Below are 43,489 nucleotides of genomic sequence, written 5' to 3' on the forward strand. Positions count from 1 at the left end.
CAATCGGTTAATTGGCGCTGTCCTGATGGACACACATGACGAATGGCTCAGTTCTACAAGAAAGTATATCAAGTTTAACCAGTAAGAGAGTATAGAACATTGTATAGTATTTTACACAAGATTATGGACTTGACTAATGAACGTATAGTAAAAAAGTAAACTATTACAATAAGAAATAGAGGATGGGATGCGTTATGTTCGGAATAGTTGAGGTTCTACCAAGTCGTTAAGGATACACTACAAATTATAAAGGTGGAAAAATGATAACTATTCAAATTAAAAAGTTAAGAAAAGAGTTTGTCAATCAACAGGATCGTTTTGTCGCAGTTGATGATGTATCTTTTCAATTAAAATCAGGCAAAGTACTTGCCTTACTCGGGCCAAATGGTGCGGGTAAAACAACGATTGTACAGATGATTGCGGGCTATTTACAACCCACTAGTGGAGAAATAATGATTGATGATGTGGCATTAACCCCTAAAAATCGTCAACAATTTCCTATGGGTGTGGTATTTGGTGGAGAACTAGGTTTTTATGGTAATGCAACCGCAAAAGATAATTTAGTTTTCTTCGCTAATCTGAAAAAGATTCCACGGAAACAACTTCATGAGGAAGTAGATCGCGTGTTAGACTTAGTGGAATTAGCAAATGTCAAAAATAAGCGTGTTAATGAATTTTCAAGAGGAATGCGTCAACGTCTTCATATTGCACGCGCTTTGTTAAATCGCCCTAAAATTATTTTACTAGATGAGCCAACTAATGGTTTAGATGTTGAGATGGCACGTCATATTAGAGAGTTAGTGAAAGCATTAGCTGAGCGTGAGCAAATTGCGATTTTGTTAACCAGTCATATGATGTCAGAAATAGAATTTTTATCCGATCGTATTTTATTAATCGGTGCAGGTAAGATTTACCATGAAGGAACGGTGGAATCTATTATCCAGCTTTCAGGTGTCAAAGCAATTGATCGACCGGCAACATTAGAAGAGTCCTATTTAGCCCTTGCTGAGCAATTGAAAAGGAGATAGCCGATGATTCGAATGAGTGCATTAATAGGATTTCATCTCAGACAATATAGTAGAAATAGTTACTTCATTATGAATGTACTACTAGCTACTGTGTCTTTAGTGTTATTTCAATACTTGGCTGCATCCGTTTATCACGAAAGCATCACAGAAGTCGCATGGATACGAGCAGGAATTTTTGGCTTATGGGCATCCGGGACGACGGCTGCCGGGATAGTCGGTATGCAAAAATGGCAAGGTACATTACTTTATTTAATTAATAATCCTTTAAGTGATTATGTCTCTTTAGTAGCGTTAGTTGTACCAGCAGCAACGTTTGGCTTGTTAAGTTTTCCGATTGCATATGGGGTCTGTCTGATGCTTGGTGTGACAAATATGATCTTGACAGCATATCAATTGATATTTATTTTGTTATTATGGATAGGAGCAACAATTCTTGATTTGTGCATTGCATCGTTATTTATTTTGACGAAAGATGCGATCATTTATGAGACAATAATTGAATTACCGTTACTTATTTTTTCAGGTTTGTTTACCTTACCAGCATTTATGATGCGAATAGTTGATGTATTGGAGTGGATCATTCCAATTTCCTTGCCTATACAGTGGCTATTACAACAAGAAAGTTTTTCATTTAATTCTTTTCTACGCTACGTGATAAGTAATTTAATGATGTTAACAATTAGTTTCTTTGTTACAAGAAGAATTATTGAGGTAGCCAAACAAACCGGACAGTTTGGGGGGCTATCATGAGCGTAATAATTAAATCACTCCCTTATTTTAATCAGCTTAAAACGTTTGTGTTATATTTTTTGATATTACCCATTTTCCAAGCCCTATTATACGTTTTAATTGCTCAAGATTATATCGGTGAGAACACACAACACATTATGACGGCTTCGATTATTTTATCGGGTGCGACGATGTCATTAAATATGATAACTAGTTTATTTGTCGGGGATATTAGTCGAGGAATTGCTCAACTGATTGCAGTAGATTATCCGTATTCTATGTATTACTGGGGAACGCGATTCTTCGTCTGTTTCATCAGCTCGTACGTATTAGTCCTAATTAATGGCAGTATATTTTATCTGTTAAATTTAGTACATTTTAGCTTTATTTTATGGTTAGCTCCAATTTGTATTATAAGTGGGCTTATCATGGGGCTGTGCGGATGTTTTTTATCTTGGGGATACTCTAATATTTACTTTTGGTCCAATTTTTTCTCGTCATGTGTCGTATTATTTGGTGGAGCTATTGGAGCAGTTTCTCAGTATCCAGCAGTGTTTAAATGGGTGAGCTATCTCTTTCCAATGGGACAACTATTAGAAGTTGTACACGGCTATCCAATCGATGTAATCGGTGTAACGATTAATTTATTCGTGTGGACGGTATTGACGCTTGGCACATATCACTATCAATTAAAGCGAATTACAAAGAAGAATCACCACGGATTATTTTGACAAAATCACTTCCTTCGTGGAGTGATTTTTTCATGTTCAGGTGGGAGAAAAGGGCAAGGAGAATTATATGACAAATGAGTTATACCAAACGATTGATTTTGAACAAATTCGATCGAACGTGAAGCAATATGCAATATCGGGATATGCTAAAAAAGAAATCGAATCGAGACAACCCTCACCACACTTAAATGTAGTTGAAAAACGTTTAGATGAAACAGGAGAAGCTCTTACATTATTAAATCGTCATTTAGTGATGCCGTTCATGGGGTTAACAGATATTGAACGTTTGACAGAAAAAGTCGAAAAAGGATTCGTATTAAGTCCAAGTGAACTGATCGCATACGCTGATTTTTTAAGAAGTATTCGATTGATTAAGCAATTTTTGATGAAACATGAATGGTTAGTGCCACGCTTAGCAACGTACGCAACTAGTTTGGGCGATTTTAGTGCAATTGAACGAGATATTGACGAAAAAGTCATAAACAATCAAATTCGTGATGAAGCGAGTAAAGAGTTAAAGAAAACGAGACAACGGTTAGATCGAGTGGAAGATGAAATTAATCAAAAATTGAAAAAGTTTTTAAAAGATAGTCGTTACAAGGAGTATATTCAAGAGCGAATCGTCGTTCAAAAGCAAGAACGTTATACCGTACCGATTAAACATTCTTATAAAAATAAAGTTCCCGGTCAAATAATAGAAGAATCGAGTAAGGGATTAACAGTTTATATTGAACCAGACGTCATACAAGCATTGACGGAAGAACGAGTGATGCTTAAAGAAATAGAAAGTACCGAAGAATTTTATATTTTATCCTTATTAACTGGTGAGATAGGAATGGAATTGGAACGCTTGCATCAAATGATTGAAATTATAGTGGAGTTTGATGTGATTTTTGCTCGTGCAAAATATGCACGTGAAATTGACGGACGACGTGTTTCTGTCAATAAAAATGAATACATTAAGCTCGTACAAGCGAAACATCCATTACTCGGTCAACAGGCGGTTCCTCTTTCGCTTGAAATGGGACAAGACTATCGCGTCTTAATGATTACAGGGGCTAATGCAGGTGGAAAAACAGTCGTCTTAAAAACAGTGGCGTTATTGACGGTGATGACTATGTATGGATTATTTATCCCATGTGATGAAGCAAGTCATATCGCTGTAATGGATCATGTGTTTGCAAGCATTGGCGATCAACAAAGTTTAGAGAATTCGCTCAGTACTTTTTCGGGTCACTTAAAACAAATGTCGACTATTTTAAGACAAAGTACTCGTCATACTTTAATCGTTTTGGATGAAATAGGAAGTGGAACAGATCCAAGGCAAGGTGCTGGGTTAGCCGTTGCTATAATTAATGCACTTTATCAAAGCGGAGCAATTGTATTCGCCTCAACACATTACGGAGAGTTAAAAGAATATGCCCGTTTACATGCTGATTTCGAAACGGCAGCGATGGATTTTAACTTAACAACACTTCAACCAACTTATCGCTTACTGATTGGTCAATCGGGCGAAAGCTATGCTTTTTGGTTAGCAGAGAAGATGGGAGTATTACCACAAGTGATTGAGGAAGCACAATCGTTTGTTTTAAATAATCAATACCCTCTTGAAGTACATCCGTTTGAACATAAACAGAAAAAAGAACCCGAAAAAGAGCACATCGCGTATCAAAAAGGAGACAAAGTTTGGGCTAATGATCTAAAAAAAGAAGGCATTATTTACGAAGTGAATTCGATGCAACGAATGGCTCATGTTTTTATTGATCAACAGATGCATGAAGTGCCACTTAAACGCCTTCAATTATTGTTAACCGCTAAAGAACTTTATCCAGCAGGCTACAATTTAGACTTATTATTTGTGACCAATTACGATCAATATAAATTGGAAAAAGATTTATTGCGTGGTTCAAAAAAAGCATGGAAACAGTTAAAAAAGAAAGGACACTACTTGGAAGAACAATAATTTCTTATGAGAAAAGTATCGTTATGAATTGACCGTGTTATTCTGAGAAAAATAAGCTATAATAGAAAGACAAAAAGGAGAGCATCTGCATCTCCTTTTCATTATGTCAAAATGAACAAATGGAAGCTGAAAAAAGTAGTGTCTGTTTGTAAAGATTGACCATCGATGAGTAAAGTATCGCAAATGAATTAAACAATCATAGAAAAATGGGGAAGGATACAAACATGATTTGGATATTATTGTTGACAGCATGGGCGGGGTATATAAATAGTTTAGCACTACTTACATTTTCTAGAACCGTTTCACACCATTCGGGAAATTTAACGAACTTAGGAATAACGATAGGAACAGGTGATGACTTATGGACGATTATACAACTATTGGGCATCGTTTTATCTTATGTCAGTGGAGCAATTAGTTCTGAAATTATATTTGGTCGATTGACACGTGATCGACGACACTTGTCTAAACGATTGAGTAGTATTCTCGTTTTAATCGGAATCGGATTTATTGGGTTAGCGCGTGGCGAATCCCAGTTAGCTTTTATTATGTATTTTGCCTTTTTGATGGGGGGACAAAATGGTTATAGCTTGCAAGTCTATAATAAATTGGTTCGTACAACGCATATGACCGGGTACTTAACGGATGTGGGAATTTTAATTGGACAATGGATACTAGAAAAACGGACGAATGTACCGCTGTTGTGCTTTTATATAGCGAGTTTAATGTTGTTCGTCATGGGAGCAGCTGGAGCGGTCGTCGTTTCCCAAATCGTTGGATGGGAAGATCACGTTCTGTTAATTGCAATCGGCTATATCATATCAGGTCTCTTATTAGCGATTCGAACAATGCAAGTCGTGGGATTAAAGACATCAAAGAAAGAAGCGAATAATCAATGAAAAAAATATTAATCATTAATACAGGTGGCACCATTGCTATGAATGCCGACTTAACAACAGGAAAAGTCTCTCCCGTTAGCGATAATCCGTTATCCCGTGAAGCACATGTGTTTAGTCATTTTGCGGATTTAACGGTGGAAAATATGATGAATATTCCGTCGCCACATGTCACAGAAAAAGAAATGGATGAACTGAGTCGATTCATTCAAAAACGGGCGACATCGTTTGACGGTATCGTGATTACACATGGCACAGACACTTTAGAAGAAACGGCTTATTTTCTAGATTTAACGTTAGATGTTTCGATTCCGGTTGTCGTTACAGGAGCTATGCGTTCAATTAATGAAATGGGATCAGATGGACTGTCCAATTTAAGAAGCGCGATTATTGTAGCGCGTGATGATGCTTCTCGACACAAAGGGGTTCTCGTTGTTATGAATGAAGAAATTCATGCAGCGAAATACGTGACCAAAACACATACGACTAATTTAGCGACCTTTCAAACGCCTACTTTTGGACCCATTGGTTTATTATCTAAAAACCAAGTGTTGTATTTTCAAAAAATGTTACACCGAGATCACTTCACGTTACATGCATTAGATCAACGCGTCGCACTCCTTAAAATGTATGCGGGCATGACGCCAGATTTAATTGACGCTGTTGGTGCGTTAGGCTTTTCCGGGCTAGTCATTGAAGGACTTGGCGCTGGAAATGTACCATTGCAAGTGGCTCCTGCTGTGATGCGCCTAATTGAACAAGGCGTTGCGGTAGTAATGGTGTCTCGTGCATTTAATGGGATTACAGAAGATGTATATGATTACGAAGGTGGTGGAAAACGACTTAAACAAGCTGGTGTGATTTTCACGCAGGGAATGAGTGGCGTGAAAGCGCGAATTAAACTATTTGCGCTATTAAACAGTGATACACCGCATAATCTATCTGACGCATTTGATTGCTAATTGAATATAAAAAACTTCATCGGAAAAGATGAAGTTTTTTTATTTATATTATTGACAAAATAAAAAATATGATTTAATATGTTCATAGGTTAGTTAGTTAACTAACTAACCACTAAACTAAATAACGCATGAAGATGAAAAAATGTTTGATACAATTCATAGTAACTGATAAGGAGTGTTGTAAATGAACTTCAATTAATAAAATTTTTCAAACTAAAAATATCTCTAGAAAGAGGTGAGCCTATGTCGAATTTGCCTGTATATTTGCAAATTGCCGAACAAATTGAGAACGATATATTGAATGGTTATTTAAAACCTGACGAGCAAGTTCCATCAACAAACGAATTTTCTAAAATGTTGAAAGTGAATCCTGCAACAGCAGGAAAAGGACTATCTGCACTAGTAGACGAAGGTATTCTTTACAAAAAACGTGGTATCGGCATGTTTGTTTTACCTGACGCAGAAGAACGCATCCGAACTAAACGACGTGAAACATTTATTCAAAAAACATTACCACAATTTATTAAAGAAGTGAAACGACTACAATTCAATCATGATGAACTATTAAAACGGATAAGGAGTGAATTAGATGTTAATAATTAAAAATATTGAAAAGAAATATGGAAAGAAGCAAGTGTTAAAAAATATTACGACTTATTTGTCAGATGAAGTAGGTATTTATGGGTTACTGGGTCGAAACGGTGCCGGAAAAACAACGTTATTAAAAATGATTTGTAATCAAATTCCGATAAAAACAGGAGATATTTTGATAAATAATGAATCGGTAAAGGGATTCACTAACTTACATACGACTTATTGTTTAGTAGGCAATGGGTTAAGCACTAAAAATGATTTATTGAATCGAAAAATTGCTGAGCTCTTTACTAGCATGGAAATTGTTTATGATGACTTTGATCGACCATACGCAGAATACTTACTTAATCAATTTAATTTACAACCACATTTAAAATACACGAAATTATCAAAAGGAAATAAAACAGTGGTAGAAAATATTATCGGATTAGCGAGTCGATCAGCAGTGACCATCTTTGATGAGCCAACAGCAGGATTAGATTCAGTCAATCGTGAGCGATTCTTTAAAGAGCTAATGGAAGACTACGAAAAACATCCGCGTCTATTCATTATTTCAACCCATTTAATCGATGAAGTAGAGAACTATTTAACTCACGTCTTGATGTTAATTGATGGACAAATAAAAATGAACGCACCAATTGAAAACATTCAAAGTAAAGCACTACGTATTACCGGCTTAGAACAAGTCGAGGGACGTATTCTCAGTCAAAGCCATTTCATGGGCAAACCATCCTATGATGTTTTTACTTCTTATACAGATGAAGAATTACAAACAATGGAAGAAAATGGGGCAACGATTACTCGTCTATCTTTACAACAGTTATTCAATCGGATGGTAGAAAGAGAGGATTTATATGTATAAAACATTTCAATTATCAAACATTTATTTAAAAAGAACAGTTCTTTTCATAAGTAAAATGTGTGGAATCTGCATGTTGATTGCCTTAATTTTAGGAATTGCTACTTATTTCAATCAAAAAGAATTAGCCATTGAATATATGCAATCGATAAACGTACAAGACTATATTAGAGTGATGTTAATAGCGCTATATTCGGTAGTAGTCTTCACTTTTATAGTGTTACCTGGAGGATTTGCTAGTTATATGTATGATACATTGATTCGCTTTAGTCATAAACGTTTATCTTATTTCATTCAAATACAAATCATTATACTATTATATGCATTTATCCTTTATTTACTCCCTATATTGTTTGATTATATCAATAGTACATTTTTAAGCAGTGTTAATATCATGCTTTATGATCATGTGAAATATGACGCATCATTTAGTCAATTCGTCGAAAACGTTAGATTCTTGTTATTGGTGAATGTCGTAGGGCATATCTATTATCGTTGGGGAATAAAAGGAATAATTACTGGATTTGTGGTAATGAGCATCTTATACATTGGATGGGATTTTATGATTAAATCATATTTTCCATTCCATCAATTATTTATTCAAATCGAAAATCTATTAGAACACTTTTCATGGCTTTTAGGGTGCATTACACTGGGAATACTTGAATGTCTAAATTATTGGCTAGTTATGACAACTGAGTTAGAATAACGACTAAAAAACAAAAAACCACTCCAACGTATGAACATGGGAGTGGTTTTTTTAAAGGAGAATATTATAAAAATTGAAATGAAACTAAGACAATAATGCCAAGTACAATGCGATACCAAGCAAAGGCTTTGAAGTCATTTCGCTTAATATAAGTGAGTAAGAAGTTGACAGCAATTAATGACACGATAAAGGCGACAAGGGAGCCAACACCTAACATGCCAAGTTCTGTGCCCGTAAAATGAAACCCGAATTTCCGAACTTTTAGCAAACTAGCTCCAAACATAACGGGCACGCTCAAGAAGAAAGAAAACTCCGTTGCTACAAAGCGGCTTGTACCAAGTAATAATCCGCCTAAAATAGTCGCACCACTGCGACTCGTTCCGGGGATTAAAGCAAGGGATTGGAAACACCCAATCAGAAAAGCTGTTTTATAATCTAAGTCTTCGAGTGCTTGAATGCGTTCATTGGTTATTTGATGTTTTTGTTCAATGATTAGGAAGAAAATACCATATACAATTAACATAATTGCTACGACCACATAATTAAACAAATAACGATCCATCCAGTCATCCAAAAGCAAGCCAAGAACCGCTGCAGGAAGACAGCCAATAATGATTTTACCCCACATCTGCCATGTTTGTTTCTTTTCGATAGCACTCTTAGTTGAATTAAAAGGATTCAACTTTTGGTAAAATACGAGCATGACAGCTAATATAGCACCCAATTGAATCACCACTAAGAACATTTCTTCAAAATCAGGAGTCATAGGCAATTTCACTAATTCATTAAATAAAATCATATGACCCGTTGAACTGACCGGCAACCATTCTGTGATTCCTTCAATCAGTCCAATTAAAATAATTTTTAACCATTCGATTAATTGCATTAAATCACCTTTCTATTTCTATTCAATATATAAATACTGTATCAGTATAGCTAAAAATAGATGAACGGTCTATAAATTGATGATTTCTTAATATGTTTATTAAGAATAGAAGACAAAGCTGTAATCTAATTAAAACACCAATAACAGTTGAATGAAATATGTTAGAATATAAGCAAGAACGATAAGTAGTAAAGGAGCCGATAAAATGTTTAATCTATTTAAGAAAAAGAATGACCCCCCTCGTGTTCATACAGAAGATACTTTATACGCTGTCGCTAACGGCCAGTTGATTGCCATTACCGATGTAAATGATCCAGTCTTTTCAGAAAAAATGATGGGCGATGGCTATGCGGTACAACCAATTGATGGTCACGTGTATTCGCCTGTTCATGGAACGGTAACGAATGTTTTTCCAACTAAACATGCAATCGGTATCGAAACACCAAGTGGTTTAGAAATTTTAATCCATATTGGTATTGATACGGTGGAGTTAGAAGGAGGCCCTTTTGCAAGTGCAGTTTCAGAAGGGGATACAGTCACTCCGGAAACACTCTTATCAACCGTCGATTTAAGCGCATTACACGCAGCGGATAAAGCAACAGACGTCATTGTCATCATAACGAACATGAAGCAAGTGGTTGACTTAACAATTGAGACAAATCAAGTCGTCCAAGCCAGTCAGGTCATTGGTCACGTAACGAGTTTAGCAAAAGAATAGAAAAAAGCATCGACATGCATATTAAAGCAGGTCGATGCTTTTAAAGAATGGCCCAAAAAAGTTAGTCCATGAGTGGTAAGACGCATACATTCTCAGGGATGGGTATATTAGATTCAATGAACCTTAAATGCCCCGTTTGTTGATCGCGTTGGAATAAGGTGACGAATCCATGTTGATGACCGCAAATTAAGTAATCATCTGTCCGATTTAAATTAAAATCACGTGGAAAATGGCCGCGTGTTGAAACGGTCTCAAGTGGAGTTAAATTTAATCCATCTAGAGAAATTTCATACGACACAATGGCATCTTGCCCACGATTAGAGCAATACAAATGTTGCCCGTTTTTGGATAGGCGAATGGCTGCCGAACTATTAAAGTCAGTCCAATCATCAGGTAGAGTAGTGACTGAATCTACTTGCGTAAATGTTCCAGTTTCAGCATCATAACGCAACACGTCAATGGTTGCTGTCAATTCATTCATTAAATAAGCAACCGATTCAACCGGATGAAAGACTAAATGACGTGGCCCACTACCTGGTAAGGCGTTATATGTTTGCGCACGTTCCAGTTGTTGCCCGTCAATGCGATACGTAGTAACTTGATCTGTCCCTAAATCACAGACGCATAGAAATTTACCGACTGGATCCATTTGCGCATAATGAACATGCGCACTTTCTTGATTGGGATGCGGGCCATGTCCGGTGTGGTGGACTTCATCGATTAAAGTTAACTGTCCTGCTTCACTCAGTTGCAACATACTTAAAATGCCGTCGTGATAGTTCGTCGTAAATATGAGACGACGGGTCGCGTCGACCGAAACATAAGCTGGGACGTTAGGGGTGTAGCCGAGCTGATCAACTATCGTATAACCGGTTTGATCCGCAGAAGGAGCGAGCACAGCAACTCCACCTTCGCCATGAATCAATCCCACAGAAACAATCCAAGGCGTACCAGGCACAGCCGCTAAGTAAGTGGGATTGGTTAAAGGACAAGCGACTTGTATGGCTTCGATCTGATTCGTTGCAGGGTTCAATACCGCTTCATAAATACCTTGACTAGATTCTCGAGTGTATGTCCCAAATAAAATGCGTTCCATAAACATTCTCCTTTATCTCGCAATGAGTGTCTTTTAATTAGTGTACACCAGTTAACGAAAGAAATACAATGGAACACCTATTCAATCGGGTCATTATATTTTTCGTTTTTTTGAACGAAATAGTAGCAATGAACCATGAATTAGCGTACAATCTAGCGTATATCCATCGGGGAATTCAATCAGAATTTCCTAAATTAACCGAAATAATAAAGAAAAGAAGTGATGACAGAAATGGAAGACAAACAATTAAAGAAACAACGGACGAAATCCATGTTCTGGTACTGGTTTTTGAATAATAAAATGGTCGCCGTCCTATTAGTTATTTTATTAATAATGATTAATATCTTATTGCTCCAACGTATTAGTGGCATTTTTTCACCTATTGGTAGTTTCTTTAGTATTATCGCACTACCTGTTATTATGGCGGGCGTCGTTTTTTACATCGTCAATCCGCTCTACCAATTACTATTACGCAAAAATGTGAAAGACCTATACGCTATTTGGATTGTTTTTGCGATTATCGCCTTAGTATTTATTACGATGTTTTCTTACTTAATCCCTATGTTAAAAACGCAAATTACCGACTTCATTAACAGTTGGCCGAATTATTACGATTCTTTTGTAAACGAAATTAATAACGTATTGAAAAACGATTGGTTATTATCGATTCAACCTCAATTGAATCAAATGAATGAAAAATTAACAGCGAATTTAAGTCAACGCTTAAATGGTATTTTAAATGTAACGGTTAACTCGATTGGAAATATTGTTGGCGTGGTGACCGAAACAGTGATTGGCATTATTACGATGCCGATTGTCCTATTTTATCTTTTAAGAGATCAAGATCGAATTGTTCCAAAAACGGTCAAAGTGTTTCCAACGAGAGTGCGTCAACCGATAGCACGTGTCTTAAAAGATATGAACATGCAAATTAGTCAATACATTCGTGGTCAATTAACCGTTGCGTTCTTTGTAGCCGTGATGTTTGCGATAGGTTATTTAATTATCGATTTAAAATACGGTATTGTAATTGCTATCTTTGCTGGAATTATGAATATCGTGCCATATTTAGGAAGTTTCATCGGAATGGTGCCAGCAATCGTTATCGCATTGGTGACGTCACCGATTATGTTAGTGAAAGTATTAGTAGTTTTCATGATTGAACAAACACTTGAAGGACGAATCATTTCACCGCTCGTATTAGGTAGTAGCTTGAAGATTCATCCGTTAACCATTCTATTTATCTTATTAGCTGCTGGAAAAGTGTTCGGCTTCGCCGGACTATTATTAGGTATCCCAGGTTATGCAGTTGGTAAAGTGTTAATCGTTTCTATCTTTGAATGGTATAAGAAATATTCTAATGCTTATGAAGAAGATAACCTATAGAAATTGTTCATCAACTAAAATTTAATTATTAATTCAAAAAACGTTCATTTGTATTTTCAAGTGAACGTTTTTTATGTGGATACATTAAGACTAAGTGAAAAAATGAATAAAAAATAAGAGGAACAACCTCGTTTATTCATTCCGAGTTGTTTAATAAATTATTGTCGAGAAAATTTTGGTTATAATTACAACAAAATAACTGATTAAACAAAAATTAAAAAATAAGAAAGTAAATTTCATAAAGTCATAATAATTGAATATATGTAAATAAAGCACTTTCTAATTATATTTACACTGTTTTTAATCGTATTAACAGTATAAACGAACATATATAACGATTAAAAGGTATGAAAGCGATTGTTAATAAAACAATGGCACATTTATTAAAAAATACTTTATTTGTTAAAATTTACATAAAAAATATTGACAGCATTTGCCTTAAAATATATATTGAACGTGTAAAGAATAATTTTTTTACTTGTATTTGATTTGAAGGAGAAATTAATATGAAAAAACAAACAGGCACACAACCAAAGTACAGCTTAAAAAAAATAGGAGTGCATGTTGTATCTTGTCTTATTGGAATGACATTATTTAGTCCAATAAGCCACATGGTGCACGCAGATATGTCAGAAATATCTGCAGAGTCAAGTCATACAAATAGTTATTATTATATGAATATGTTATCAGAAGAAAAAGTATTAACTGATAAAAAAACAGGTGTACAAGTTGTCTTACAAGCAACTGAAAAAGTTAATATCGAACAAGTCCAAGTGACTAAAGGTACTACAAATGGCGTGTATGATATTCAATTAATTGATAAAAATGGACATAGCGTTAATCCAGCGATAGCAGTAAAAGTTGTACTTCCTGTTGAAGCAGGTAAAAAAGCAGTTAAAGTTGTCAACTTATTAGAAGGTCAAGATAAGTCGCTATCATTTGGTGAAGACGATCAGACAGTAGATTTCTTTACGAAACAATTAGGTAAGTTCTATGTAGAGTATGCAGATGGATCAAATCAATTAAATAAATCGGATTTAGAAAACGAATCAACACCAGATGCTCCGAAAGATGAAGAAAAAAATGTACCAATGCCACATGCACCTAAAACAGAAGAGCATACATCAGGGATGTTGTCAGAAGAAAAAGAATTAGAAGATAAAACAACAGGAGTGAAAGTAGTCTTACAAGCTACTGAACGTGCAGATATTGAAGCAATCAAAGTTACGCGTGATGAATCAACAGGTGTGTACGATATTCAATTGGTTAATAAAGAAGGACATGAAGTTCACCCAGCCATTGCAGTTAAAGTAATTCTTCCAGTAGAAAAAGAGAAAAAAGTCGATCAAATAATAAAAGAAAATGACCATCGCTCATTATCATTCGGTGAAGAAGATCATACTGTGGATTTCTTTACGAAACAATTAGGCAAGTTCCGCATCGAATATAAAAAATAATCAAATATGAACTAAAAGTGATTATGTTTAATAAAAACCCCTTTGAATAATCACTAAATGTAATTTTTTAGTTAAAAGTACGAATAAAAATGGAAAATAACTAAAAAATAAATATTCATTTCATCACAAGACATACAGTTCCTATTCAAGGGTACGTTGTATGTCTTGTTTTATATTAAAAAAACATTTAAAACATAATAAAAAACAAAAAAAGGATAAAAATAAGCGAAAAAGAATAAAAAAATTGGTGAAAATGAGAAAAAAATGAATTTATGACAACTATATGACAAAACGATTTAAATTACATTTTATACTGAAAATTTATTGACACTAAGCTATTGGAAGCATATATTTAACTAGAAAATATGGGTTAGCTACTACTCCCATATATAAATAATTTTACGGAGGAAAAACTCATGAATAACATTCAAAAACAGCCTAAATATACAATCAAGAAATTAAGTATCGGCGTTGCTTCATGCTTAATCGGTTTCGCATTCTTCGAACCAATTAGTGGAACAGTGCATGCGGAGGAAGAAACAGTTCTAACAGATAAAGCACATTCTTTAGAATCAGTTACAGAAACTAAAATGTTTGATTTGGATGGAAACAATATAGAGTACAAACAAGACAAACAATTAGATGAATCAGAAAGATATGCAGACGAACAAAATAATATCGAAATAAATAAAATTGATTTAAATGCAGATGAAAAATCACCCGCAGTAAATGTCTTAGGCAAATATATTAACGAAAATTCCATTCAAAACTTTCAAAAGAATTATGAAAACAGTACGTCTAATAATCCGATGTACGATTCTGAATTAAAAGCCTTGCTTTCAGAAGCAACTAGCGCAATAAAAGACAAAGATCCTATGAACATGATTTGGAAAATAAAAAGTATCGTAGCAAAATATCGGTTAGATGTTATTAGCGAAGATTTAGATAATTATTTGAATAAAATTGATAATAAAGAATTTATATTAGAAAAATCGAAACAAGAATTAAACAAAAACTTATTAGAAGCAAAAGATAAAGTAAATGTTTTGAAGAGTGCTTCTGATGCTCTAAATACTATTAAAAATGATAACTACAAAGATTTTATACAAAAGCATAAAACGGTAGTAAGTAAAAATGTAGAAGTTTTAAACGAAAATTTAAGATTTAGAGAAAACATTGAACATAATTTAGCGGATATAAAAGCAAAGGAAATTAATGATATCTCACAAAAAGCAGTTGATATTTTGGATAAAGTGGGCACTCATACTAATAAAAGAGAGATTAATGATTTAGTTTTTAAAATCGCAAAAAATTTGGAAGCTAAAGCTACTAATGAAAATTTAAAAGAACTTTTAAAATTAACGAATGAATTAGAAAAATTAATTGAATCCTCAAAAGAAATTTCTGAGCCTAAAAAAGAAGATTTGAATAAAGAAAAAGAAGAAGCAGCAAGAGTAATTAATAATGCATTGCAAGAAAAATTAAAAGCAATTAGTGAAGATAAAAGATATACAAAAGAAGAAAGAACAAATATCAATAAAATTTTAAATGATTATGCAACATCAAATATTGAAAAGATACAAAAAGAATCGGATGAAAAAGAGATTATTAAACTAAAAAATGAAGTAGTAAATGATGTTACACATTATGAAGGTGCACCATTCTCAAAACCGGATGCAAAAGAATCAATTAAAAATCAACAAAATATCCGTATAGGAGAAATAAAAAAACAAACAAATGTAACCGCAGATCAAATTGATCAAGCGATTGAATTAGTTAATAAAGCTGCAGAAAAAGCGAATAAAGAAATTGAAGATGCTGATACGGATGAGAATGTTGAACATGCAAAGGCAGAGGGATTATATGCTATTCAAAAAATTAACGCAGCTAATCAACCAAAGGTGAAACCAGATGTGAAACAACCTGAAGGTAAAACACCTGACAAGAAACAACCAGCGCCTAAGAAAGAGCAACAAAAAGAAGTAATCCCTGGATTAAAATTACAACCAGCGCCTAAAAAAGAACAACCAAAAGAAGTAATCCCTGGATTAAAATTACAACCAGCACCTAAAAAAGAACAACAAAAAGAAGTCATTCCAGGATTAAAATTACAACCAGCGCCTAAGAAAGAACAACAAAAAGAAGTCATTCCAGGATTGAAATTACAACCAGCACCAAAAACTGAAGATAAAAAACAAGATGGAATGAAACCAGAAGCACCAAAAGCTGATATGGAAAAAGAAAAACATGAAACACCTAAAGTGGATGGTAAACAAGAAAACAAACCAAATATGCCTTTAGACAAACATACTAAAGAATCAAAAGAAAACAAAGAAGCTAAACCAGAAATGAAGAAAGAAAATAAAGCTTCATTACCACAAACAGGTGAAGTAGTATCATTTGGCACTGCAGCGATGGCTGTTCTTACAGGTTTAGGATTAGCTATTCCAGGATTCAAACGTAAAGACCAATAATTGATTCAAATAAAACAAGTGCTTAATATCGATAAGGAACTCAATTGATGAGTTCCTTATTTTTTTTATAGATAAAAATAAGTAGTATGAGTAGTCATTAAATGTTTACGAATTTTATTTTAATAAAATTAGTAAAATAAAATTACAAAAAACAAAAGAAATAGACATTAAATTTTTATAGAAACTTGAAGAAAAATTTTTCATAATTAAATTTATTGTTTGTTTTGATTAATAAAAAGCTTGAAATATACTCGTTAAATAAGAAGAATATGATAAAAAAAGAAAAGATAAATGAAAGATAAATGAGTTTGTAACAACTTTATTACATTTTATCTTTATTTATGTTTTTATACTAAAAAAATATTGACATCTATTATTCTAAAGCATATATTTAATTAGCTAAAAAAACTAAAAAAGATAAAGATTAAATTATTTTAGAATTATTACGTGGAGGATAGAATAATGAACATGAATACACATAAACAACCGAAATACACGATAAAAAAATTAAGTGTTGGCGTAGCTTCGTGCTTAATTGGTTTTACGCTATTTGGACCAATTAGTGGAACTGTGCATGCAGATGATGTTGAAATGACAACTACTTTAAATCCTGAAGTGAATACACTAGAAAAAGTAGATCGACTAAAAGACACTGCAGAACAGGATAACAAAAAAGCAGCCAATGAAGACCAAGAGAAAAATAATACGATAGTAGAACAAAATGAAATGGAATCGGAAGATATTGAGCAAAAAAATTCAACAGTGAATGAGGATTATGAAGAGCCTGAAGAAGAGGAAATTCTTTCTGAAGAGGATCAACAGAAATTAAATAACATAAAACAGAAAGCTAAAGAAGCTAATTTAGATGTAAATGGTAATGAAAACCCAAAGAAAATTAACGAAGAAATTACAAAGTTATTAGACGATGTTGAAAAAGAATTTAAAAGACTTTATCCTCATATAAGAATTAATTTTGGTATATATACAGAAAACATGAAAGATTTGAAGGGAAAGGTAACGGATTCTTCTAGTATACTTGGAAAAGGAAATGCTCTAAAATTCGCAAAAAGTAAAGTGTTAGAATTGAAACTTAGAATTGTACAAAAAGAACTTAAGGGATATTTAGGGAAACATAGTGCCCAACAGTAGCAAATTATGATATTGCTTTATTAAAAGTAATTCAAGAAGATACTAAAAAACTAAGAGCACTTCTCCCTTCTGAACAAGAAATGGGAGAAATGCCTCAAAATCAAAATCCAAAAGTCATTCCAGGATTAAAATTACAACCAGCGCCGAAGAAAGAAAAACAGCCAGAAGTTATTCCAGGATTAAAATTACAACCAGCGCCGAAGAAAGAAAAACAACCAGAAGTCATTCCAGGATTAAAAATACAACCAGCACCGAAAAAAGAAAAACAGCCAGAAGTTATTCCAGGAATGAAATTACAACCAGCGCCGAAAAAAGAAAAACAGCCAGAAGTTATTCCAGGAATGAAATTACAACCAGCGCCGAAAAAAGAAAAACAACCAGAAGTCATTCCAGGAATGAAATTACAACTAGCGCCGAAGAAAGAAAAACAGCCAGAAGTGATCCCAGGATTAAAATTACAACCAGCACCAAAATCAGAAACAAAAGAAGAAACACCAAAAATGCCTGAACTTGCACCGAAAAAATCGGATGACAGTAAACCTAATAATCGCAATATGAACAAAAAAGAAAACAAACCAAAAGCTCCAGAAGCTAAAGGTCATATGCAAGCAGAACAGCCAAAAGCAAGCACCACTCAAAAACAAGCGACGCTTCCTCAAACAGGTGAAGAAGTTTCGTTAACAACCGCATTGGTCGCAATGCTTGCTGGATTAGGATTGGTCATTCCAGGATTCAAACGCGAAGAAAAATAATCACATAGATTTGTCAATTGATGAACGTTGTAAATAACTAACTTAAACACCCCAAGGACTGTCGGACTATTCCGATAGTCCTTTTTTGTATCAAAAAAGACAGCTGCTTTACTCATGAGTAAAGGAACTGTCGTAAAAATTAATCATTTGTTTGTGTGGAAGATGATTCGTCCTGTTGACGTTTTTCGAGAATTAAATCAATGATATGTTCAGCAAGAGCTTCATTGCGAACAAGCATCGGTCCGTGGAAATATGAGCCAAATACATTTTTATAGCGCATTCCTTCGGTTTGGTCGGTCCCGTTGTTTCCATAACCTGTTTCAACATGGCCAAGTGGTTGAACGCCTTCTCCTAAATAAGTATGGCCGGCGTGATTTTCATAACCGATATAAGATTCTCCTGTAACAGGATCTTTAATCGTCACATCGCCCACTAGACGATGACTTTGATTCGCGCTTTCGGTAAAGTAATTAATTAATTGAGCGCCTTTAATTTTATCGCCAGCTGGGGTAGTGTAATACTCACCAAGTAATTGGTAGCCACCGCAAATGGCTAAGAGGACGCCGTCGTTTTCGATATATTTTTGTAACTCATCACGTTTGTGGCCAAGATGGTTCGCTACCACTTGTTGTTCGAAGTCCTGTCCTCCGCCAAAAAAGATGAAGTCGTACTGATCACTCGAGAAATCTTCTTCTAATGAGTTAATATCAATCGTATAAGGAATACCGCGTTTCTTTAAAAGATGTGCTAGCATCAGCACATTGCCGTAATCCCCATATGTGTTCAATAAGTTACCATATAAATGGCCAATTCGAATGGGTTTCATTGTATCACTCCTTAATGAAGCCTTGTTGGATGAGCGTCTTGCGTAAATCTAACATGGCAGTATAGGTTGCTAGCACGTGCACTTGTTTAGTATCAACCGCACTAATCGCAGCAGGTAATTGAGTTAAGTCTGACACATAAACTAATTGTGATTCATCAAAGCCGGCTACGAGTAACCGTTTCTTCATCTCGTCTGCTTTCATACCACCATATAAGACGCGTTGAATACCTTTTTCTTTGAAGATTTCATAATGACCGTCCCAAATCCAACTCACATCTTGCCCGTCAGCATAGTTATTGTTCAACAGACAAACTAGTGTATATGGATCAGGTTCGTTAGTTAATAGGTCAATTACTTGATTCACACCGACAGGATTTTTCGTTAAATTAATTAGCACGTTTTTGTCATCGATATGAATGGCTTCTTGACGACCAAAAATGCGTTTAGCTCGGTTAAATCCGGCTTTAATTGATTCAGGCGAAGCACCTAGGAAACGTGCTAAAGAATAAGCCGCTAAAGCATTATAAATATTGTACATACCACCAATATTTAATTGGAAAGTATGGCCATCAATCGCAAAGTCAGATTGATTAATCGTTAACGTGTCAACTGATGTAACGGCATAATCTAGTGCAGGACGTTTGAAGTCACCTGTACGACAATAGTAATCGCCTAAGTTGCTATATGTATTTAAATAGTAATGTAATAAATGATGGCAAATCGGACAGAGCACACCGTCAGTATTTGGATCAAGCGCTACATCTTCTTGAGGTGGCAAGTGATTAAACCCAAAAAATTGATACGGATTGTCTAAACGATTCGCATTAAAAATAGGCGAGTCGCCATTCGCGATAATCGTTGCAACCGGTGCATTTTTAGCCCCATCTAACATCATTTGGTAAACGGAATATATTTCACCGTAACGATCCATTTGATCACGGAATAAGTTAGTAAAGACAATAGCTTTTGGTTTAATGACGGCGGTAACTTTGTTTAATGTGGCTTCATCAATTTCCAATACGGCAATTTTACGTGCGCCTTTTGGAGCGCGATCTGCTAAAAACGTACTGACAATCCCTTGTAGCATGTTCGCTCCCGTTGGATTCGTTAAAATGTGGTCGTATTGGTCACGCAATGCTTCAACGGTTAAAGCGGTCGTTAATGTTTTCCCATTAGTTCCCGTAATCATCACAACGTCATAATCGGCAGTAATGGCTTGAAAAACGGTAGGGTCAATTTTCTGAGCAAGTTGTCCAGGAAAGCTCGATCCGCCGTTGGTTAATCGTTTCAGCACACGTTGGCTGAGTCGTGCGATTGAAATCGCAAGTTGCTGTCTAATAGTCAAGAGTGTTCCTCCTTGTCAATCGAATGATGCACTTTATTCATAGCGACGAATCGTCTGAATAGAAGTATATGATTAGTTATCATATCATAAATGGAGGGCAAAGAGAGAGTCAAGTGAACACTTTATAAGAAGTTTTATAAAATAGTGAAAAACGATTAATGAAAATATTAGTTGAATGTTTCTGTCCGTACACATAAAATGAGTAAGATGACTTTATCAAGAGGAGGAATTATTATGGCGCAGTTATACTTTAAGTACGGAGCAATGAACAGTGGGAAATCCATTGATATTTTGAAGGTTGCTCATAACTACGAAGAACAAAATAAGAAAGTGGTGTTAATGACGAGTGCCATCGATACACGGACAAAAGTCGGTGAAATTTCGAGTCGTATTGGCTTGCGACGTGATGCGCATGTCATTGAAGATGATACAAATATTTTTGAAATCGTGAAAAATCTACCCGGTCCAATTTATTGTGTATTGCTCGATGAAGCTCAATTTTTATCACAAGCGCACGTGCATCAATTAATGCAAATTGTGGATGAATTAGACATCCCCGTGATGGCTTATGGATTGAAAAATGACTTCCAAAACAAATTATTTGAAGGAAGCCGTGAATTGCTATTGCAAGCGGATAAGATTGAAGAAATGAAGACTATCTGTTGGTTCTGTCACAAAAAAGCGACAATGAACTTACGTTTAAGTGATGGTCGTCCAGTGTACACAGGGGAACAAATTCAAATCGGTGGGAATGAAAGTTATTGGCCAGTTTGCCGCAAACATTACAATAATCCCCCATTAAATCACGCGGGACAAGTGGAACTATAAGTAATAATTAGTTTATAATAGACTTAAATAAAACCAAACGATTGAAAGGAGTAGTTATGTACGATCAACTAGATACATTTATTATACGACATAATGAGTTAAACGAATTAATGAGTGATCCATCCGTTATTACAGATACGAAGCGTTTCATGGCGTTATCTAAAGAAGAGGCCAATTTACGTCCGAAAGTTGAAAAGTTTAAACGTTATCAAACGGTTGTTACTGAAATAGAAGAGGCAGAAGAAATCTTAAGTGATTCAAACGATCCAGACATGATTGACATGGCGAAGGAAGAGTTGAGTGAACTTAAAGCAGAACGTGAAACCCTTCAAGAAGAAATTAAGTTATTACTGTTGCCAGAAGATCCTAACGATTCAAAAAATACGATTATGGAAATTCGTGGTGCAGCGGGTGGCGATGAAGCCCAATTATTTGCGGGTGATTTATATAATATGTACCAACGCTATGCAGAGAAGCAAGGTTGGAAGGTTGAAGTTTTAGATGCGAACATCACAGGAATCGGTGGTTACAAAGAAATTATTTTAATGATTACTGGGGATAAAGTTTACTCTAAATTAAAATATGAATCAGGAGCGCATCGTGTACAACGTGTCCCAGCAACAGAAAGTCAAGGGCGTGTACACACATCAACAGCGACCGTTGTAGTTATGCCAGAAGCGGAAGAAGTTGAAATTGATATTGACGAAAACGACATTCGTGTGGATATTTACCACGCATCAGGAGCGGGTGGACAGCACGTTAATAAGACGGCATCTGCTGTTCGTTTAACGCATTTACCAACAGGAATTGTGGTGGCGATGCAAGATGAACGGTCACAGTTGAAAAACCGTGAAAAAGCGATGAAAGTTCTACGTGCGCGAGTGTATGATGCGCGTCTACAAGAAAGTCAATCAGCTTATGATCAAGAACGGAAGTCGGCTGTTGGAACGGGGGATCGTTCGGAACGGATTCGGACATACAACTATCCACAAAGTCGTGTCACTGATCACCGCATCAACTTAACGTTACAAAAATTAGATCAAATTTTAAATGGTAACTTAGATGAAATCGTCGATGCGTTAATTTTAGCGGATCAAACAGCGAAGTTAGAAGATATGAATAAAAATGGCTAAAACAGTGCAACCAACTTATCGTCAAGGCGAGCAATATGTGCGAGAACAACTTGATCCGCAAGTTGTGACCGATGACCCAACAGCCCTTTATCGCTATCAACTGTTCTTAACGCATCAATGGTCCTTAACCGATTACGTGCAACATGTGGACGAGGAGATGCCAGCGACTGAATGGGAGCAACTGAAAAAACTCGTTCGTCGGTTAAATGCGTATGAACCACTCCAATACATTGTCGAACGGGCGTATTTTTACGACCGTTTTTGGCACGTCGATCAGCGGGTACTAATTCCACGACCGGAAACAGAAGGATTAGTGGATCAAGCGCGTCAATTCATTGAACGTGCACCTGACAAGGCGCTTCGAATGGCTGATATCGGAACGGGAAGTGGAATTATCGGCCTAACATTGAAACGGTTGTATCCTACGTTGGATGTCGTGTTAACAGATGTGTCATCGGATGCGTTGGCAGTCGCTCAGATGAATGCGACGGACCACCAATTAGAAGTAACGATGCGGCAAGGTTCATTATTAGAAGCATTATCAGTAGATGAAGTACAGGCGTTGGATATCATTGTGTCTAATCCGCCGTATATTGCCTTCAGTGAACAAACGGTAATGGACGAGTCAGTCAAACGTTACGAACCTCAATTGGCATTATATGCTCAGCAAGAGGGACTTGCTTTATACGAAACGTTATTTCGACAAGTAAAGGCAGCCCATGTTACACCTACCATTTTGTTAGAATGTGGGTATCGACAAGGAACGGCTATTCAACAATTAGCACATGGACATTTGCCAAACTGGGATGTGACGATTGTACCAGACGAACAAGGACATGACCGCATCATTATAATTGAACCGAAACAATCAGTAGCAGATGAGCAATAAGAGGTGAGAGAGATGAAACAGGCAATGATTTTAAACGTGACGGATGCGACGTTACAACAAGCAGCCAGCGCATTAAAACAAGGGGAATTAGTAGCATTTCCTACCGAGACCGTATACGGCTTAGGTGCCATCGTCTCCAATACAGATGCGATTGAACGCGTGTTTGAAGCAAAAGGACGCTCGCGCACGAATCCTGTGAATTTAACGGTCGCTTCTAAAGAAATGGCCCAAGCGTATGTTCATCCACTCGACGAAAAAACAGAACAATTGATGGCTGCTTTTTGGCCGGGACCATTAACGCTAGTGTTAAAACGGCGGATGGATCGAGTGCCTAATATAGTGACTGCAGGACAAGACACGGTCGCTTTACGCATGCCGAAACAGTCGGATACGCTGCGGTTAATTGAATATGTAGGCGAACCGATTGTCGGGCCTAGTGCGAATACGAGTGGTCGACCAAGCCCTACATTAGCGACGCATGTAGCGCATGATTTGGGGGAGCAAGTAACTTATATTTTAGATGGGGGACAATCAGCGTTAGGAATTGAATCAACGATTATTGACCTATCGAGTGATCGACCAGTCATTTTACGCGTAGGCGAAATTACACGTGAAGCCATTGAATCAGTTATTGGGCCAATTGAAGTCAATCAAGCCCAAGCGCCAGCAAGTCAACGACCGCACTATCAACCGGATACACCAGTTTATCGGTTGAAAGGAACAGCGGAAGATATCGTCCAACAACTACATAAATGTTCAAATCGACAAATCGCACTCGCTCTACCGGAGGAATTATTTAACGTCTTGGAAAACTCTGGACAAATTGACGCACGGTTGTATAATATGGGAGCAACTGTGAAAACGTATAAGCAACAATTATACAATATTTTACGACAAGTGGATGAAGAATCTTTCGATGCAATTATTCTATATGAAGTTGAAGAAACCGCAGAATCAAGCAGTTTAGTTCAACGTATACGATTAATTAGCGAATCATTTTTAAACCTTCCTTAAAATACTGGTAATTGTTTCATATTTTCAGTAAAATGTAAATCAAACGGTGTTTTATTCCTATATATATGAAAAGGACACCACCAATCAAGTGCAGCAATGTGCTTAATCACAAAGGAGGCCAATAGGATGAATGAATTGAATGTGGAAAACTTTCATGTGTTAGATCACCCATTGATTCAACACAAGTTGACGATCATTCGACAAAAAGATTGTGGAACGAAAGAGTTCCGTGAAGTAGTGGACGAAATTTCGATGTTAATGGCATACGAAGTCAGTCGTGACTTACCGTTGTCAGAGGTGGAGATTGAAACGCCACTAACAAAAAGTGTTCAAAAGCAATTATCTGGAAAGAAAGTTGCTGTTATTCCTATTTTGAGAGCTGGGATTGGGATGGTTGACGGAATATTGAAGTTAATTCCGGCAGCACGTGTCGGCCATGTCGGGTTATACCGCGACCATGATACGTTACAACCAATCGAGTATTTTGTGAAATTGCCAAAGGATATCGCAGAGCGTCGTCTATTTGTTGTTGATCCAATGTTAGCAACAGGTGGTTCAGCTGTTGCAGCGATTGATGCCCTCATTAAACGCGGTGCAGATCCAAAGGCGATTAGTTTCTGTTGTTTAGTCGCAGCTCCAGAAGGCGTTCAAGTCCTACATGACGCCCACCCTGAAGTGAAAATTATCACTGCTGCATTAGATGATGGATTGAATGAAGATTCTTACATTGTTCCAGGTCTAGGCGACGCAGGGGATCGTCTGTTTGGGACAAAATAAAAAATAACGTCAAGTAAGTACCCACTTACAAGACAAAGTAGTCATCGAACGCTGACTATTGCCATGAAAATATGACAATAACGAGGCCTTGGATTCCCTGTTCTAAGGCTTTTTAATTTTTTATAGAGATGGGGTGAAGTAAATGGAAAAATCGTACGTTTTTACGTGGTTTGGAATTGAATTTAGCGCAAATGTATTACTCGCTAGTTTTTCTAGTGTGGTCATTATTTTCTTAATTTGTTTTTTACTGTCTCGTCGCATTGAACTCATTCCAAAACGGGCGCAAGCAGCATTAGAAATGCTAGTAGAGTTCACTAATGGAATTGTAGGGAATACAATGGATGATGAGCATGGTAAAGAATATCGACTCTTTACATTCACATTGTTCTTATATATTGCAGTGTGTAACATCATTGGTTTATCAATGATTATTGTTCACGATGAATACTCTTTCTGGGGTAGTCCGACCGCTAGTGCCATTGTATGTTTAGGTTTATCAGCAATGGTTATCCTATTATCGCATTACAAAGCGAGTGAAAAATTAGGAACAAAAACGTATATTCGTGTCGCTTATTTCGAACCTGTAAAATTCATGTTCCCAATTAAGTTAATCGAAGAATTTACAAACACGTTAACGCTAGGGTTGCGTCTTTACGGTAATATTTACGCCGGTGAGATTTTGCTAACCTTACTTGCGATGTTAGCAACGAGTCATGGGCTGTTTTCGGGTGTTCTAACCGTACCGCTAACCATGATATGGATTGCCTTTTCAATCTTTATCGGGATGATTCAAGCATTCGTATTCGCAACATTATCGAATGTCTACATTTCGCATAAAATTGTCTTGGAACATTAGAAACAAACGAAGAAACAACAAAACTATAAATTAAAACGTGGAAGGAAGTATAAAAAAATGATATATATTGCTGCTGCTATTGCTGTTGGATGTGCTGCCTTGGCTGCCTCTTACGGAAACCAAGCTGTTATGAAGAAAACTATTGAGGCGATGACACGTCAACCAGAAATGAAAGATTATTTCCGCATGAACATGTTTATCAGTGTTGGGTTAATCGAAGCTGTTCCAATTATTGCTGTGGTGTTTGGCTTCTTACTAATTCTTTTATTCAGATAATGATCAAAAGTTAGCAAACAAACTTGAAGAAGGAGGATGCGTATGTTAGCTGCCGCAGCATTTGGAATTGCAGTCGGCGATCTATTAGCCATTGCAATTTCGTTTATATTACTCATGTTTCTGTTAGGAAAGTTCGTGTGGCAACCTCTAACAGAGAAGATGGATGAAAGGTCAAAAATCATTCAAGACGCGATTGACAGTGCGAAAGAAAAAGATCGTTCCGCACAAATTGCAGAAGAAGAAGCACGTCTTCATATTCGTGAAGCAAAAGAAGAAGCGCAAGCTATTTATCAGCGCGCACGTGAAGCGGCTGAAGATTTAGAAAAAAATGCAAAAGCACGTATTGAAGCGATGACGCAACAAATGAAACGTGAAGCAGAACGCGAAATTCAATACAATAAAGAAAAAACGATGCAAGATCTACAAACCGAAGTGGGCCAATTAGCTGTACAACTTGCTCAACAAATTTTACAAAAAGGTTTATCTGCTTCAGACCATAAAGAATTGATTGACAAGTTCATCGAAGGAATTGATGAAGTATGAGACATACATTAGCAGTTCGTCGTGAAGTCGCAGCTTTTTATGGGGAAATGGTCACTCAAGGAAAAGCTGAAACCATCTATGACGACGTTGTTAAATTAAGAAAAGGGATTGCGAATTTAAATAAATTCGATCAAGCCATGGTAGTCGATCGTATACCGGCAGAAGAAAAAGTCGCCTTTTTAAAAGAAACAATGCGAGAGTTAGACAATAGCTGGGTGGATTTCTTTATCGAAATGGCTTACGCTTATGAATTCAAATATTTATCGTTAATTATTAACAGCTATATCGATAATTATGAGCGCAATTTATTAACCATCGAATCGGTTGTATTATTAACCGACAAAGAAATTGAAACCATTCAACGTAAAATTGAGCATCGTCTAAATCATCGTTTTAATCACATCAATCACGTCTTAAATCAAGATCTTCTCGGGGGCGTCTTAGTGCGTTCACGCGATTATTTATTAGACGGGACATTATTGAAAGACTTAAACGATATTAAACGGTCATTAAATCGAAATTAACGGGGTGATAAGGATTGGAAAAAGAAACAATGAACACACAAGACAAAATGTCCTTAAACACCGATTCTAGTGACGCTACAATTCAATCAGAAAATGAACAAATCCTTGATCAAATGCGCGACTCAGTAGTCGATGAAATTTCTGACAAAGTTGCTGCATTTGAAAGTCAATATCTTATCGAAGAAGTCGGTGAGGTAACCTATGTTGGTGATGGAATTGCACGTGTTGTCGGATTGACGAACGTAATGAGTGGAGAACTTGTTCTGTTTAGTAATGGTGTTAAAGGTATGGCTCAAAACTTAGAAACACATGAAGTCGGGGTAATTATCTTCGGTGATTACCATAATATTCATGAAGGCGATATCGTAAAACAAACCGGTAAAATTCTTGAAGTACCTGTTGGCAATCAAATGCTCGGACGTGTAGTTGATGCATTAGGGAACCCAATTGATGGACGTGGCCCAATCAAAACATCACGTACACGACCAGTAGAACATCCAGCGCCGGGTATTATGGATCGTCAATCAGTGACAGAATCCTTAGCAACCGGACAAAAAGCAATCGACGCGTTAGTTCCAATTGGACGCGGGCAACGGGAATTAATTATCGGAGACCGTAAAACAGGAAAAACAACGATTGCGATTGATGCCATTTTAAATCAAAAAGGTAAAGATACGCTTTGTATTTACGTAGCGATCGGACAAAAAGAATCAACCGTTCGCCAAATTATGCAAACGTTAGTCCGTCATGGTGCTATGGAATATACAACGATTGTATCAGCCGGAGCAAGTGAACCGAGCCCCATGCTATATATTGCACCTTATGCTGCAACAGCAATTGGTGAAGAATGGATGCACGATGGTAAACATGTATTAATTGTGTACGATGATTTATCCAAACAAGCGGCAGCCTATCGTGAAATTTCCTTGCTATTGAGACGCCCACCAGGACGGGAAGCTTACCCAGGGGACGTATTCTACTTACATTCACGTTTATTAGAGCGTGCAGCGAAGTTAAGTGATAAATTGGGTGGTGGCTCATTAACTGCCTTACCAATTGTAGAAACACAAGCTGGAGATATTTCAGCTTATATTCCAACTAACGTTATTTCCATTACAGACGGTCAAATCTTCTTACAAAGTGATTTATTCTTCTCCGGTGTACGGCCAGCGATTTCAGCCGGATTATCCGTATCACGTGTGGGGGGAGCAGCCCAAATTAAAGCGATGAAGCAAGTGTCAGGGACATTGCGGATTGACTTAGCAAGCTATCGTGAGTTAGAAAGTTTTTCACAATTCGGTTCGGACTTAGACGAAGCGACTCAACAAAAACTAAACCGTGGAAAACGGACGGTGGAAGTGTTAAAACAAGGGGCGCACAAGCCACTACCTGTTGAATATCAAGTCGTTATTCTATTCGCTTTAGCGCATGGTGCATTGGACGATATTCCAATTGAACGTTTAGCAGAATACGAACGTGGCTTATATGAATACATGGAAACGCAACATAAAATTTTATTAGAAGATATTCGTACAACAGGCAATTTACCAGACGAAGAACAATTCTTCCACGCTGTTTACGATTTTAATGATCAATTCAAATAATAGAAAGGGTGAGACGAAGTGAGTGCATCGTTAACGGACATCCAAAAACGGATTGATTCAACCCAAAAAACGAGTCATATTACAAGCGCCATGCAAATGGTTTCCGCTTCTAAATTAGTTCGTTCGGAAGCAACTGTACGTCAATACGAGAAATATGCACAACAAATTCGATCAATGGTAACTCATCTAGTCTATGCAAACATTGATGAATTGTTATTGAAGTCGGATACGAGTGTTGATGAAACGAATGATCAAGCGGTTCTGAACTACTTAGATTATCACGACATGTTAATTATGCGTGAGGTGAAGAAAACAGCTTATCTCGTCATTGCATCAGATCAAGGGTTAGCCGGATCTTACAACAGTTCCATTTTTGCTTCAACCCTTGAAATGTTGAAGCGTGACCATCAATCCAAAGACGAATTTCTATTGATTTGTATCGGTGAGACTGCATCGAAGTTCTTTAGTAAAGAAGGCTACGACATTTTATATGAAATGAGTGGCATTAGTGATTATCCAACGTTTGAGGAAGTGAAAGTCATCGTCCAACAAACGGTGAATTTATATCGTGAAGAAGCATTTGATGAATTGTACGTTTGTTACAACCATCATGTGAACGCGATTGTGTCTAACTTTCGCGTAGAGAAAATGTTGCCATTAGTGGATGTGGAACGAACAGATGAACCATCGCCTTACGACGTTGAATTCTTATTAGAACCATCGAAAGAAGCGATTTTGGAGCAGTTAATTCCACAATATGCAGAAAGCTTGATTTACGGAGCAATTTTAGATGCGAAAGCAGCTGAACATGCTAGCCGTATGACTGCCATGCGTGGAGCGACAGATAATGCGCGCGATTTAATCAGCCGTCTGACGCAAGAACGGAATAGAAAACGTCAAGCACAAATCACACAAGAAATTACAGAAATAGTTGGTGGCGCGGAAGCGTTAAAAGAACGATAGAATGTTACTAACAACGAGAAAGAAGGGAATCATTTGAGAAGAGGAGAAATCACACAAATTGTCGGTCCCGTGGTCGATGTGAAGTTTCCGCTTGAGGGTGGGGTTCCAGACATTAACAATGCGTTAAATGTAGAGGGCTTCGTTCGTGAAGGCGAGCCAGTCAAAATTGTATTAGAAGTTGCACTCGAATTAGGTGAGGGTGTAGTTCGGACGATTTCAATGGAATCAACGGACGGATTAAGTCGCGGCATGTCAGTTGTCGACACAGAACATCCAATTTCAGTACCAGTTGGAAAGAAAACATTAGGTCGCGTATTCAATGTGTTAGGTGAACCAATCGATTTAAAAACACCATTTGGCGAAGACGAACGTCGTGAACCGATTCATAAACCAGCACCTAAATTTGAAAATTTAAGTAGCTCCAGCCAAATTTTACAAACAGGAATTAAAGTTATCGACTTATTAGCGCCTTATATTAAAGGGGGGAAAATTGGATTGTTCGGTGGTGCCGGAGTAGGTAAAACCGTTTTAATTCAAGAGTTGATTCATAATATTGCTGAAGAACTTGGTGGGATTTCCGTCTTTACAGGAGTTGGAGAACGTACACGTGAAGGAAATGACTTATACTTTGAAATGATGGAATCAGGCGTTATTAACAAAACAGCTATGGTTTTCGGTCAAATGAATGAGCCACCTGGAGCACGTATGCGTGTGCCTTTAACTGGTCTAACCATCGCGGAACATTTCCGTGACGTGGATAAACAAGATGTGCTATTATTTATCGATAATATTTTCCGGTTTACTCAAGCCGGTTCAGAAGTTTCTGCCTTACTCGGGCGGATGCCAAGTGCCGTAGGATATCAACCTACTTTAGCGAGTGAGATGGGTCAATTACAAGAACGAATCACTTCTACTAAAGAAGGCTCAATTACATCGATTCAAGCGATTTATGTGCCAGCCGATGACTATACTGACCCTGCACCAGCAACAACGTTTGCTCATTTGGACGCAACAACCAACTTAGAACGTCGTTTAACGGAGCAAGGGATTTATCCAGCGGTTGATCCATTAGAATCAACATCAAGTGCCTTAGATCCTGAAATTGTCGGTCAAGAGCATTATGACGTAGCTCGTCGCGTGCAACAGACGTTACAACGTTATCGTGAATTACAAGATATCATTGCCATACTCGGATTAGATGAATTATCTGATGAAGAAAAAATTACCGTGCATCGTGCACGTCGGATTCAATTCTTCTTATCTCAAAACTTCCACGTAGCTGAAGGATTCACAGGTATTCCGGGAAGTTATGTGAAAGTTGAAGATACAATTAGAGGATTTAAAGGCATTTTAGATGGACTATATGATGATATTCCAGAAGATGCATTCCGTAATGTGGGAACGATTGAAGATGTCTTACGTAAAGCAGGTCGTACAGTATCAACTGATGCAATCGATTTACCTTTTGATACGGAATTAGCGGCAGAGAAAGACGCAACGAACGAATAATAGAAAGGTGTGAAGACGTATAATGGAGCAAGATATACTATTAGATGTGTTAGTAACCACACCAGAAGGCGTTCGTTATGAACATCATGCGACTTCCGTTACGGTACCAACCATTGAAGGGCCGTATACTTTCTTACGAAATCATACGCCAATTATTATGCCATTAAAAATCGGTGCCGTTCGCGTTCGTCGGACATTTGATGATGAGACATCATCCGATTACATTGCGATTTCGAGTGGTATCGTAGAAGTGTCTGATAACGTCGTCAATATTGTCGTGAATACCGCTGAACGGGCGCGCGATATTGACATTAGTCGTGCAGAAGATGCACGGATTCGTGCGGAAGAATTACTGGCACAACAGGATATTTCATCGAATGAAATGCAACGAGTTCGAATTGCATTGAATAAAGCCATTAACCGGATTGGGGTAGCGGATCATAAACGCTAATTTTTTACCCATTCGATAACTAAAAAACTTCTTATCATGTTATATGATAAGAAGTTTTTTATTGGATGAAATTTAGACTAATGAGGCAGCAGCTTCATCGACAATGACGGTAACGTCAGCATGACTTTGTAAGATGGTCGAAGGAATGTCTGCACTCGGATGAGCTTTGAATAAGTCGTGAATCGCTTGCGCTTTTTTCTCGCCAAATGCAAGTAAAACAATTTGTTTAGCCGACATAATGGATGACAAGCCCATCGAATAAGCGTAACGAGGTACATCTTCTTCTTTTTCGAAGAAACGTTTATTGGCGTTAATTGTCGATTCGGTTAATTGCACTTTATGTGTCCGAGAATTAAAAGGCGTACCTGGTTCGTTAAAGGCAATATGACCATTTTCACCAATACCTAAAATTTGGACATCAACAGGGTGCGCTTCTAAAATACTTTCGTAATGTTCAATTTCACTTGCTTCATCATTTAGTCCGTTGGGTACGAATGATTCTTTAAATGGTTTATGGTCGAATAATTTATGTTGCATGTAATATTGATAACTTTGTGGGTCATCTTTGCCTAACCCGACATATTCATCTAAATTGACCGAATAAGAATCAGTAAAATCTAAATCGCTATCGATAAAAAGTTGATAAAGTGGTTCAGGTGTTGAACCAGTAGCTAGACCGAAAACAGTTGCTCCATTTTCTTTTGCTTCACGAATTAATTCAAAGGCTGCTTGTGATGCTTCAGCCGCTGTTGGTTTAACAATCAATTGCATCGTGTCGTCCTCCCCATTTGTTTATACTTTTATTGTATGTTAAAACAAGAGGAATGCCAATCAAATTGAGTCGAAAGAACCGGAAGAGAAAATATTCTTTAAAAACATTGTTATATCAACTAAAAAGATAGATTTTACAAAAGTACAAACATATCATTTGGCGTATAACAAATAGTGAATGAAAAGATTTAGCACGGACGAAAGAACTAATAGGAATGATTGACAATAATTCAGTGTGAAACAGGGACTTTTTAGTCAAAATGCTATTCAAAAACCAAGGAGTATAGTATCATTAATTTATGTGAAAAAAGTAATGAAAGGAGGGTAACTGTGCGCCAAAAAGCAATAATTTTTATAAAAAAAGACGCTTACGCTAATATTTTACAAGCAATCATTCGAGTCATCAGTGAAACCATTGAATGGCCCATTCGCATCCAATTAGTGGATCATGACACGTTTCAACGCTTTGAAAAAGATGGCATTTACTTAACATCAACGACCACTGCCAATCACGTGCATAATGGTCGAGTCCAAAAAGTAGATGTCACTCAATCAGCTTTAAAACGTTTATTAGAGCCGTTCAAACCGCTCATTGCGAAAGAAGTCAGTATTATTGGATATAATGACTTGACCGAAGTCTTATTTGACGATTTGTGTGCACAAAATGTTCGACATATTCATGTTTTTTGTGAACAAGGGGGCTCAATGACCCATTCAAATGATCAAATTATTTATCATGAATTAAATGAATGGAAGACTATTCAAACCGATTTCTTTATTCAAACACAAGCAGTTGAATTAGGCGCGATGCAAAATGAAGCTGTGCAAGCGCATTTGAGAACATATCAAGGAATCAGTGATTTAAGCCGAATGATCGCTCGTCCTACTTGGTTAGGCGACGTTCCGTTTCAAAATCAACTAGATTGGCTCATTCATTTGACGATTGCGCAAACCGAAGTATATTTGAATCATCGCATTCAAAAGCCATTGCGAGATAAAATTTGCCATGAACTAATTGATGCCGATCCAGCGAACGATTCGATTTTTCTAGTAGGATTACCTGCTGTTGGGAAGTCATCGGTAGGAACTCAGTTAGCGAAACAATTGAATTATCATTTCGTCGACTTAGATAAAGAAATGATTAAACGCACGGGCTTATCCATTACACAACTTTATGATCAAGATGAACAAGCATATCGTGATTTAGAAAGTGAATTACTTCGTGAATATGGTCGCTTGAAACGCACCGTTGTTTCAACGGGGAATGGTGTCGTGCTACGCAAAGAAAATCGCGACTACTTAGCACGATCGTTTGTCATTCATTTAGATCGACCACAAAAATTAATGAACTATGGCGTGTCGACGCGCAACCGTCCACTATTAAGAGGCAATCCAGGCGTCATTAAAAAGATGCGACGTGAACGGGCATTTTACTACTATTCCATTAGTAATTGTCGCGTGATGAATTACAAACGCCTTCGAACCGCCCAAATTTTGACGCATTTAATGAAACGGCGAAATGACATGCATGCTTACATGCGTGAAGCATTGAGTCAATTACGTTAATCTGTGTGTAGAATCGATGGACAGGAAAGGAGGACCACATGCCTGTTTATCAAAATGTTGAATGGATCAATCAGAAGTTAGACTTGCTTCCCACATTGCCAGGTTGTTACTTGATGCGTAGTGAAGATGAAACCATTATTTATATTGGTAAGGCGAAAAATTTAAGAAATCGGGTCCGCTCCTATTTCCGTGCAGAACATACAGGCAAAACGAAACGACTCGTTCAAGAAATTCATCATTTCGAAACCATCATTACACAAACCGATAAAGAAGCTTTACTGTTGGAAATTAGTTTGATTCAAAAATATCAGCCGAAGTACAATATTCGTTTAAAAGACGGGTCCATGTATCCTTATTTGAAGATTACGAATGAACGCGATCCGCAATTAGTCATTACAAGTCAGGTCGAACAAGATGGGGGGCATTATTTTGGCCCTTATCCTAACGTGTATGCAGCAAGTGAGACGCAACAATTTATTCAAAAGTTATATCCTCTACGCCGTTGTGGCAAAAATGAACCACGAGCTTGTTTTTATTACCACATTGGTCAATGTATTGGATGTTGTGACCACGAAGTATCACCAGAAGAGTATAAAGCTCAAATTCGACGGATTTCACGCTTTCTGAATGGAGAAGTTGATGAAGTAAAACAAACGCTCACACAGAAGATGGAAGCCGCTGCAGAAGCATTGGAATTTGAACGAGCAGCTGAATATCGGGACCAAATTGAACATATTAAACAAACGGTCGAACGTCAAGATATTTTATCGCTAGATTATACGAATCGTGATGTCTTTAATTACGATGTCAAACGAGGCTATATGTCGATTCAAGTATTTTTATTGCGTCAGTCAACTGTTATTAAACGCGAAACGGCCATTTTTCCGTTATACGATACACCAGAAGAAGAATTTCTAGCGTTTATCTTAATGTTCTATCAACAGCAGAATCACATTTTACCGAAAGAAATTCTATTACCGCATACGGTCGATCAAACATTAATTGAAGAAACATTAAATGTTAAAGTGTTGCAGCCGCAACGAGGAAAGAAAAAACGTTTATTAGATTTAGCGAAGCAAAATAGTCATATTGCCTTGAATGAGCAATTAACGATTGAAGACCGTAAAGCGTTACGGACGATTCATGCGAGTGATCAATTGGCTGACGCGCTCGGGTTACCTCATGTGAACGTCATTGAAGCATTCGACCATTCGCATATACAAGGGGCATATCCGGTAAGCGGAATGGTTGTCTACGAAAAAGGCAAACCGAATAAAAAAGCCTATCGAAAATACCACATCAAAACAGTGAAGCAAGCGGATGAATTTAAAACAACGCAAGAAGTCATTCGTCGGCGCTACAGTCGCTTATTGAAAGAGAAAAAACCTTTACCCGATTTGATTATGATGGATGGGGGAATCATTCAAATACGAGCAGCGCGCGAAGTCATTGAAGACGAACTAGGCTTACGCATACCTGTTGCAGGGATGGTGAAAAATGATAAGCACCAAACAGCATCGTTAATCTTCGGTGAGCCGTTAGAAGAAGTTCTTTTAGAACCTAATGCCCCAGCATTTCAACTCGTTCAACGCATTCAAGAGGAAGTCCACCGTTTTGCGATTTCCTTTCACCGACAAACTCGGACGAAATCTAGCTTTGCTTCAGATTTGGAGCGAATCGAAGGCGTTGGTACTAAAACACGGATGAAATTGTATCAAACATTTAAAACACGCGATGCTATGGAAAACGCAACAGTGGATGATTTTGTCGCTTTAGGCATTAATCGTCCAACGAGCGAGCGATTAGTCAGCTATTTCCAAGTTCAACGAGCAAATCGTGCGATAAAAAAACAAATAGAACGTCCATAAAAGTATAATGTCAATAACCCTTAACTATTATAAAAGGAGTAACATATGACTAAAACTCAATTCACTAATTTAAACAATGAACCTAAAAGCACCCATATAAAATATACGATATTATATTTATTCAGTTTACTAATCTTACCGTTTGTCGTCTCATTGCTACCCCTTGGCGACTTAACGATTTTGCTAGCTAGCACAACTTTATTCGTGAGCTTGTTCGGTGGAATATATCTGTATCGCCACACCTTAATGAATGATCTAAAAGCTTTAAAAGGACACTGGTTAAAAGTTTTCGGAGCTATCCTCCTTGCTTTTGTTCTGCGAATCATTCTGACGCAAATTGCAATATTGATTTTTGGTGTACGAGAATCCGCTAATCAAGAATCCATTGAACAACTTGCTTCGAAAATTCCGATGGTCGTATATGCCGCGTTACTTGTGATTGCTGCACCAGTTGCGGAAGAACTATTCTTTCGTGAAGTGATACTGCATAATGCCAAAACGCCTGCCAAAAAATGGGGGCTCGGTCTATTATCGGTTCTATTATTTGCAGGAGTGCACGTCATTGCCGATCCACCAACTATTGTGCTGTTTATTCCATTAGCTCTACCAATCGTTTTAATTTATTTCTATTTTGAACGGAATGTCGTCGTATCAATTTTGACCCATCTATTTTTTAACTTCATTGCTTTCTTAATGATTTTGGTTCAAATGTCCAATCCCGAAGCGTTTGAACAATTGCAGAAACAAGCTGAAGGCTTCATTACATTTTGGATGTCATAAGTAATAAGTTTGTAAATTTTTACTAATAAAATTGCACAATTCAATCAAATATGCTAGTATATCAATTGATAAATTCTATCAATAGGCAGTGGAATGTTGATAGAATTCAAAATAAGACACACATTTTTTGGAGGTAAAAAAATGAATAGTATGTTAAAAAAAGCTGTTCCAGTATTCGCATCGGCTTTATTATTAGCAGCATGCGGTGGCGGATCAAAAGACAGTAAATCAAATGGTGAAGGCGCTAAATTAGTCGAATTTCAGCAAGTTCTTGAACAAGACGGTGAAGCGATTAAAGGTGGCGAATTAAAAGTAGCTTTAGTATCTGATTCACCAATTACAGGTATTTTCAACAATGTATTATACAGTGCTAATCCTGATTCGCAAGTTTTAAACTATACAGCAGGTGCAATCTTTTCTGTTGATAACAACTTCCGTTTTACAAATGACGGATTTGGTAAATTTGAAACAGATGAAGAAGCAAAAACAGTAAAAGTAACATTCCCTAAAGATGCTAAATGGTCAGACGGCGAACCAATGACGATTGATGATTACATTTTCACACATGAATTCATCGCGAACAAAGATTATCCTGGTATTCGCTACCCTAACTATGTCGGGGACGTTGAAGGTGCTGAAGAATACCATAATGGATCAGCATCAAACATCTCTGGAATTGAAAAAATTGATGATCAAACAGTTATTTTACACTACAAAGATATGACACCTTCTATCTTCATCGCAGGTGGTTCGTTATTGAATATGGTGATTCCAAAACACATTTTCGAAGGCATTCCAATGGATCAAGTCATGGAAAGTGACTTTGTACGTAAACATCCAGTTGATTTTGGACCATTTAAAATCGATACATCTGTAGCAGGTGAATCAGTTACATTAGTTCCAAACGAATACTACTGGAACGGCAAAGCGAAAATTGACCGTGTCATTATTGAAGTGGTTTCAAGTAAAAACATTGTATCAGAAATGGAAAATGGTAATTATGATATTGCTGATATGCCAGCTGATCAATATGCAAACTACAAAGATGCATCAAACATGACAATCTTAGGAACACAAGATTTAGCATATACTTACATTGGATTTAAGTTAGGAAAATGGGACAATGCGAAAAGTGAAGTTGTCACTGATCCAAATGCAAAAATGGCTGACAAAAAATTACGTCAAGCAATGGCTTATGCAGTAGATAATGATAAAATTGCTGAAAAATTCTATGAAGGCACACGTGTTGGTGCAAACAGCTTAATCCCTCCAGTATTTGATGTGAATAATGGACAAGAAGGCTACCATCAAGATATTGAAAAAGCAAATCAATTATTAGATGAAGCAGGTTACAAATATGCTAAAGAAGGCGATGAATTCCGTAAAGATAAAGACGGTAATGATTTAGTCATCAACTATGCAACAATGGCTGGTGGAGACAATGCTGAAACATTAGCACAAGCTTACATTCAATGGTGGCATGATATTGGATTGAACGTTAAATTAACAACAGGACGTCCAATTGAATTTAACTCATTCTATGACAAATTGATTGCTGATGATTCAGAAATCGATGTATTCCAAGCAGCATGGGGAACAGGTGCCGATCCAAACCCAACAGGATTATACGGACCTAAAGCAGCCTTCAACTATACACGTTTCTCTACTGACGAACATACTAAGTTATTAGAAGCAATTGATTCAAAAGAATCATTCGACGATAAATATCGTAAAGAAGCATTCGATAAATGGCAAAAATATGCACATGATGAAGCGTTTGTTATTCCGACATTGTTCAGAACAAACATTACAGCTGTAAATAATCGTGTGAAAAATTACTCAGTAGAATTAAACTCTCTACCAAGTAAATTTAGTCTAAACCAATTAGAATTATTATCAGACCAACGTATGAAATAATTCAATTACTGAATGAACTAACCAAAAAGACAACTCCTTATGCGGAGTTGTCTTTTTTGAATGGACAAGGATAAGTCATATGGCGACGAATAATATTGAATAATTGATTGAAGCGATGTTTTTTAGGGTTAAAACGTTGTTCAATTTTATTTAATGCATTAGTAATAAAAGGATCATCATTCAATTCGTGTTCACGAAGTTGTTCTAATAATAATCGTTTGAAATAACTCCCCAAAGGTAATGTCCTCAATAAAGGATTATCGATTGGGTTAGTCTTTAGTGGAGGAAAATATTTATTAATAATGGAATTAGGGAAACGTTTTGACTGCATAATTTGAATCTCATTCAACAAAGAAGCAAGAATAAAACTATGTGCTTGACGCAATTCATCAATTCGATTCAATATGGCACTGAACGTTCGATCCCCAATTTGGAAAGATATCATTCGACGACAACAAGTAAAGACGTCTGTTATCCCATTTTCGAAGGATAAATGCATCCCATGATGCAAACCCAACCAATGTGGATATTTAGAGTTCGTGCTAGTTATTGGTAAGAATACTAAGTCCCCATGAATATAGGGCATGCGATAAGATCGCTTACATATTTCGCGATTAACATTCAGCATTAAATGATAAGGAATCCCTATATTCGAACAGACGACTTCGAATATATTCATGGTGTTCAAGCGAAATCGTTGAACCGAACCATTAGCGAGTAAAACGAGCGATTCATTATTGCTATAATGAAGAATCGCCACAACAGATAATGAACACAAATTAGAAATACAACCAATCGTAGCAGTTCTAATGAGTTGTTGTAAACATTGAGTTGAATCAACATTGATTGGCTGAAAAAGTGAAAGTTCTTCTGAAAAATTACGAACGATCAAATTAAAAACCTCCCATATGATAAAATATTCACAAATTATCTATTACGATTATATTATATGAAATTAAAAAATAAATCAATAGAAATATCAACAGATTTATGAGCCAAAATGTTGTTTTTTATAAATATTATTAGTAATTTTTTTAAAAAACGTAAAATATATCACGATAGGCTATTACACATGAAATATCTTGTTAACGTGATAAAGTGATTCAGTCAACTGCTGATGAATTCACAAGCATTCGCTTGCAGACTTTTAATGACATGACTTTTAGTTTTGTGTCATTCATTATATAATAGACAAGACAGTGAAAAAAATAGATATAGTAAGGACTGACAATTGATGACAAGATCTAATCAACAAGAACCTATCCTATTAATTATGGCAGCAGGAATGGGAAGTCGTTATGGCGGATTGAAACAGATTGATCGCCTAACAGATTACGGAGAAACACTTTTACATTTTTCAATGTTTGATGCCATGCGAGCAGGATTTAAACGAATTGTTTTAGTTATTAAACCAGAATTTCAGGAAGCGTTTGATGAAATATTTGCTCGTGACACGTTGCCATTTGATTTGCAATATGCGTATCAGCATATGGAAAATCTGCCGGAAGGATTAGTCGTTCCAGAAAATCGTGAGAAACCATGGGGAACAGCTCATGCGGTGTGGAGTGCTAAAGATTTAATTGATGCACCGTTTGTTGTTTTAAATGCAGACGATTATTATGGTCGAGAGGCCTTTGAGATGATTTATCGTTATTTAACACAAGAGCAACAGCCGAAAGAATATGCAATGATTGGCTATCAAATTACCCAAACTTTATCCGATAATGGAACGGTTTCACGTGGTATTTGTCAAGTGGATGATGCACATTATTTAGTAGGAATTGAAGAACAAACAGCCATCGAAGCAGTAAATGGTGAGGTACGTTATTGGACGGATGAAACGACTTATCAAACGATTGATTCGGATGTGTTAGTTTCTATGAACTTTTGGGCATTTTCTAAAGACTTTATGTTACGCATTGAAGAAGGATTTGTCGATTTCTTTGAACAAAAAGTAAAGAATAATCCATTAAAAGCAGAATATTTCTTACCGACCGTTGTGGAAGACGAGTTGAATCAAGGTGTTCGTGTGAAAGTTCTACCAACCGATACTAAATGGTTTGGTGTTACGTATAAAGAAGATCGGGAGCAAGTGATTCATCAAATTAATCGCTTGAAAGCAACAGGTCATTATCCCGAACGATTATTTCAGCAGTAAACGAACTAGTTGATGACAACTGACGTAATAAGGAGCGAACGATGATGCAATCGATTCATTTAAAAGACGTAACGTATACAATTCAACAACAACCAATTATCCACGAGCTATCATTAAACATTCATGCTGGGGACTGGGTTGACATCACGGGGACAAAAGGTGCCGGTAAAACCACATTATTACATCTAATGATTGGCGGATTGCAACCGGATCAAGGAACAGTTGAATTACTAGGACAACCAACGTCGCCAAAACAACCAAGTATTTTACGCCAGATTGGGTATGTGCCAGAGCAAGCCGATATACGTGCAACCCTTTCAGCACTTGAATATTTAGCAGTAGTAGCGGGGATGTATGGCATTGAAGAGAAACCAGCCCGTCATCAAGCACTGACATGGTTAACAGAAATGAATCTCGAAGAAGTGATGATGCAGCCACTTGCTCGATTGAATGACACACAACAATTAAAAGTGATGATAGCGGCTAGCCTAATTCACAATCCTAATGTTATTTTATGGGACAATGTATTTGCACGTCTTGATCAATCAACGAGTAAATGGTTAGTCGTATTGTTACAACAATTGATCCAACAAGAAAAAACGGTAATTACTACGAGTGAACAACCACTTATCGGATGTACCCGACTAATCACCTTTGAACACGGAATGATAATTCAAGAGGACCATCAGAACGATGAGCAAATAAATCAGTCAAGTGCTAATATAAGAGCAAAAGTTCAACGAATGATTGAAATAATGCAACCCATATAATGAATCCAATACTAGTTAATGAAGCGTGTAAAACAAAATATGAATGAAAATAAAGCAAGTAATGAGGAGAATAACCGTGAAAGAAGTAACAACAAATGAGGCAGAGAACAAAGTGCTTTCGATCAATATCGATGAAACAATGCGCATCCAACAAGCCAATCCTGCCGTTAAACCAAAAGAAATGGATACGCGCCAATCCATATATGACTTAAATCGTAGTGACCTAGAAGCATGGTTCATTGAACGAGGCGATAAAAAATTCCGTGCGACACAAGTATGGGATTGGTTATATAGCAAACGGGTGAAATCTTTTGCCGAAATGACAAATTTAAAGAAAGAAACGATTGAAGAATTGTCAAAAACGTTCCAATTCAGTCCATTAAAAGAAATTATCGTTCAACGTGCTGCAGATAAAACAACGAAGTATCTCTTCCAAATGAATGATCATTTAATGATTGAAACGGTTTTGATGTACCACGATTACGGACTATCTGTTTGTGTAACAAGTCAAGTAGGCTGTAATATTGGCTGTACATTTTGTGCTAGCGGTCTAATCAAAAAACAACGCGATTTAACAGCTGGGGAAATTGTTGCTCAAATTATGGCGATTCAACATGGGTTAGATGAAGCGGGGGAAGGTGAACGAGTGAGTCATATTGTCGTGATGGGAATTGGCGAACCGTTCGATAATTATGACAATGTGATGCAATTCTTACGAGTAGTGAACGATGACAAAGGCTTGGCCATTGGAGCCCGTCACATTACCGTGTCAACGAGTGGATTAGCACCAAAAATTCGTGAATTCGCAACAAATGGATTGCAAGTTAATTTGGCGATTTCTTTGCACGCACCAAATAATGAAGTACGTAGTTCAATTATGCGCATAAATAATAAATATCCAATTGAAGAATTGATGGATGCCATTCAGTTCTATTTAGAGCAAACAAATCGTCGTGTGACTTTTGAATACATTATGTTAAATGATGTGAACGATCGCGTCGAACACGCGAAACAATTAGTTCAACTCTTAGCACCGATTCGTAAATTAGCTTACGTGAACTTGATTCCTTATAATCCAGTGGCGGATAATGATTACAAACGTTCAACAAAAGAAGCCGTCACTGCATTTTATGACACATTAATCAAAGGGAAAATCAATTGCGTTGTCCGTAGAGAATTTGGAACAGAAATTGATGCAGCATGTGGTCAATTACGAAGTAACGAAATGAAACGTCGCAGCCGTGAAGAACGATTAAAAGAACGCGAAAGACGGATGAACAAATAATATATAGAGATTAATTATAGGAATGAAATAAACATCGTGCTACCTTTCTTAAGAACTGGAAAGATTGTACGATGTTTTTCGTTATGCACGTATATTATAAAAATAAAAAAGAGACTTGCTTAATCAAGTGAACTGCTCCCTGTCAAGTAGACAGGTAAAAAAATAAATTTTATGCACCTATGGTTTTTCATCCATAGGTGTTTTTTTATGCTGGAATAGCTAAACCCATCTTTAATGTGATTCGTTTAGTGTTAAAGAAATGAATATATTGATCAATATCTTTTGTTAAACTTTCAAATGTATCATATTTATTTAAATAATATAATTCTGATTTGAGCATGCCAAAAAAGTTTTCCATTGGACCATTATCGATACATTTTCCTACACGTGACATACTTTGAATGGCTTGGTGATCCTTAATAAATTGAGCGAATGCATGAGAGGTAT

The 43,489-nt window shown here is 36.7% G+C and carries 43 protein-coding genes; 36 read left to right on the forward strand and 7 right to left on the reverse strand.

Annotation, left to right across the window (positions count from 1 at the left end; translation table 11 throughout):
• Window positions 1-260: 260 nt before the first annotated feature.
• The 9 genes from L866_RS0102645 to L866_RS0102685 all read left to right on the forward strand — a co-directional run bounded on the left by L866_RS0102645 (window position 261) and on the right by L866_RS0102685 (window position 8,471).
• Complete coding sequence (locus L866_RS0102645) at window positions 261-1,028, forward strand: ABC transporter ATP-binding protein (RefSeq protein WP_211236677.1); 768 nt, start codon at window positions 261-263, stop codon at window positions 1,026-1,028.
• 3 nt (window positions 1,029-1,031) lie between these two features.
• Complete coding sequence (locus tag L866_RS0102650; protein ID WP_025728901.1) at window positions 1,032-1,778, forward strand: hypothetical protein; 747 nt, start codon at window positions 1,032-1,034, stop codon at window positions 1,776-1,778.
• Entirely contained in the window at window positions 1,775-2,488 is a 714-nt protein-coding gene (locus L866_RS0102655) for a hypothetical protein (RefSeq protein WP_025728903.1), read from the forward strand. The genes L866_RS0102650 and L866_RS0102655 overlap by 4 nt, the downstream gene beginning before the upstream one ends.
• A gap of 67 nt (window positions 2,489-2,555) precedes the next feature.
• The gene (locus L866_RS0102660) at window positions 2,556-4,451 is read left to right on the forward strand and encodes an endonuclease MutS2 (protein WP_025728905.1); all 1,896 of its coding nucleotides are present in this window, start codon (window positions 2,556-2,558) and stop codon (window positions 4,449-4,451) included.
• A 224-nt stretch (window positions 4,452-4,675) separates the two neighbouring features.
• Complete coding sequence (locus L866_RS0102665; protein WP_025728906.1) at window positions 4,676-5,350, forward strand: YoaK family protein; 675 nt, start codon at window positions 4,676-4,678, stop codon at window positions 5,348-5,350.
• Window positions 5,347-6,309, forward strand: a complete 963-nt coding sequence (locus tag L866_RS0102670) for an asparaginase (protein ID WP_025728908.1) — start codon at window positions 5,347-5,349, stop codon at window positions 6,307-6,309. Before L866_RS0102665 ends, L866_RS0102670 begins: the two co-directional genes overlap by 4 nt.
• 243 nt (window positions 6,310-6,552) lie before the next feature.
• Window positions 6,553-6,912, forward strand: a complete 360-nt coding sequence (locus L866_RS0102675; RefSeq protein WP_025728910.1) for a GntR family transcriptional regulator — start codon at window positions 6,553-6,555, stop codon at window positions 6,910-6,912.
• Complete coding sequence (locus tag L866_RS0102680; RefSeq protein ID WP_025728912.1) at window positions 6,899-7,765, forward strand: ATP-binding cassette domain-containing protein; 867 nt, start codon at window positions 6,899-6,901, stop codon at window positions 7,763-7,765. Before L866_RS0102675 ends, L866_RS0102680 begins: the two co-directional genes overlap by 14 nt.
• The gene (locus L866_RS0102685) at window positions 7,758-8,471 is read left to right on the forward strand and encodes a hypothetical protein (protein ID WP_025728914.1); all 714 of its coding nucleotides are present in this window, start codon (window positions 7,758-7,760) and stop codon (window positions 8,469-8,471) included. The genes L866_RS0102680 and L866_RS0102685 overlap by 8 nt, the downstream gene beginning before the upstream one ends.
• 64 nt (window positions 8,472-8,535) lie before the next feature.
• On the opposite strand, the gene L866_RS0102690 is transcribed toward L866_RS0102685, so the two are convergent.
• A complete protein-coding gene (locus tag L866_RS0102690; RefSeq protein ID WP_025728916.1) occupies window positions 8,536-9,357 on the reverse strand; it encodes an undecaprenyl-diphosphate phosphatase in 822 nt (273 codons plus the stop codon).
• Window positions 9,358-9,562: 205 nt separating this feature from the next.
• On the opposite strand from L866_RS0102690, the gene L866_RS09790 reads away from it, so the two are divergent.
• Window positions 9,563-10,075 (forward strand): PTS sugar transporter subunit IIA, encoded by a 513-nt coding sequence (locus L866_RS09790; protein WP_025728918.1) that lies wholly within the window; start codon window positions 9,563-9,565, stop codon window positions 10,073-10,075.
• A gap of 61 nt (window positions 10,076-10,136) precedes the next feature.
• On the opposite strand, the gene L866_RS0102700 is transcribed toward L866_RS09790, so the two are convergent.
• On the reverse strand, window positions 10,137-11,171 hold the full coding sequence (locus tag L866_RS0102700) for a lactonase family protein (RefSeq protein WP_051452845.1): 1,035 nt from the start codon (window positions 11,169-11,171) through the stop codon (window positions 10,137-10,139).
• 110 nt (window positions 11,172-11,281) lie between these two features.
• Between L866_RS0102700 and L866_RS09550 the strand changes: the two genes are divergently transcribed.
• From L866_RS09550 to L866_RS0102730, 6 genes are all read left to right on the forward strand, one after another.
• A complete protein-coding gene (locus tag L866_RS09550) occupies window positions 11,282-11,467 on the forward strand; it encodes a hypothetical protein (RefSeq protein WP_169729066.1) in 186 nt (61 codons plus the stop codon).
• Window positions 11,394-12,557, forward strand: coding sequence for an AI-2E family transporter (locus L866_RS08445; protein ID WP_245578426.1), 1,164 nt, complete (start codon window positions 11,394-11,396; stop codon window positions 12,555-12,557). The genes L866_RS09550 and L866_RS08445 overlap by 74 nt, the downstream gene beginning before the upstream one ends.
• A 506-nt stretch (window positions 12,558-13,063) precedes the next feature.
• A complete protein-coding gene (locus tag L866_RS0102710; RefSeq protein ID WP_025728922.1) occupies window positions 13,064-14,014 on the forward strand; it encodes a hypothetical protein in 951 nt (316 codons plus the stop codon).
• Between the two features lie 416 nt (window positions 14,015-14,430).
• Complete coding sequence (locus L866_RS0102720) at window positions 14,431-16,488, forward strand: DUF1542 domain-containing protein (RefSeq protein WP_025728923.1); 2,058 nt, start codon at window positions 14,431-14,433, stop codon at window positions 16,486-16,488.
• 462 nt (window positions 16,489-16,950) lie between these two features.
• Window positions 16,951-17,637, forward strand: a complete 687-nt coding sequence (locus L866_RS0102725) for a YSIRK-type signal peptide-containing protein (RefSeq protein ID WP_025728925.1) — start codon at window positions 16,951-16,953, stop codon at window positions 17,635-17,637.
• Window positions 17,638-17,717: 80 nt separating this feature from the next.
• Entirely contained in the window at window positions 17,718-18,389 is a 672-nt protein-coding gene (locus L866_RS0102730) for an LPXTG cell wall anchor domain-containing protein (protein WP_084030259.1), read from the forward strand.
• A 139-nt stretch (window positions 18,390-18,528) separates the two neighbouring features.
• Here the strand turns inward: L866_RS0102730 and L866_RS0102735 are convergent, their stop codons facing one another.
• Both L866_RS0102735 and L866_RS0102740 read right to left on the reverse strand, forming a co-directional pair.
• Complete coding sequence (locus L866_RS0102735; RefSeq protein ID WP_025728929.1) at window positions 18,529-19,215, reverse strand: type 1 glutamine amidotransferase; 687 nt, start codon at window positions 19,213-19,215, stop codon at window positions 18,529-18,531.
• Between the two features lie 4 nt (window positions 19,216-19,219).
• A complete protein-coding gene (locus L866_RS0102740) occupies window positions 19,220-20,560 on the reverse strand; it encodes a Mur ligase family protein (protein WP_025728931.1) in 1,341 nt (446 codons plus the stop codon).
• A gap of 234 nt (window positions 20,561-20,794) precedes the next feature.
• On the opposite strand from L866_RS0102740, the gene L866_RS0102745 reads away from it, so the two are divergent.
• The 13 genes from L866_RS0102745 (at window position 20,795) to L866_RS0102805 (ending at window position 31,927) form a co-directional block, all read left to right on the forward strand.
• Window positions 20,795-21,388: a thymidine kinase gene (locus tag L866_RS0102745; RefSeq protein ID WP_025728933.1), complete on the forward strand. Its 594-nt coding sequence runs from the start codon at window positions 20,795-20,797 to the stop codon at window positions 21,386-21,388.
• Between the two features lie 56 nt (window positions 21,389-21,444).
• On the forward strand, window positions 21,445-22,521 hold the full coding sequence (gene prfA / locus L866_RS0102750) for a peptide chain release factor 1 (protein ID WP_025728935.1): 1,077 nt from the start codon (window positions 21,445-21,447) through the stop codon (window positions 22,519-22,521).
• Window positions 22,514-23,410, forward strand: a complete 897-nt coding sequence (gene prmC, locus L866_RS0102755) for a peptide chain release factor N(5)-glutamine methyltransferase (RefSeq protein ID WP_025728937.1) — start codon at window positions 22,514-22,516, stop codon at window positions 23,408-23,410. Before prfA ends, prmC begins: the two co-directional genes overlap by 8 nt.
• A gap of 12 nt (window positions 23,411-23,422) precedes the next feature.
• The gene (locus L866_RS0102760) at window positions 23,423-24,424 is read left to right on the forward strand and encodes an L-threonylcarbamoyladenylate synthase (RefSeq protein WP_051452846.1); all 1,002 of its coding nucleotides are present in this window, start codon (window positions 23,423-23,425) and stop codon (window positions 24,422-24,424) included.
• A 126-nt stretch (window positions 24,425-24,550) separates the two neighbouring features.
• Window positions 24,551-25,201, forward strand: a complete 651-nt coding sequence (gene upp / locus L866_RS0102765) for a uracil phosphoribosyltransferase (protein WP_035446028.1) — start codon at window positions 24,551-24,553, stop codon at window positions 25,199-25,201.
• A gap of 142 nt (window positions 25,202-25,343) precedes the next feature.
• On the forward strand, window positions 25,344-26,057 hold the full coding sequence (gene atpB / locus L866_RS0102770) for a F0F1 ATP synthase subunit A (protein ID WP_025728942.1): 714 nt from the start codon (window positions 25,344-25,346) through the stop codon (window positions 26,055-26,057).
• Window positions 26,058-26,114: 57 nt separating this feature from the next.
• Entirely contained in the window at window positions 26,115-26,333 is a 219-nt protein-coding gene (gene atpE, locus L866_RS0102775; RefSeq protein WP_025728944.1) for a F0F1 ATP synthase subunit C, read from the forward strand.
• A 42-nt stretch (window positions 26,334-26,375) separates the two neighbouring features.
• Complete coding sequence (gene atpF, locus L866_RS0102780; RefSeq protein WP_025728946.1) at window positions 26,376-26,876, forward strand: F0F1 ATP synthase subunit B; 501 nt, start codon at window positions 26,376-26,378, stop codon at window positions 26,874-26,876.
• Window positions 26,873-27,400 (forward strand): F0F1 ATP synthase subunit delta, encoded by a 528-nt coding sequence (locus L866_RS0102785; RefSeq protein WP_025728948.1) that lies wholly within the window; start codon window positions 26,873-26,875, stop codon window positions 27,398-27,400. Before atpF ends, L866_RS0102785 begins: the two co-directional genes overlap by 4 nt.
• Window positions 27,401-27,513: 113 nt before the next feature.
• Complete coding sequence (gene atpA, locus L866_RS0102790) at window positions 27,514-29,004, forward strand: F0F1 ATP synthase subunit alpha (RefSeq protein ID WP_035446038.1); 1,491 nt, start codon at window positions 27,514-27,516, stop codon at window positions 29,002-29,004.
• 18 nt (window positions 29,005-29,022) lie between these two features.
• A complete protein-coding gene (locus tag L866_RS0102795) occupies window positions 29,023-29,967 on the forward strand; it encodes a F0F1 ATP synthase subunit gamma (protein WP_025728952.1) in 945 nt (314 codons plus the stop codon).
• Between the two features lie 33 nt (window positions 29,968-30,000).
• Entirely contained in the window at window positions 30,001-31,476 is a 1,476-nt protein-coding gene (gene atpD / locus L866_RS0102800) for a F0F1 ATP synthase subunit beta (protein ID WP_025728954.1), read from the forward strand.
• A gap of 22 nt (window positions 31,477-31,498) precedes the next feature.
• Window positions 31,499-31,927, forward strand: a complete 429-nt coding sequence (locus tag L866_RS0102805; protein WP_025728956.1) for a F0F1 ATP synthase subunit epsilon — start codon at window positions 31,499-31,501, stop codon at window positions 31,925-31,927.
• Window positions 31,928-31,999: 72 nt separating this feature from the next.
• Here L866_RS0102805 and L866_RS0102810 read toward each other — a convergent pair whose 3' ends face one another.
• Window positions 32,000-32,698, reverse strand: coding sequence for a glucosamine-6-phosphate deaminase (locus tag L866_RS0102810; protein ID WP_025728957.1), 699 nt, complete (start codon window positions 32,696-32,698; stop codon window positions 32,000-32,002).
• Between the two features lie 330 nt (window positions 32,699-33,028).
• Here L866_RS0102810 and L866_RS0102815 point away from each other — a divergent pair, with 330 nt between their 5' ends.
• The 4 genes from L866_RS0102815 (at window position 33,029) to L866_RS0102830 (ending at window position 38,829) form a co-directional block, all read left to right on the forward strand.
• Window positions 33,029-34,264, forward strand: coding sequence for a shikimate kinase (locus L866_RS0102815; protein WP_025728960.1), 1,236 nt, complete (start codon window positions 33,029-33,031; stop codon window positions 34,262-34,264).
• Between the two features lie 38 nt (window positions 34,265-34,302).
• Window positions 34,303-36,132, forward strand: coding sequence for an excinuclease ABC subunit UvrC (uvrC, locus tag L866_RS0102820; protein ID WP_025728962.1), 1,830 nt, complete (start codon window positions 34,303-34,305; stop codon window positions 36,130-36,132).
• A gap of 45 nt (window positions 36,133-36,177) precedes the next feature.
• Entirely contained in the window at window positions 36,178-36,912 is a 735-nt protein-coding gene (locus L866_RS0102825; RefSeq protein WP_025728964.1) for a CPBP family intramembrane glutamic endopeptidase, read from the forward strand.
• Between the two features lie 141 nt (window positions 36,913-37,053).
• A complete protein-coding gene (locus L866_RS0102830; protein WP_025728966.1) occupies window positions 37,054-38,829 on the forward strand; it encodes an oligopeptide ABC transporter substrate-binding protein in 1,776 nt (591 codons plus the stop codon).
• A 37-nt stretch (window positions 38,830-38,866) separates the two neighbouring features.
• Here L866_RS0102830 and L866_RS0102835 read toward each other — a convergent pair whose 3' ends face one another.
• Window positions 38,867-39,721, reverse strand: coding sequence for a hypothetical protein (locus L866_RS0102835; RefSeq protein WP_025728967.1), 855 nt, complete (start codon window positions 39,719-39,721; stop codon window positions 38,867-38,869).
• Between the two features lie 342 nt (window positions 39,722-40,063).
• On the opposite strand from L866_RS0102835, the gene L866_RS0102840 reads away from it, so the two are divergent.
• The 3 genes from L866_RS0102840 to rlmN all read left to right on the forward strand — a co-directional run bounded on the left by L866_RS0102840 (window position 40,064) and on the right by rlmN (window position 43,042).
• On the forward strand, window positions 40,064-40,987 hold the full coding sequence (locus L866_RS0102840) for a sugar phosphate nucleotidyltransferase (RefSeq protein WP_025728969.1): 924 nt from the start codon (window positions 40,064-40,066) through the stop codon (window positions 40,985-40,987).
• Between the two features lie 41 nt (window positions 40,988-41,028).
• Complete coding sequence (locus L866_RS0102845) at window positions 41,029-41,757, forward strand: ATP-binding cassette domain-containing protein (protein ID WP_084030261.1); 729 nt, start codon at window positions 41,029-41,031, stop codon at window positions 41,755-41,757.
• Between the two features lie 181 nt (window positions 41,758-41,938).
• Window positions 41,939-43,042 (forward strand): dual-specificity RNA methyltransferase RlmN, encoded by a 1,104-nt coding sequence (gene rlmN / locus L866_RS0102850; protein ID WP_025728973.1) that lies wholly within the window; start codon window positions 41,939-41,941, stop codon window positions 43,040-43,042.
• 205 nt (window positions 43,043-43,247) lie between these two features.
• On the opposite strand, the gene L866_RS0102855 is transcribed toward rlmN, so the two are convergent.
• On the reverse strand, window positions 43,248-43,489 hold a 242-nt coding region (locus L866_RS0102855; RefSeq protein WP_025728974.1), incomplete at its 5' end, for an IS3 family transposase.

It is taken from the genome of Atopobacter phocae ATCC BAA-285, from assembly GCF_000526675.1.
GTDB lineage: Bacteria > Bacillota > Bacilli > Lactobacillales > Aerococcaceae > Atopobacter > Atopobacter phocae.

Excerpts from the sequence above, each read along its gene's own strand:
- L866_RS0102725 (WP_025728925.1), top strand. The coding sequence starts at position 16,951 with ATGAACATGAATACACATAAACAACCGAAATACACGATAAAAAAATTA.
- rlmN (WP_025728973.1), top strand. The coding sequence starts at position 41,939 with ATGGATACGCGCCAATCCATATATGACTTAAATCGTAGTGACCTAGAA.
- L866_RS08445 (WP_245578426.1), top strand. The coding sequence starts at position 11,394 with ATGACAGAAATGGAAGACAAACAATTAAAGAAACAACGGACGAAATCC.
- L866_RS0102670 (WP_025728908.1), top strand. The coding sequence starts at position 5,347 with ATGAAAAAAATATTAATCATTAATACAGGTGGCACCATTGCTATGAAT.
- L866_RS0102730 (WP_084030259.1), top strand. The coding sequence starts at position 17,718 with ATGGGAGAAATGCCTCAAAATCAAAATCCAAAAGTCATTCCAGGATTA.
- L866_RS09790 (WP_025728918.1), top strand. The coding sequence starts at position 9,563 with ATGTTTAATCTATTTAAGAAAAAGAATGACCCCCCTCGTGTTCATACA.
- atpB (WP_025728942.1), top strand. The coding sequence starts at position 25,344 with ATGGAAAAATCGTACGTTTTTACGTGGTTTGGAATTGAATTTAGCGCA.
- L866_RS0102690 (WP_025728916.1), bottom strand. The coding sequence starts at position 9,357 with ATGCAATTAATCGAATGGTTAAAAATTATTTTAATTGGACTGATTGAA.
- L866_RS0102650 (WP_025728901.1), top strand. The coding sequence starts at position 1,032 with ATGATTCGAATGAGTGCATTAATAGGATTTCATCTCAGACAATATAGT.
- L866_RS0102680 (WP_025728912.1), top strand. The coding sequence starts at position 6,899 with ATGTTAATAATTAAAAATATTGAAAAGAAATATGGAAAGAAGCAAGTG.
- atpA (WP_035446038.1), top strand. The coding sequence starts at position 27,514 with ATGCGCGACTCAGTAGTCGATGAAATTTCTGACAAAGTTGCTGCATTT.
- L866_RS0102655 (WP_025728903.1), top strand. The coding sequence starts at position 1,775 with ATGAGCGTAATAATTAAATCACTCCCTTATTTTAATCAGCTTAAAACG.
- L866_RS0102745 (WP_025728933.1), top strand. The coding sequence starts at position 20,795 with ATGGCGCAGTTATACTTTAAGTACGGAGCAATGAACAGTGGGAAATCC.
- atpE (WP_025728944.1), top strand. The coding sequence starts at position 26,115 with ATGATATATATTGCTGCTGCTATTGCTGTTGGATGTGCTGCCTTGGCT.
- L866_RS0102845 (WP_084030261.1), top strand. The coding sequence starts at position 41,029 with ATGATGCAATCGATTCATTTAAAAGACGTAACGTATACAATTCAACAA.
- L866_RS0102785 (WP_025728948.1), top strand. The coding sequence starts at position 26,873 with ATGAGACATACATTAGCAGTTCGTCGTGAAGTCGCAGCTTTTTATGGG.
- L866_RS0102805 (WP_025728956.1), top strand. The coding sequence starts at position 31,499 with ATGGAGCAAGATATACTATTAGATGTGTTAGTAACCACACCAGAAGGC.
- uvrC (WP_025728962.1), top strand. The coding sequence starts at position 34,303 with ATGCCTGTTTATCAAAATGTTGAATGGATCAATCAGAAGTTAGACTTG.
- upp (WP_035446028.1), top strand. The coding sequence starts at position 24,551 with ATGAATGAATTGAATGTGGAAAACTTTCATGTGTTAGATCACCCATTG.
- L866_RS0102685 (WP_025728914.1), top strand. The coding sequence starts at position 7,758 with ATGTATAAAACATTTCAATTATCAAACATTTATTTAAAAAGAACAGTT.
- prmC (WP_025728937.1), top strand. The coding sequence starts at position 22,514 with ATGGCTAAAACAGTGCAACCAACTTATCGTCAAGGCGAGCAATATGTG.
- prfA (WP_025728935.1), top strand. The coding sequence starts at position 21,445 with ATGTACGATCAACTAGATACATTTATTATACGACATAATGAGTTAAAC.
- L866_RS0102675 (WP_025728910.1), top strand. The coding sequence starts at position 6,553 with ATGTCGAATTTGCCTGTATATTTGCAAATTGCCGAACAAATTGAGAAC.
- L866_RS0102830 (WP_025728966.1), top strand. The coding sequence starts at position 37,054 with ATGAATAGTATGTTAAAAAAAGCTGTTCCAGTATTCGCATCGGCTTTA.
- L866_RS0102760 (WP_051452846.1), top strand. The coding sequence starts at position 23,423 with ATGAAACAGGCAATGATTTTAAACGTGACGGATGCGACGTTACAACAA.
- L866_RS0102710 (WP_025728922.1), top strand. The coding sequence starts at position 13,064 with ATGAAAAAACAAACAGGCACACAACCAAAGTACAGCTTAAAAAAAATA.
- L866_RS0102720 (WP_025728923.1), top strand. The coding sequence starts at position 14,431 with ATGAATAACATTCAAAAACAGCCTAAATATACAATCAAGAAATTAAGT.
- L866_RS0102700 (WP_051452845.1), bottom strand. The coding sequence starts at position 11,171 with ATGGAACGCATTTTATTTGGGACATACACTCGAGAATCTAGTCAAGGT.
- L866_RS0102810 (WP_025728957.1), bottom strand. The coding sequence starts at position 32,698 with ATGCAATTGATTGTTAAACCAACAGCGGCTGAAGCATCACAAGCAGCC.
- L866_RS0102665 (WP_025728906.1), top strand. The coding sequence starts at position 4,676 with ATGATTTGGATATTATTGTTGACAGCATGGGCGGGGTATATAAATAGT.
- L866_RS0102840 (WP_025728969.1), top strand. The coding sequence starts at position 40,064 with ATGACAAGATCTAATCAACAAGAACCTATCCTATTAATTATGGCAGCA.
- L866_RS0102735 (WP_025728929.1), bottom strand. The coding sequence starts at position 19,215 with ATGAAACCCATTCGAATTGGCCATTTATATGGTAACTTATTGAACACA.
- L866_RS0102825 (WP_025728964.1), top strand. The coding sequence starts at position 36,178 with ATGACTAAAACTCAATTCACTAATTTAAACAATGAACCTAAAAGCACC.
- L866_RS0102660 (WP_025728905.1), top strand. The coding sequence starts at position 2,556 with ATGACAAATGAGTTATACCAAACGATTGATTTTGAACAAATTCGATCG.
- L866_RS0102645 (WP_211236677.1), top strand. The coding sequence starts at position 261 with ATGATAACTATTCAAATTAAAAAGTTAAGAAAAGAGTTTGTCAATCAA.
- atpF (WP_025728946.1), top strand. The coding sequence starts at position 26,376 with ATGTTAGCTGCCGCAGCATTTGGAATTGCAGTCGGCGATCTATTAGCC.